Source organism: Leptolyngbya sp. CCNP1308, from assembly GCF_034932455.1.
In the GTDB taxonomy this organism is placed as follows: Bacteria; Cyanobacteriota; Cyanobacteriia; order Phormidesmidales; family Phormidesmidaceae; genus Nodosilinea.
Genome location: NZ_JAYGIH010000011.1, coordinates 1 through 57,671, shown reverse-complemented (window position 1 = coordinate 57,671; position 57,671 = coordinate 1). Strand labels below are relative to the sequence as shown.

At 54.1% G+C, this 57,671-nt stretch carries 44 protein-coding genes, 4 pseudogenes and 1 riboswitch (1 of these 49 running past the window's edge); of the genes and pseudogenes, 35 read left to right on the top strand and 13 right to left on the bottom strand.

Annotation, left to right across the window (positions count from 1 at the left end):
- Nucleotides 1-146, top strand: partial view of a hypothetical protein gene (locus tag VB780_RS06905; RefSeq protein ID WP_323350400.1) — the final stretch only. It extends 466 nt beyond the left edge of the window; only the last 146 of its 612 coding nucleotides appear in the window; its start codon lies beyond the left edge, outside the window; its stop codon occupies nucleotides 144-146.
- A 23-nt stretch (nucleotides 147-169) separates the two neighbouring features.
- On the opposite strand, the gene VB780_RS06900 is transcribed toward VB780_RS06905, so the two are convergent.
- Nucleotides 170-2,053, bottom strand: a complete 1,884-nt coding sequence (locus VB780_RS06900) for a 3'-5' exonuclease (protein WP_323350399.1) — start codon at nucleotides 2,051-2,053, stop codon at nucleotides 170-172.
- Between the two features lie 1,269 nt (nucleotides 2,054-3,322).
- Between VB780_RS06900 and VB780_RS06895 the strand changes: the two genes are divergently transcribed.
- Nucleotides 3,323-7,870 carry a hypothetical protein gene (locus VB780_RS06895; RefSeq protein ID WP_323350398.1) on the top strand — a complete coding sequence of 1,516 codons (4,548 nt, stop codon included), beginning with the start codon at nucleotides 3,323-3,325 and terminating at the stop codon, nucleotides 7,868-7,870.
- Nucleotides 7,871-8,824: 954 nt separating this feature from the next.
- Nucleotides 8,825-8,882: riboswitch (Glutamine riboswitch) on the top strand.
- Nucleotides 8,883-8,918: 36 nt separating this feature from the next.
- Nucleotides 8,919-9,092: a DUF4278 domain-containing protein gene (locus VB780_RS06890; protein WP_194058684.1), complete on the top strand. Its 174-nt coding sequence runs from the start codon at nucleotides 8,919-8,921 to the stop codon at nucleotides 9,090-9,092.
- A gap of 1,021 nt (nucleotides 9,093-10,113) precedes the next feature.
- On the opposite strand, the gene psb34 is transcribed toward VB780_RS06890, so the two are convergent.
- The 5 genes from psb34 to VB780_RS06865 form a co-directional block, all read right to left on the bottom strand.
- Nucleotides 10,114-10,287 carry a photosystem II assembly protein Psb34 gene (gene psb34, locus VB780_RS06885; RefSeq protein ID WP_194058682.1) on the bottom strand — a complete coding sequence of 58 codons (174 nt, stop codon included), beginning with the start codon at nucleotides 10,285-10,287 and terminating at the stop codon, nucleotides 10,114-10,116.
- Nucleotides 10,288-10,531: 244 nt separating this feature from the next.
- Nucleotides 10,532-10,834 (bottom strand): thermonuclease family protein, encoded by a 303-nt coding sequence (locus tag VB780_RS06880; protein ID WP_323350397.1) that lies wholly within the window; start codon nucleotides 10,832-10,834, stop codon nucleotides 10,532-10,534.
- 142 nt (nucleotides 10,835-10,976) lie between these two features.
- The gene (locus VB780_RS06875; protein WP_323350396.1) at nucleotides 10,977-12,215 is read right to left on the bottom strand and encodes a ParB/RepB/Spo0J family partition protein; all 1,239 of its coding nucleotides are present in this window, start codon (nucleotides 12,213-12,215) and stop codon (nucleotides 10,977-10,979) included.
- Entirely contained in the window at nucleotides 12,208-13,041 is an 834-nt protein-coding gene (locus tag VB780_RS06870) for a ParA family protein (RefSeq protein WP_194025280.1), read from the bottom strand. Before VB780_RS06870 ends, VB780_RS06875 begins: the two co-directional genes overlap by 8 nt.
- Before the next feature lie 105 nt (nucleotides 13,042-13,146).
- A complete protein-coding gene (locus VB780_RS06865; RefSeq protein WP_323350395.1) occupies nucleotides 13,147-13,386 on the bottom strand; it encodes a hypothetical protein in 240 nt (79 codons plus the stop codon).
- Between the two features lie 220 nt (nucleotides 13,387-13,606).
- On the opposite strand from VB780_RS06865, the gene VB780_RS06860 reads away from it, so the two are divergent.
- From VB780_RS06860 to lepB, 3 genes are all read left to right on the top strand, one after another.
- Nucleotides 13,607-14,005: a hypothetical protein gene (locus VB780_RS06860; protein WP_139297116.1), complete on the top strand. Its 399-nt coding sequence runs from the start codon at nucleotides 13,607-13,609 to the stop codon at nucleotides 14,003-14,005.
- Nucleotides 14,006-14,566: 561 nt separating this feature from the next.
- Nucleotides 14,567-14,890: a hypothetical protein gene (locus VB780_RS06855; RefSeq protein ID WP_323350394.1), complete on the top strand. Its 324-nt coding sequence runs from the start codon at nucleotides 14,567-14,569 to the stop codon at nucleotides 14,888-14,890.
- Between the two features lie 3 nt (nucleotides 14,891-14,893).
- Nucleotides 14,894-15,433 (top strand): signal peptidase I, encoded by a 540-nt coding sequence (gene lepB, locus VB780_RS06850; RefSeq protein WP_323350393.1) that lies wholly within the window; start codon nucleotides 14,894-14,896, stop codon nucleotides 15,431-15,433.
- Nucleotides 15,434-15,437: 4 nt separating this feature from the next.
- On the opposite strand, the gene VB780_RS06845 is transcribed toward lepB, so the two are convergent.
- Nucleotides 15,438-16,214 carry a response regulator transcription factor gene (locus tag VB780_RS06845; RefSeq protein WP_323350392.1) on the bottom strand — a complete coding sequence of 259 codons (777 nt, stop codon included), beginning with the start codon at nucleotides 16,212-16,214 and terminating at the stop codon, nucleotides 15,438-15,440.
- Between the two features lie 331 nt (nucleotides 16,215-16,545).
- On the opposite strand from VB780_RS06845, the gene VB780_RS06840 reads away from it, so the two are divergent.
- The 13 genes from VB780_RS06840 (at nucleotide 16,546) to VB780_RS06780 (ending at nucleotide 31,920) form a co-directional block, all read left to right on the top strand.
- Nucleotides 16,546-17,211, top strand: a complete 666-nt coding sequence (locus tag VB780_RS06840; protein WP_228038459.1) for a hypothetical protein — start codon at nucleotides 16,546-16,548, stop codon at nucleotides 17,209-17,211.
- Nucleotides 17,212-17,955: 744 nt separating this feature from the next.
- Nucleotides 17,956-20,640 (top strand): hypothetical protein, encoded by a 2,685-nt coding sequence (locus tag VB780_RS06835; protein ID WP_323350391.1) that lies wholly within the window; start codon nucleotides 17,956-17,958, stop codon nucleotides 20,638-20,640.
- A 15-nt stretch (nucleotides 20,641-20,655) separates the two neighbouring features.
- Nucleotides 20,656-21,930 carry a hypothetical protein gene (locus tag VB780_RS06830; RefSeq protein ID WP_323350390.1) on the top strand — a complete coding sequence of 425 codons (1,275 nt, stop codon included), beginning with the start codon at nucleotides 20,656-20,658 and terminating at the stop codon, nucleotides 21,928-21,930.
- A gap of 36 nt (nucleotides 21,931-21,966) precedes the next feature.
- Nucleotides 21,967-23,127 (top strand): hypothetical protein, encoded by a 1,161-nt coding sequence (locus VB780_RS06825; protein WP_323350389.1) that lies wholly within the window; start codon nucleotides 21,967-21,969, stop codon nucleotides 23,125-23,127.
- Nucleotides 23,128-23,177: 50 nt separating this feature from the next.
- On the top strand, nucleotides 23,178-23,921 hold the full coding sequence (locus VB780_RS06820) for a hypothetical protein (RefSeq protein ID WP_073609761.1): 744 nt from the start codon (nucleotides 23,178-23,180) through the stop codon (nucleotides 23,919-23,921).
- Nucleotides 23,921-25,615, top strand: a complete 1,695-nt coding sequence (locus tag VB780_RS06815; protein WP_323350388.1) for a hypothetical protein — start codon at nucleotides 23,921-23,923, stop codon at nucleotides 25,613-25,615. Before VB780_RS06820 ends, VB780_RS06815 begins: the two co-directional genes overlap by 1 nt.
- A gap of 9 nt (nucleotides 25,616-25,624) precedes the next feature.
- Complete coding sequence (locus VB780_RS06810) at nucleotides 25,625-26,152, top strand: hypothetical protein (protein WP_323350387.1); 528 nt, start codon at nucleotides 25,625-25,627, stop codon at nucleotides 26,150-26,152.
- A 59-nt stretch (nucleotides 26,153-26,211) separates the two neighbouring features.
- Nucleotides 26,212-26,430 carry a hypothetical protein gene (locus VB780_RS06805; protein ID WP_323350386.1) on the top strand — a complete coding sequence of 73 codons (219 nt, stop codon included), beginning with the start codon at nucleotides 26,212-26,214 and terminating at the stop codon, nucleotides 26,428-26,430.
- A complete protein-coding gene (locus VB780_RS06800; protein WP_323350385.1) occupies nucleotides 26,427-27,911 on the top strand; it encodes a hypothetical protein in 1,485 nt (494 codons plus the stop codon). The genes VB780_RS06805 and VB780_RS06800 overlap by 4 nt, the downstream gene beginning before the upstream one ends.
- 10 nt (nucleotides 27,912-27,921) lie before the next feature.
- On the top strand, nucleotides 27,922-29,802 hold the full coding sequence (locus VB780_RS06795; RefSeq protein ID WP_323350384.1) for a type IV secretory system conjugative DNA transfer family protein: 1,881 nt from the start codon (nucleotides 27,922-27,924) through the stop codon (nucleotides 29,800-29,802).
- Complete coding sequence (locus tag VB780_RS06790; protein ID WP_323350383.1) at nucleotides 29,802-30,008, top strand: hypothetical protein; 207 nt, start codon at nucleotides 29,802-29,804, stop codon at nucleotides 30,006-30,008. Before VB780_RS06795 ends, VB780_RS06790 begins: the two co-directional genes overlap by 1 nt.
- A gap of 1 nt (nucleotide 30,009) precedes the next feature.
- A complete protein-coding gene (locus VB780_RS06785; protein WP_323350382.1) occupies nucleotides 30,010-31,005 on the top strand; it encodes a hypothetical protein in 996 nt (331 codons plus the stop codon).
- A gap of 363 nt (nucleotides 31,006-31,368) precedes the next feature.
- Nucleotides 31,369-31,920 (top strand): GNAT family N-acetyltransferase, encoded by a 552-nt coding sequence (locus tag VB780_RS06780; RefSeq protein ID WP_323350381.1) that lies wholly within the window; start codon nucleotides 31,369-31,371, stop codon nucleotides 31,918-31,920.
- 154 nt (nucleotides 31,921-32,074) lie between these two features.
- On the opposite strand, the gene VB780_RS31355 is transcribed toward VB780_RS06780, so the two are convergent.
- On the bottom strand, nucleotides 32,075-32,305 hold the full coding sequence (locus VB780_RS31355; protein WP_416349210.1) for a TetR-like C-terminal domain-containing protein: 231 nt from the start codon (nucleotides 32,303-32,305) through the stop codon (nucleotides 32,075-32,077).
- 515 nt (nucleotides 32,306-32,820) lie between these two features.
- On the opposite strand from VB780_RS31355, the gene VB780_RS06775 reads away from it, so the two are divergent.
- Nucleotides 32,821-33,048 (top strand): hypothetical protein, encoded by a 228-nt coding sequence (locus tag VB780_RS06775; RefSeq protein ID WP_323350380.1) that lies wholly within the window; start codon nucleotides 32,821-32,823, stop codon nucleotides 33,046-33,048.
- Nucleotides 33,049-33,143: 95 nt separating this feature from the next.
- Here the strand turns inward: VB780_RS06775 and VB780_RS06770 are convergent, their stop codons facing one another.
- The 3 genes from VB780_RS06770 to VB780_RS06760 form a co-directional block, all read right to left on the bottom strand.
- Nucleotides 33,144-34,244: an EAL domain-containing protein gene (locus VB780_RS06770; protein ID WP_323350379.1), complete on the bottom strand. Its 1,101-nt coding sequence runs from the start codon at nucleotides 34,242-34,244 to the stop codon at nucleotides 33,144-33,146.
- An 80-nt stretch (nucleotides 34,245-34,324) separates the two neighbouring features.
- Nucleotides 34,325-34,567, bottom strand: a complete 243-nt coding sequence (locus VB780_RS06765; protein WP_323350378.1) for a hypothetical protein — start codon at nucleotides 34,565-34,567, stop codon at nucleotides 34,325-34,327.
- 123 nt (nucleotides 34,568-34,690) lie between these two features.
- Nucleotides 34,691-35,068, bottom strand: coding sequence for a response regulator (locus tag VB780_RS06760; protein WP_323350377.1), 378 nt, complete (start codon nucleotides 35,066-35,068; stop codon nucleotides 34,691-34,693).
- Nucleotides 35,069-35,188: 120 nt separating this feature from the next.
- Here VB780_RS06760 and VB780_RS06755 point away from each other — a divergent pair, with 120 nt between their 5' ends.
- The 9 genes and pseudogenes from VB780_RS06755 to VB780_RS06715 form a co-directional block, all read left to right on the top strand.
- Nucleotides 35,189-37,621, top strand: coding sequence for a glycoside hydrolase family 19 protein (locus VB780_RS06755; protein ID WP_323350376.1), 2,433 nt, complete (start codon nucleotides 35,189-35,191; stop codon nucleotides 37,619-37,621).
- Between the two features lie 13 nt (nucleotides 37,622-37,634).
- The gene (locus VB780_RS06750; protein ID WP_323350375.1) at nucleotides 37,635-38,078 is read left to right on the top strand and encodes a hypothetical protein; all 444 of its coding nucleotides are present in this window, start codon (nucleotides 37,635-37,637) and stop codon (nucleotides 38,076-38,078) included.
- Nucleotides 38,075-38,731 carry a hypothetical protein gene (locus tag VB780_RS06745; RefSeq protein WP_323350374.1) on the top strand — a complete coding sequence of 219 codons (657 nt, stop codon included), beginning with the start codon at nucleotides 38,075-38,077 and terminating at the stop codon, nucleotides 38,729-38,731. The genes VB780_RS06750 and VB780_RS06745 overlap by 4 nt, the downstream gene beginning before the upstream one ends.
- On the top strand, nucleotides 38,728-39,018 hold the full coding sequence (locus VB780_RS06740) for a hypothetical protein (protein ID WP_323350373.1): 291 nt from the start codon (nucleotides 38,728-38,730) through the stop codon (nucleotides 39,016-39,018). The genes VB780_RS06745 and VB780_RS06740 overlap by 4 nt, the downstream gene beginning before the upstream one ends.
- A gap of 2 nt (nucleotides 39,019-39,020) precedes the next feature.
- The gene (locus VB780_RS06735) at nucleotides 39,021-47,909 is read left to right on the top strand and encodes a DUF6908 domain-containing protein (protein WP_323350372.1); all 8,889 of its coding nucleotides are present in this window, start codon (nucleotides 39,021-39,023) and stop codon (nucleotides 47,907-47,909) included.
- A gap of 89 nt (nucleotides 47,910-47,998) precedes the next feature.
- Nucleotides 47,999-49,804: a bifunctional DNA primase/polymerase gene (locus VB780_RS06730; protein ID WP_323350371.1), complete on the top strand. Its 1,806-nt coding sequence runs from the start codon at nucleotides 47,999-48,001 to the stop codon at nucleotides 49,802-49,804.
- 374 nt (nucleotides 49,805-50,178) lie between these two features.
- On the top strand, nucleotides 50,179-51,294 hold the full coding sequence (locus VB780_RS06725) for a transposase (protein WP_323350370.1): 1,116 nt from the start codon (nucleotides 50,179-50,181) through the stop codon (nucleotides 51,292-51,294).
- 260 nt (nucleotides 51,295-51,554) lie between these two features.
- Nucleotides 51,555-52,019: a thermonuclease family protein gene (locus VB780_RS06720; RefSeq protein ID WP_323350369.1), complete on the top strand. Its 465-nt coding sequence runs from the start codon at nucleotides 51,555-51,557 to the stop codon at nucleotides 52,017-52,019.
- A 223-nt stretch (nucleotides 52,020-52,242) separates the two neighbouring features.
- A pseudogene (locus VB780_RS06715) lies at nucleotides 52,243-52,458 on the top strand (ISKra4 family transposase); the annotation flags it as partial.
- A gap of 465 nt (nucleotides 52,459-52,923) precedes the next feature.
- Here VB780_RS06715 and VB780_RS06710 read toward each other — a convergent pair.
- Entirely contained in the window at nucleotides 52,924-54,090 is a 1,167-nt protein-coding gene (locus tag VB780_RS06710) for a HAMP domain-containing sensor histidine kinase (protein ID WP_323350368.1), read from the bottom strand.
- Between the two features lie 481 nt (nucleotides 54,091-54,571).
- Here VB780_RS06710 and VB780_RS31350 point away from each other — a divergent pair, with 481 nt between their 5' ends.
- From VB780_RS31350 to VB780_RS06695, 4 genes and pseudogenes are all read left to right on the top strand, one after another.
- On the top strand, nucleotides 54,572-54,883 hold the full coding sequence (locus VB780_RS31350) for a helix-turn-helix domain-containing protein (RefSeq protein WP_416349208.1): 312 nt from the start codon (nucleotides 54,572-54,574) through the stop codon (nucleotides 54,881-54,883).
- 257 nt (nucleotides 54,884-55,140) lie between these two features.
- Nucleotides 55,141-55,657 (top strand): annotated as a pseudogene (locus VB780_RS06705) (transposase); the annotation flags it as partial.
- Nucleotides 55,658-55,835: 178 nt separating this feature from the next.
- Nucleotides 55,836-56,312 (top strand): annotated as a pseudogene (locus VB780_RS06700) (IS1 family transposase); the annotation flags it as partial.
- A 12-nt stretch (nucleotides 56,313-56,324) separates the two neighbouring features.
- Nucleotides 56,325-56,645, top strand: a pseudogene (locus tag VB780_RS06695) (IS1 family transposase); the annotation flags it as partial.
- A gap of 363 nt (nucleotides 56,646-57,008) precedes the next feature.
- On the opposite strand, the gene VB780_RS06690 reads toward VB780_RS06695, so the two are convergent.
- Nucleotides 57,009-57,197, bottom strand: coding sequence for a hypothetical protein (locus tag VB780_RS06690; RefSeq protein ID WP_323350367.1), 189 nt, complete (start codon nucleotides 57,195-57,197; stop codon nucleotides 57,009-57,011).
- 104 nt (nucleotides 57,198-57,301) lie between these two features.
- Here VB780_RS06690 and VB780_RS06685 point away from each other — a divergent pair, with 104 nt between their 5' ends.
- The gene (locus VB780_RS06685; RefSeq protein ID WP_323350366.1) at nucleotides 57,302-57,556 is read left to right on the top strand and encodes a response regulator; all 255 of its coding nucleotides are present in this window, start codon (nucleotides 57,302-57,304) and stop codon (nucleotides 57,554-57,556) included.
- 28 nt (nucleotides 57,557-57,584) lie between these two features.
- Nucleotides 57,585-57,671, top strand: an 87-nt coding sequence (locus tag VB780_RS06680; RefSeq protein WP_416349209.1) for a transposase-like zinc-binding domain-containing protein, incomplete at its 3' end; no start/stop codon positions are given.

The window sequence follows — 57,671 nt, the reverse complement described above, 5'->3', positions numbered from 1 at the left end:
TTGAATGCCTGTACGATAAGTATCCTTTAAATAGTGAGAAGAAGTATGAATATGGTTATGTGTTTCTTCCTCACGCCTCAGCTGAGTTCCTTGCCAATAAATCAGCTATATCACCTTGCAATCTTGTGATCTCCTGTAGCATGTAGTTTTGAGGTCTTTCAGAGAAAATTCACATTCTATGGAATTTTGTTGCTCCTGATCTCTCCAACGCCCCCTCCAATCGCTCAGCAAACACCGACCTGCGATCGCAGCTCAACACCAGCACCTCGATCGCCCTGGTCATGGCTACATAAAGCAACCGGGCCTCATCAGCCACATCGTTATAGCGGTTCGGCAGGTAGCCCACCCCAGGGATGAACACCACCGGGAACTCTAGTCCCTTGCTCGCGTGCATCGTCATCAGCTTGATGCTTTGGGTCGAGGGGTCAAAGTTACGGCTGCTGCTGCTCTGGTTGAGCCAGTCTATGGGTAACCCGGCCTGCTGGAGCTGCTGAAACGCCTTCTCTCCCATCCAGTTCTCGCGGTAGATGATAGCTATCTCATTCCAGGGGATGCCCCGTTCTTGCAGCTGCTGGGCTCTCTGGATGATGTGATCCACCTCTGCCCTATAGCTTTTGCACTTGACCAGCTCCGGTATCGGCCCCTCGCGCCCGGCGCTGTTGGGCTGCACCAGCGGCGGCATGTCCTCATCTGCGCCATCGGTGGGCAGCATGACCTCTTTAGCAAACTCGTAGGCCAGCATCAGCACCTGGGCGGTGTTGCGGTAGTTGAGCTTGAGGATTGTAGTTCTGCCCTGGGCCTTAATGCCGACGCTCTTGAAGCTGAACTCCTGCTTGGCCCGCTGGCCGTAGAGGTTTTGAACATCGTCGTAAAGCACCAGCAGGGAATCGGTGGAGGGGTTCACCATCTGGGCGACCAGCTTTAACCACTCTGGTGCAAAGTCGTGGCCTTCATCGACCATCACCGCCCCATACTGGCCGATGGGAATCTTCCCAGCCTCGACGGCGGCCACCACCGCAGCCTCTAGCCGCTGGATGTACTCAGACCCCTTGTATTGCCGGTAATCAGGGCGCGGCAGCTGGTGTTGCTTCAGCACTTCGGTACACCAGCCATGGAAATGGCGGACGGTGACCAGTTTGGTTAACCCCTTTTCTTCCATTAGCGATCGCAGTCTTGAAGCCAGCGCCACGTTAAAGCACAGCACCAAAACGGTCTGCATGGCCTCTGCTAGATGCTGACAGCGGAAGGCCAAAATTAAGGTCTTGCCAGAGCCAGCCACCCCGTGAATGACTCGGTGGCCCTCGCCCAGGCTGCGGGCCAGCTGCTCTTGCTGTAGGTCCATAACCTTGAGCACCTGCGGGATAGCGGTCTGTAGGGTGTCGGCGGGCTCATCGTCGAAGAAAGAGAGCTGCTTGGCAGAGATTCGCATCTCTGGGTAGAGGTGCCAGCGGATGCGGTCGATCTGCTCGTTGGTGAGGGTGGTGCCAAAGTTGTAGTGGCTCATGGCCCAGAGCTGTTCTTGAAAGGCCCCTGGGTCTACGGCCTCGGTCATTTCGTCCTTGCAGATGACCACGTGAGGATCAATGACTTGGGCCAGCACCGGCTCAGCGTCGAACATGCGGCGGGTGATGTTGGGTAGCACCACACCATAGGCGTAGGGGCAGCGTAGCTTGCCCTGGTAGCGGCCTGCGGGCTGCACCAGCTCTGGGTCTTGCTCCAGTAGTGAGCACATGGCCAGGACGTAATCTCGCGCCTGGTGGAGGGGATTTTTAACCTGTTTGATCAGGCCCTGGGGTGGGGTTGCGATCGCAAACTCATCCGGGTTTACAGACTTGATGGTGTCTAGCTTCCAGTCTTTGACCTCCAGCACGAAGAGACCGCGCGAGGGGTGCAGGAGGATGAAATCGGGATGCAGGGCTTTGGGGCCTACGGGTACGTCGTACCAGAGCAGGTAGTCATCATCGAGCTTGGTTTCGAGCCGCTGGGCTAGGCGGCGTTCTCCCCCGGTCATGCGAGAGGCGCAGCTGCTGTAGGAAGGGATGAGAGTAGCCATGGTCTAAAACCCTGTGATTGCCCTCAATGTGCCCTTGGGACAGAAGGCTGATGGCGAAAGCGCAATGAACTCACAGAATCTTGGGGGGATTGGTGGCGATCGCGTGTATAGGCATGCTCCCTTTTCGCTGATGACATGGCGCTAACCATATCGCGAACACCACTAGGAGCTTCCATGAAGACAAATTCTCACTTTGCTTGGGCGTTAATCGTTGTTGGGGTTGAGTGAGTAATCGTACAGGAAGTTACCCTAAGGCTGTATGCCCTGCAGGATAGTCACTCTAGGTGAATTTCTCATTAAAATCGCTGATGCTAATTTTGGCTTCAAAAAGTTGCATTCCTCGCAACTAGTCCGACCGACCTAAGGTGTGAAACGTGTGATTTCCGCCATATTTTGTCAAAATGGACATCTTATGCTCTACAGGACTGGTTTCGCGGTATCTAAGAACGTAGCCTCGACGTTTCAGCGGCAGCAGGGCCGTACTATTGGACAAAATATGCTGAAAAGCTAGCGATCGCTAGCTTCTACGTCTACGAGGTTTAATTAGTTTTGGCGATTGCTTTGGACAAGATATACCTTACTCCTCAGACACAATATCTACAAAGTCACAGCCCGAAAATGCAGCTTTACTACTTTGGAGCCTATGTGAAGTGCTGTATCCGCTGTTTTTGGATGGCGATGCGGTTGCAGGAAATGCTGGATGATACGTGTTTGGCAGGAGAGAGCGTGGCGTATACAGTGGCGTTGCAGGTATATAGCTACGCAAGGCGAGTGGAAACGTAGCGAGGTTGGATGCGGTGGTGAGTTAGATTGGGCAGTGGTTTGCTCGGAAACCTCGGAAGGTTAAGAATTAGGAGGCAGCCGTCAATAGTGAGGAGCAGCAGTTTAGCTCAAAGCCTAAAATTTGACCTTCTAAGTTCATGATTGAGGCTCAGAACTTAACGGATAGAGTAGAAAGCTCGACTTTTCAGGTTCTGAGCCTTATCTTCTAAGCAAAAGGTTGAGATTATGACTTCATAGTTCAAAATTTCAAGTTTAGAGCTGAATTTGTTGAGTTTGGAGACCGAAAAGTGGTATCTGAAAGGCTATCTTTGAAGAGGTAAAAAGCACTTCTATATCCCTAACGTTCATCATAGTTTATTGGCTCACAAACTCATCTTGAAATCGATCTCATACTTTTGTGTGCAGTATAAGTGCTCGTGTTCTAGACGGCAAAGTACAGAAACTACTTCCATCCTCTTTAAATTCAGTTAAAGGAATTAAAGTGATATGCCCTTACCCGGTGGTGCAACTGATAAATTCGGCAATCGATATGAAGGATTATGGACAGTTGCTTGCATGATAAGGGTCATAGACGAGAAAGCTGACTCTATTCGCTTAGAACCGCCCGGAACAGAAGGGGAGGGAGTCGAGTTTTGGCTCAGCAGGGCAGGCGAGCGCGAATACCATCAGGTAAAAAGGCAGCAGAGCGCTAGCGGACGTTGGACTCTAGCCGACTTAGAGAATAAGAAAATATTGTCCAACTTCTGGGAGAAGCTAAAAAACCCTACAAAAGCCTGTGTTTTTGTCTCTGGACATGCAGCATTCCAGTTAGATGAATTGGCTGACAGAGCAAGAAGATCTGCATCCTGGCAAGAGTTTCATGAAGAATTTTTAAGGGCAGGAATATCAAAAGATAGTGCCCAATTTAAGAACTTTCAAGATTTGTGCACAGCTTGGAGCGGATCTTCTGAAGAAGAAGCTTACGAAGCTCTTAAGAGAACTCATGTTGAAACAATTAGTGAACAAACCCTACGAACAACAGTCGAAAGCTATATAGCGCCGTTAGTAGAAGGTGAGACAGCAGCAGCCATTGATACACTAGCCCAATATGCTTTAGATGAAATTCATCGTGAGCTAAAAACGCATGATATTTGGCAGCATCTGGAGAATCGAGGATTTCGTCGTCGTCAGTGGAATAAAGATACTCATGTCTGGGCCGCGGTGGATAAAGTTAATCATCTCTACTTCTCTCGGTTTGAGAATGAAAAGGTAGCTGGGGAGATCATCTTCAGAGATGAAGTAAGTGTTGTTATTGATAAGCTACTATCATTTAGCAGTAAACGTGGTGTATTGCTGACTGGTGAAGCGGGGGTTGGTAAAAGTGGTGTAATTGGTCAAGTTGTCACTACACTCCGTGCAAGATGGATTCCATTAATTGCTTTCCGTGTCGATCGCTTAGAGCCGACACAATCACCGAAGGCCCTTGGGATGCAATTAGAAGGACTACCTGGATCGCCTGCCGATGTTTTAGCAGCAATCTCTCAGAGGCGTGAATGTGTCCTGATCATTGACCAACTTGATGCAGTTAGTGAAGCTTCTGGACGTAACCCGTGGTTTTTTGAATGTGTCGATAAAATTATTAAGCAAGCTCAGGTGAATCCGAATATTCACTTGCTTTTAGCTTGCCGAAAATTTGATCTGGAGAATGACTCCCGGCTAAGACGACTAACAGGGCAAGATAGTGTTTTCGAAACGGTAACAGTTAATTGTTTGTCACATGAAACTGTCAGAAAAGTTTGTCAAAAGTTGGGTTTAGATACGACTCGCTTGAATCAGAAGCAGTTAAACCTTCTGTCAATTCCTCTGCATCTCAGTTTACTGGCAGAAGTGGCAGAGGATGAAAGTATTGATGTACTTGATTTTAGGACAGCTAAAGATCTGTATGACCATTTTTGGAGATATAAGCAACGGGTGCTTGAACAGCGCCTTGCTCGTCCTGTTCAGTGGACAAAAGTGATTGATGTACTTTGCATCTACATGAGTAGTCAACAAAAGCAAAGTTTGTCGGCTCCTCAAGAGGTGATTGATGATTACGCCAAAGATGCTGAAGCAATGGCATCTGAGCATGTTTTGAATTGGCAAGATAACCGTATTTCATTCTTTCATGAGGGATTTTTTGACTATGCTTTTGCTCGTCGCTTTGCTGCTCGTGCTCAGAACTTATTGTCTTTTCTGCAAAGTAGCGAGCAACACCTATTTCGACGTGCTCAAGTTCGACAGATTATTCTCCATGAAAGAGACGCTGATTTCGATCGGTATCTTGATAACTTGAAAGAACTTCTCAGTAACCCAGCTATTCGATTTCACTTGAAACAGACGGTGTGCGCTGCACTTGTATTAATCGATAATCCCACAGAGGAGGAATGGGAGGTTCTTTTTGCCATTTTATCTAATCCATTGATGCCTTTGGCTAGAGAAGCTTGGCGGCTGCTAAATAGTTCTTTAGCCTGGTTTAATTTTATTGATGGTCTAGGAATTGTTGAGGAATGGCTAGGTGGCGAGAATGATGAGGTTATCAATAGAACTATAAATCTTCTATCAATGATGCAAGGAACGATACCAGACCGGGTAGCTACATTAGTAAAGCCTTACATTGGCATCTCGGAAGTTTGGAATAATCGCTTGATCTATCTAATTCAGCGAGTAAGCTTGGGAACAGCACGTCCAATTTTTGATTTGCTTCTACAACTTTTTAATTCAGGCACTTTCGACAGAGAAGAAGAAGAATTCATTTTTATCAGCGATGGCATCTGGAGTATTATTTACTCCTTACCCAAAACTCGTTCCGACTGGAGTTGTGAGATCATAGAAAGTTATCTCAAACGACTTTTAGAATTGAGTATTTCTCAAGGTGTGAGCAATCCTTTCAAATTAAAGAAGGGCGGCTCTAATAATAATGGTGATAGTTATTCAACGATAACTGAAAGCGCGAATTCTGATCCAGAATCATTTGTCCTAAGAATACTGCCACTTATGCTAGAGATCCTCAACCTAAACAAGGAGCAGGATGAGGAATTACCTTGGAAAGATTCAATTTGGACAAGCCTGATTGGAGGTATTAGCAGCAATCCTAATCATATAGAATATCAACTTATTATAGCCTTAGAAAACGCTTTGGCGAAACTTGTCGAACTAAACTCAGGCATTCTTCCGGAAGCCATTAAACAGTTGAGAAACTCAAAATTTGAGCTTTCTCAATATCTTTTAATCCGTACTTATACTGCAGGGCGAGAGCGATTTTCGGATGAAACCATAGATTATTTATGTGAACAGCCATCAAGACTTAAGGCAAGCTATTCCTATCAGCAGTATTGGGCTGCCCGTAACTTGCTTGAGGCTATTACTCCACACTGTTCTTATGAAAAGCTGGAGCAATTAGAAGCAATGCTTCTAGACTATTATTCCGGTTGGGAAAGGGGAGCAGGAATACAGTATGGCTATCATGGGCATGCACAGTTTATTTTGTTGGATGGAATAGTAGCTTCTCGTAGATCTGAATCGATTTCTCGACGATTAGCCGAATTATACAGAAAATTTAATCGGCAACCAGAGCCTCGCTTTAGGGGCATGACTCCAGCTAATCTCGTACCACCAGCTATACCTAAGAGCGCCACAGAAAAAATGACAGATGGACAATGGCTAAAAGCCATTTCTAAATACTGTTTATCTCAACAACATTACGCTGAGGATAGGTCATTAGTGAGTTCTGGAGCAATTCTAGAATTTTTAGAAGAACAGGCTAGTAAACAGCCTGAGCGTTTTGTTAAATTATTGCTGAAGTTTCCGGAGAACACAAACTCTCACTACTATGATGCAGTTCTAAGAGGTGTTTCTAAGTCAGAAGTAGCTGTAGATTTGAGAGTTGTATTAAAGGCCTTGCAGCGTTGTCACCAGTTGCCATCACGTCCTTGCGGTGATTCAATTAGTTGGCTATTCCAGAAGCTGGCAAATAAGTCTTGGAGTTTATCTGCTTTGGATATTGTAATTTGCTATGCCTTAAATGACCCTGATCCAGAGGATGAGCCACGTCTCATTTTTATTACACCAGGGGGTTCTGATTATACTGATAGACTCTACACTGCTGGCATTAACTCTGTAAGGGGCAGTGCTATGATTGCTATGGCCAGCCTGATTTTTGCAGACAAAGATCGTACAGCTTACTTTTTACCTGCTTTACAACAGGCAGTCAGAGAGCCTTCTATTGCTGTAAAGTCATGTGTAGCTGAGGCACTAGTGGCTGTGTTGAACTATGACAGAGACTTGGCTGTCAACCTTTTTATAAAGTTGTGTGAGGCTAAAGATGCTTTGCTGGGAACCCAACCTATTGAAGACTTCCTGTATTATGCCTTGCCAACACATTTGCACGAGCTAACGCCAATTCTTGAGCAAATGCTAAACTCCAATTTGGCGAGGGTAATAAGGGCTGGTGCTCGGCAGGCTTGCCTTTCGTCTATCAATCATAAAGAAGCAACATCACTTTTCGAACGGTGTCTTAGTAGTTCAGAGACACATCGACTAGCAGCAGCAGAAATTTTTGTTGCCAATCTCCGTTCAAATCAATCTCGTGAGTTCTGCGAGAAAAGAATAATTCAGCTCTTCGCCGACTCGAACGAGAAAGTTCGTGAAGAGGCAGCCAAATGCTTTTTCAAATTTGAGGGAGACGAGCTGGGTAACTATACCGATCTGGTTCAGGCTTTTGTCGATAGCTCAGCATTTAAAGCTAACTGCCATGATTTGATTTATGCACTTGAGAAGACAACAGCTAAACTTCCAGATGTCACCTGCTTAGTCTGTGAAAAGTTTGTTGATTCCTTTGATTCTGATACTCATACTGGCAGTGCTGCTGATGCAGATATTATCAGTGAGTTGTTGATTCGTGTATACAGCCAAAGTAAGGAGCAAGCCCTGCAGTCACGCTGTCTTGATGTTGTTGATCGTATGGCTCAATTTGGAGCCTACGGATTAGATAAAGCTTTACAGCAGTTTGAAAGATAATTTGTGATTGCTATCATAAAGTTTGAGTTCGTCCTCATCTTTCAGTTCTCATTACTTGATCTAGGATCACAAAATTCTGACCTTGGAAGGCTCAAAGGTAGCGAAGCTGCGACTCTAATATCCTACTGTTTTACGATTTTTTGCAACTGTTCCTTCTATCCGATATTGATAAGTTATTTACCAGAAATCGAGAGTTTCAACCTTGTCGTCTTCAATTTCATGAATACTTTCATTGCTTCATGCAAAGGTTATTATGCGATTACATCCTGAGCCAATTAAGTGTCACCAACAGTCGTTAAGTTGTAAATGTAGAACTCGTGGCGCTGGCTGCCTGACAGAAGTGGGTAAAAGTCAGTAGTATCAATGCCCTCGAAAGAGGGCAGAGCGATATGCAAGGCTAGAGTTACCACACAACCGCTTCAAGCGCATGTCAAACTCCACCCAGCTCTATAGTCAACTGCTGGACTTTCTGCGTCAGTACAGCCAGTACCGAGATATGCGGCATCTCAAGGCCCTCGCTTGGATGGTGAGTGCCTTGATTTGTAGTTCGTTATTCACTTGCAATCGCCCTGCCGGTCAGCCCAAGTCTTTGCTCTAAGCAAACTACACACCACACCCCCGCTGGTTCCCTGGCGGGCTTTTTATTGCCGCAAAAAAAACACCGTGGCTACTCAAGCTCGGTGGGAGGCTACCTATTCAGGGTGTATCTATGCCTGCGTTTAAGTTACCCGGTTAATTGGATAGGATTGCGATCGCACCACCACCTAAGCCTCAGCTAGATCGAAGCCGGAGAATGTCTTCCAGAATGCCCAGGGGTGCGATCACCCCAGACTGCCTTTCGATAACTAAGCCGTGAACAGGGAGAACCTAAAGGAAGTTAGCTACCTCATGAACCCATGACATAGCCTATTGACGGGGCAGAATAAAACGGTAACATTGAATACAGATACGAAAAACGTTCATCTCTCTACAAAGAGACGGAAGTAAGGGAAACCCCCCGAAGGAACGCGCCTCCGTTTACCCCTTCAGTTACTAACGAGGCGACATTATGACTCTGCAATACCGTGGAATTTCTTACGAAGCTGCTGCTCCTCAATCTCATATTTTTGAGGAATCGATCGGGCGCTATCGGGGCGCTGCGAATGTTCGTCATGTCTGCATCGATGAGCATCCTGAATCTCATATCGAAGGTCTGAAGTATCGTGGTGCGGTCGTTCGCTAGACCGTTCGCTGACCTGTAGATGAATTGAGAAGACAATACATCTGTGGCACCTTCCCTGGTTGGGGAGGTGCCTTCTTGATTAGGTTGAAACTATATCTGCGTGAGATAGCCCCTCAGGTATGGCGCTAGTGGATCAATATCTTGACCTTGTGAACCGCCAACTACCCGAGGCGGCTAAGCACGACAGTCGTTATCCGGTACGGTTCAACCACTGTTTTGCCAGAATTGTTTTAGATACCCTCTGCGGGGGGGAATGGTATCAGTACATTCAGAAACCAGCTTATAAGCACATGACAGAAAGGCAGTTGCAGGAAGCGATCGCCCTAGGCCACCAGTTCCTGACTGATCCCCAAGCTTGCGTGGACGCGAACCAAGCCAGTCTTCAGTACAGAGGCAAAGGGAAGTAGCGGACTGTCTTGCTAGAATCACCTTTCTCCCCAGCCCAATCCAATGTATCGGCACCGATAAGCCAATGCTGGGGAGCTACTAGGATGCCCCCACCCAATTGAATAACCCCCGATGCGCAGGGCACCGGGGGCGGTTTCGTTATATAGAGTTCGTTATAAGGAAGTGTGCTTGAAGGAGCGGCTATTGCCACCCTTACAATGCCGTAGACCAGCTGTGTTGGCTTTAGTTCCTCAGCACATTCATTGAAAACTGGCCTAATCGTGGGGCCTATCAAGCTTGGGGTTGATTGTGATGGCCGTCACTTACAAAATTTAAAACCTTTTAGTGATAGCGGGCTCTTGGCCAATTGATGGCTGTTTTGCTGTTGTAATGGCTCGGGCAGGCGATAGTCATACCCAAGTAGAATTTCACTCTATGCCGCCCCATGAGCAGGCTGGGGCTCTAGCTGTCCTAAGCTCTGGCTTTCCTAAATTGAGGGAACTGCCATCTCAGTCAGGGTTGAGGTATGGTGTCCGGCTCATCAGCCGTTATTTAATCGCAGACAATAAAAAACCCCTAGCCGTGGCCAGGGATTAACAATTTCAAGCAAATTAGAAGATTTAAGCGATGAAACCTAGCTGACAGCCAAAGACACCAGCAGCAAGCCAGCTACGAGTAATGAGGCGAATGCGGCCTGCAAAGCGTAGCGCTTCTGCTGCTCAGGCGCGGGGTAGGAAGCGAAATACATATCAGGCTCTACAGCGTAGTTGTTGAGGATGCCGTTGTCGCGTTGGATGGTGGTGAACATTTCAAGGCTCTCTTTTTGGTTGAATGTTTCTTTATGTAAACAAATGTAACAGTAATGTAACAATTCTGCAACAAAGCCTTGCCTTGATTTTGCTTATGCGTTAACGGTTCGCTGTTTATGTCCCATAAAGAAGCCCCACCGTGGCTACCAGGCTCGGGGGGCTCTATCAGGATGTATCTACCTGGATTCAGGTTGCCCGGTTATGGGGCGGGATTGCGATCGCATCACCCAAGCCTCAGCCAAGTCAATTACTCCGCCGATAGTCCCAGGGCATCAAAGGATTTGGCTGATCCCAAAAGTTCAACTCCTGCTGCTGGGCCTCGGCCTCGGCAGCTTGGAGGGCGCTACCTGTCTCAGGGCAGCTGTTAAGGAACTGGGTATGGACCACGGCATGGCCCTCCTGCACCATCTGAAGATTAACGTTCTGGCCATTGGCGTAGACCTCGGCCACAGTGCGCCCGTAGCGATCGGTATCGGCCTCTCTGAACTGAATGGTTGAGTTTTGGGGGGTGAGCTGGCGCAGGCGATCGGTGGCATTGGCCCCCAAGGCGTTTGAGCTGTCTCAGGGGCATCAATATAAGCCAGGCGCACGGTTACGGTCTCGCCATAATGGTTAATTCTCATCGTGTCGCCATCGCCCACAGAAACGACCGGCCCCAGTCTTTTGGCTTCGTTTTAGCGCTACTTTTTTATTGTTTTTTTCGCTTATTCTTTCCTTCTTTTCCCTTGTCTTGGTAGTATTCTGAAAGCGCCTGAATCGAAGCTGTAACTCTTTCCAAGAGTTCCAACCCTTTGTCGTCATTTTCAATAGTCTCGTCAATACGAAGAGTTCTTAGCTGTTTCAAAAGCTCTTTCAGAACAGTCGTTGCATTTGTATTTTTTTCAAGTGATTCAGCACCAGCTAGCGTGACTGATCTTTGCAAGTTCGCTTCACTTGCAATATCTCCAGAGCCTGAACTTGGTTCGACTTCAGCATTGTCAGCGTCAATTGTTGTGCCGTCATTCGCCGCCAATGTTGGCGATGAATCGGCCATCTCTAGCGCTAGTTTGTTGATGAGCATTTTCATCTTGCGCTTTGGCATGGTGCCGTTTTGGCCCTCGATCGCTTTAGCCCAGATCGCTTCGGGGGCATTTCTAAGTATCAGCGCGTTGCTTGGCGTTAGCGTTCGATTATTGATTGATTCTTTGAGTTTGTCTGGAAGCGACATCAAGGGCAATCTAGCATTTACCATCGTCGCTATCGTGATATTTAATGAGGATAGTAATCGCAGAACGATTTCAGAACCATCTACATTTTCATAGATCCATTCGATCGCTTCTTTTTCATTTCCCTTTGAAACCAGTTGATTCTGAATCCTGTAAAGGAGCGATACAACTTCCTGCTCAGTTTTCTTCAGTTTTGACCTGAGCAAATTGACGATCGATTCCCCTTGCTCTAGGGCATTGAAACGATTCTTTAGGGCATCACCCACCAGCGTGTACGCTAGGGCTTCCTCGTCGGTGCACTCATGGAACCTGGCCTTGATCTTCGCCTGGCCCAGCACATCCTTAATGGATCTCCACCGCGTCTCGCCATCTAGCAGCTGGTAGCGGCCTTCTCCCACTGTACGTAGGACTACAGGGTCTTGCTGCCCCTCTATTCTGAGGCTTTGGGCCATGCCCTCTAGGTCGAAAAATTTTCTAGGCTGCCCGAAAACTTCGACCACTTTGCCTGAACCGTCAGTGATCGAAATCGCCATCGGCTCAATTAGGTTGACATCAATCCAAACCCAATCTGTTGTCCCTCCAGCAACCCCTGCCTCAAGCTGCTTAATCCTTTCCTTGAGAGCTTCAATTTCCTCATCCTTCTCCCCTAAAAGCGATACAGCCTGGGCTGTGTTAGCCCCTTGAGCCAAATTCGTGAAGGAGCGCTTTACACCCTTAGCCATGATCAGCCTCCAATACAGCTTTAGCCAAAGCCTCAAACAGCCCCGCGATCTTCCAAGTGGTGCGATCACTGCGATACAGGCGCAGGGGCAACCCTACCGCTCCAGCGTTGGTTAAGTACCGAGTTTGTTGGATTGCCGGGAAGACATGGATGGGCTCTGGCAGCGATCGCAGCACCACTGGCAGGGAATCCTCAATGCCTGGCCCATCGGCCAGGCATTCTCGGTGCATAGCTGCATCTTTATCAAAAGCGTTTGGTTGGACTCCCAGTATCTTGGGCTTAGGCTTTAGGCGCAAATCCCGGCTAAATTCCGCAATCCATTGGATCAAGCCAAATCCAGCGTTTATGTCCTTTGTGTCTGGTTTGAGTACGATCAGGATTTGGTTGCAGGCTGGGAGAACCATTTGGTGAAACTGCTCTATGGTTCCTGGGCAATCAAAAATAACCACGTCATGGGGGAGAGGTGCGTCTTCGATCGCGTCGGCCAAGAGGTATGCTGCGCGGGGCTCTTTTTGGATCTGCCTGGAACCCTCGTTGAGAAAGTGGCCACCTAGGACAGCATCAACTTTTTCAATTCCGTAATCCCGCCATACAGGTTTAAGGGGCCATGGCCCCTTAAATCCTGGCTTAAGTGCTGCAACTAGAGTTTCCCCAATACTACTGGGGTTTTCCAGGCCCGTAAAAAGGGCGGCTGTGCCGTTGCTGTCGCAGTCAATGAGGCAGACGCTTTGTCCCAGGCAGGCAAGCGAATACGCCAGGTTAGTGGCCACTGTCGATTTACCTGTCCCTCCGGCGCAGGACATGATAGCTAATCGTACTTGTGTCATGCTCAAGACCTCAACGTAGTGCAAGAATACATCTAAAAATCCGGTTTTTTAATCGGCGGCGTTACCCTTGCTGACTCGGGGCGATCGCATGGCTGCGGTGCCAACTTAAAACGGCACTCCTTCATTCTCCTTGTACAGTGCGGCCATAAGCTGCTCGGCATGGGCCAGGGCACGGTCTGCTGCCTTAGCTCGGTAGGGAGTGGTGATGCTTCTGAATTCCCACTCTGCTGATTTACAGCCCCCGTAGATGCCCTTAGAGTAGTAGCGCACCTCTAGCCAGGAGTGATTTTTCATCAGGGTGCCAATGCGATCGCGCTTTGTCGTTATCCTTGCTATACCTACCATCCCAGTAGCTCGAAAGAACTTCCTCAATCACTGCTGGCGACTCCGAGATGTCCCCGACCAGCCGCTGGGTGTACTTGGCCGACGCTTGACGCGTCTGATCTTTACATCCAGCGATGCTACCTACTTAGGCATGCCATCTGAATATATTACATTGCTATAGAATAATCAATACCAATGTAATAGCGAGTGTATCAGTTTTCTCGGCCTTGGTATTGGTGTTGTGCTGTATAGTGATCTGGCGGAAGCGAATGGTTGGCTCATGAGCGATAGAAGTCTGCTGAATTTGACTTCTCCACCACCCCGCTATGGGGTGAAAAAAAAGTTGAGGCACATTCTGGCAACCTCAGAGGCGATCGCTCGGATTGACGCCCTAGCTGTGCAGTTTTCAGTAAGTCGCTCTGAGCTGGTTGAGTTGCTCGGTCGCGCCCACCTCACTCTCACATTGCCTGTAACCCGTGCTGAGTCACCTGCTAGCCATGATCTGATTCGCCATGCGGCATGGGTCACTGATGATGGGTGGGCCGGAATAAAGAAATTGGCCGCAGGGAATGGTCTTTCGTTGAAAGATTTTTTTGCCCAGTTTGAGTATGAAGTTATTTTGAATAAGGTTTTCTCATAAGCGGTACGTTAGCTGATTAAGGTGGATGCACCGTATAAGAATTTTGAGATAGTCTTCGATCTATTTGTTTTCGTAACAAAACCTTTACTGCGATACCAGGGAGATATTGCAGGTTTATTGTGTGAGTGCAAAGATTTTACATGGTTTCGATGGTGAAGAAATCCTGCTAAATCTATGCTCTTATCCCCGCAGTTTCCTGGAGGTTTCTATGGATCTACTTTTTAAGGAATAGAAAGGAAGAGTACCCCAACCGCAAGCGCTCCACCCCTTGTGAGCGACCTTGGGAGAATCCAGGCTCTGGGCCACTGCGCAGAGGGAACCCAGAATCCCGTTGTAAGTAGCCCTGCGGCTAATGCCAGTATTAGGTGTCCTTGATGGTCAAAAACGCTGCCAAACAAGAACAACGCAGTCATCACTGCAAAAAAGCTACCAAGGACAAGCTCTAGCCACCGCACCACTCGCGGAGTTGGGGTCATAGCTCATTCCTTCCACTTTTCTCAAGGTTTACCCCTTCGTTATAGCGTTTTTGTGTAAGACCCAAAACATGCAGGAGATATAGGCATGGCTAACGACGCTGCACCACACTCGGCCACTCCACCAGGCCGTGGTGATCCTTTGGATTGGGACGAGAGTGCGATCGCTTTATTCGCTCCTCTCCTAGAAGAACTACTGAATGATGATCTTCAGCCAGAGCCGCAGCCACAGCCACAGCTCAACCTCCTGCAATCTCTAGTTGAGGTGGCCAAGGATTTGGATGACATCTGCGCTCGGCTCTCCGGTCGCCCGTTGACTGTCTCCCAAATGAAGGCCTTGGCTGGCATTGAGATGCTATCAGGCTCATTGTCTGCCAAGACTGACGACTTTGTTGCTCTCTTTCAGGACTAAAGCATGCAGAAGCGCGAATTCCTTAGGCCCGGTGAAATCCAAATCATCAAACAGTCCTTAGGCGATGTATTCGCAATCGCGGCTGTTGGCATCCCTCTCCTTGTACTTTTGAGGAGTGTCATTCCCCTTAGCCACATTCCTAGCGAATCAATGGAGCCTACTCTGCATGGAGGCGACCACGTCCTGGTGAACAATATGCAGTATCTCACCAAAGACCCCGAGCGGGGTGACATCGTGGCCTTTGACTCAGGGTTTAGGGCAGGACTTATGAACAGAGAGCAGGTTCTTTTTGTAAAACGAGTTGTCGGTATACCCGGCGATGAGCTGCAAATCGTAAATGGAAGTCTCTACATTAACGGGGACATCTTTACCGAATCCTACGCTATCGGGCAACAGAGGGACTTCGCTTTAACTAAAGTTACTCCAGGGCATTATTTTTTAATGGGGGATAACCGAGATAAATCCTATGATTCTCGGTATCTTGGGCCGATTCCTGAAGGTCGTATCAAAGGGAAAGTTCTTTTGACATTGCCTATTAATTAACGACCTATGCGGTCATTGCTGTTTGTCGGGCGAGATGGAATTCACTGGCGTCAATTTCCCCTTCCATCTTGATCGCATCAAGGAAAAAGTAGCCCCCAGACCGCTCTGTGTGAAAAAATCCTTCTTTGTACCTTTTATCAATCCACCATCCCTTAGGAACACCTTCTAGGGCATCCCTAATAGCTTTCCTGAGCCTATAAATATTTCCGTCAACTACTCTGATATCAAGGCTTTCAGTTATTCTCTGAGATTCACTTTCGATACTCAACTGTTCGAGTAATTCAGGCCGTGTCCAGATTCTCTGCGGGTATCGCAAAAAGCACTTCAGCAAAATGAATTGAATCTGACCTACATTTAGACTTGCCAGGAGTGTGCCCTGATTGGCCTTGAGAAAAACGTGGTGAGTATGCAAATCGACTAGCAGATGGGGCGAGGCCAGTGTTCTACAAGATATGCCTAGCCGTCGATCTAGTGCCATCACCTGGGCCATCAGCACCGGCTCACGCAAGGGAACTTCGCTGACCAGGTCAAAGCCCATATTGTAGAGGCCATCTAAGTCAACCTCTTCGTGATGGGTGATCGCGATAATGACTGGATAGTAGCTAGTCCGATGATTGAGTCCGTATAGCCGCTGCAATTTCAAAAAGAAACTTGGCAGCGATGAGATATCCCATGTGGTAATGAATACAAGATCAGGTCGATTTTGGGTTATTGCTGTCAATGCCATCTCGGCGGATGATGCCTTCACCTCATGCCCCGCTTCCCTTAAGCACTGGATCATGGACGTAAGGCGTTCGGGTCGGTTGCATATCAAAAGAGCTCTCACTGCAATACCCCTTCATCAAGATTCTTTCTACTTTCGATAATCTTTCTGTAAATCTCAGGGGATCTGCGGAGGCTTAATGTTTTATTCAGATTCCCGAGTAACTAGAGGTATTTTGAAGCGTTCTGCAACATTTGTTTATCTCAGGTGTATTTGCGTAAGTTTTCTTAGTCAAAGTTAATCAAAGAGGGCAGGTTTTCCATACAGGGGAGAAATTCGGCTGATACGGTTTTACTCAACGCCGCAGAAGGCACCGGTTTGTTTTGTTCCTTTCTCTGTGATTCCTGTCATGAGCGTAAGTACTGTCCCTCTCCAATTGACTCCTGCTGAACGGGAAGCTGCTTCTCGTTTTTCTTCAAGAATTGTTGACCAAATCAATGCCAATGGTACGGCCCAAGCTATCTCCGTTAGCGAGCGAAACCTCTTCAGTTCACTATCAGACAACAAATTCCTTCGACAGGTACTCAAGTTGCTGCCCTGGTTTAGCGTCGGTGGTCTGGTCGGATTCCGTCTATTAACAGCATCTCCTGTCCTAGCTATTGGTTCTGGCTTGGTTATGGCCGTCAGCCTTATCCTTCGTCGGGCTGCCAAGAAAGACAACTTTGCAAATCGCATCTTGAGCAAAATCAAAGGCCCTCGTGCAGTTCGGCTGGTTATTGGCGTTCTCTTCGGCTCAACACTGTGGATGAGGCATACCAATCCGCTGTTTGCTCAGTTCTTCCAGGTGGCTGAGGACTTCTTTACGACCACTTTTCCTGACGCAGGGGATGTTGTTCCCCTGGTGTTTGGGGTAATTCGAGCGCTGTTTTTGCTCTATATTGCGGTTTCCCTTGTGCGCGTTATCCAAGCAGCCAGAAATGACGACGATTGGCAGCAGTTGGCCCGTGCTCCCATGATTATCGTCATGGCTGTGGTTATTGGGGATGTGCTGGCAACCTTGGTAGTTGGAGCCTAGTCTCTAGCGACCTCATATCTAAATGGTTGTGCAGTAGCCATTTAGATATGAGGTCAAATGACTGTACAACTTCGTTCAGAGAGTAATTCCCAATGTTGGGACACCCCGATGATTTTGTCCCGGTAAACGGGGCGATCAATATGAAGCCAGGGTTTGGGCCGATACCGGCAGACCAGCTGGTTCCCTGGTGTGTGATTGCCCTGTTCAACATCGTTATTGTCAATCGAATTTTTGGGGCTGGATGGATACCGACGATTTTGTGCATCGGCTGGGGGGCCGCGACCTGGTGGGTGCTGACGGGGTCTGATGCATCGCGTTTTCTCTCCAAGTTTCATTCACCTCCCAGCTGGTGCTACGGCCATCTTGCTTATTTCACGCCACTCGCGCCGTACCCTGACCTGAATCCGAAACTGAGCAGGGGAAAGAAGACTAAAAAGGCGAAAAGGAACCTAAAAAAAGCAGAGCGAAGGAAGGCACACACAACTTCTAGAACTTCCCAGCATCGACCCAGAGTAGATTATTTCTGAGCAATGAGTTTAAGGCAATTAGAGAGTCAAGCGCATGGCAAGTGGAAAGCTTGGAAAACGCAATATAAAGCCTCTTAAATCAACAAAAGGTGGATCGGCAAAGACGACGCTAAAGGCGTTTGAAGATTTTTGTAGCCTCAGAACCTTTATCAGATTTAAGATGAAAGGCCGGAGTGTAGGAGCAGCTCTTTTATCCTATAAAAATAGCTATCGACTGGTGTTTGGATTTACCTGTCGCGGCCTTCACGACACGTTGCGGTCTGAGCAAATTTTTCCCACGGTTGAACGGCTAGAGTCTGGGCTTAAGGAACTGCCTCGCAATGGCACGATGACGGTTCAGCTCAGCAGCTTTGCTACCGACCGGGATCGCCAGACTGAGCTAGATGAGCTGATTGCGTCGGCCCCATCGGCTGAGATTAAGCTCATTCTTCTCAGCGAGAAGAAACGTGCCCAAGACCTGGCCAGCCAAGGGGTTCGTAAGGTCAAAACCATGACCATTTACTGCACCTACACCATTGCTGGAGATGATCGAGCTGGGGCCGAGGCTGACCCGATTGAGAGAGCACTGGCCTCCTTGGTGTCCTTTTGGGAAGGGTTTAAGGGCAAGGGTAAAAACGTCATCTTGAGGCGGTTCGAGGAGATGTTTAGCGCTGCCTTTGAAGAGGGCTATATGCGTTGGGAGTCTCTACTGGCTATCAAGATGGGGCTTGAAATTACCCCCATGTCTGCGGAGGATCTTTGGGGTAAGACCTGGGACATTTTCAATACGACTCAGCCCCCCGATGTCCCCAACCCCCTGACGTTCGATGGGCAGACGATTACGGAAGCTGTCACTAGCGAATACGATCCAAAATCGCTGTTGATTCAGGGCGAAGGCGGTGAGATGACCGTCCCCGATGCGGATCGCGCCTGGGTCAAGGTGAGGGGCAAATATGTTGCCGTCATGCCCTTTGTGGCCAAGCCTGCGGGGTTCTCCAACATGCGTGCCCAGTTAAGGTATCTCTGGGATGTGCTGTGCCGCCATCAGGTGGTGGATACCGAGATTTTTTGCCAGGTTTCCCCGGCAAATCAGGCGATTGTCAAAACTCAAATGCAGCGGCTAATTAAACAGTCGAACAATGCCGCCACAGCGGCGGCTAGCTCTAACTCCATAGACGTGGGGGCTGCCCTCAAGGTGCAAAAGTCGGTGGAGGCGACCGCACAAATTATCGAAGGCGCGATCCCCGTCAAGCTAGCAACGGTGATGGTCATCCATCGCTCCAGCCGGGCTAGGCTGACGGAAGCCTGTCGCCACATGGCCGAGGGATTCCTATTGCCCGCGAAGGTGGTCAGAGAACCCGAGGTGGCGTGGCAGCAGTGGCTCCAGTGTCACCCCACGCTGGCGTGGGAGAAGCTGCTGATGTCCCCGTACAACCGGACCCAGACCTACCTCAGCAGTGAGGCTCCCGGCCTGATTCCGTTCACCATGACTCGCCAGGTCAGCCGTCAGGGCTTTGAGTTGATCGCCGACGAGGGCGGGAGCCCGGTCAAGATCGATTTCATTGGCGAGCATCGCAATATAGCTGTATTTGGCACCACCCGGTCGGGTAAATCGGTATGTGTGTCAGGGATGCTGTCAATGTTTTTGGCGAAGGGTTACCCCATCGTATGCCTGGATTATCCCAAACCGGACGGTACTTCCACCTTTACTGACTACGCTAAATTCCTGGGCGACCACGCCGCCTATTTCGACATTGGGCGAGAGTCCAACAACCTGCTGGAACTGCCAACGCTCACCGGTCTGAGCCCCGAAGATCGCGATGAACGAATGCAGGACTATGTCTCCTTCTTGGAGTCAGCCCTGGTCACGATGGTGTTGCCCTCCACCGAAAACCAGCAGCTGCTGGAGCAAACGGTCAGAAGTTTGATTGGCAGAGCCTTGAGTAAATTCTTTGTCGATGCCGAAATATTGAGTCGGTACAGGGCGGCTGAATTGGACGGGTTTGGCAGTGAGGCCTGGAAACGGATGCCCACCCTTGAAGACTTTATTGAATTTTGCTCCTTCGAGAAGCTAGAGCTGGAAGAAAGCGGGAGTGATGAAATTGCCAATGCCGCCAGCCACATCAAGCTTCAGCTGAACTACTGGCTAAAATCACGGATCGGCAAGGCGATCGGTCGGGCTAGCTCTTTCCGCACTGACGCCCAGCTCCTGGTCTTTGCGCTGAGGAATTTGAGCAACGAAAACGAGGCTGCGATTCTTTCGCTCTCGGCCTATTCTGCTGCCCTTCGCCGCGCCCTGGGTAGCCCAAAATCAATTTTCTTTATCGATGAGTCACCGATCCTCTTTGAATACAAAACGATCTCTCAACTGATTGGTCGGTTATGTGCGAACGGTGCCAAGGCGGGTATTCGCGTCATGCTCTCGGCCCAAGATCCAGACACCATCATGAGGTCAGTGTCTGGGGCCAAGGTCATGCAAAACATGAGCACCAAGCTGATTGGCCGTATCCAGGCGGTGGCGGTGGACTCCTTTGAGACGTTGCTGGGCTACCCCAGGGAGGTGATCTCAAGGAATGCGACGGAAGCATTTTTCCCGAAAAGAACGGAGCTGTATTCAAATTGGTTGCTCGACATAGACGGGCAGTATCTCTACTGTCGCTTTTACCCTGGTGCCGTTCAAATTGCAGCAGTTGCCAATAACCCAGACGAACAAGAACTTAGAGATTTGATGCTCAGTCGCCTCCGGTATGAAGGCAAATTTAAGGCAATGGCCAGATTTGCTGAATGCTACGTCAACGCCATTCGTAATGGCGGTGGAATAGCCGATCTCGTTGAGCAAGAAAAAGCTTTGGTGCAACGCGAAGTAACCCACGTCTACCCATCAGTGGAACGTCCCTCTCGACCCTTAAGTTCAGTTAATTAGTTATGAGGCGGATCTATGAATCGGCAACTCTTAAAACCTGGATTGCGCTCATTAACGCTGGTTGGCGCATTCACTATGGCGGTGGCCCAGGGGCAGCCAGTACGAGCTCAGGTCGTAAATCAGACTGCCATCCCTGCTGACTCGACTGCAACATTCGCCCCGACATCTGCCACTGGCTCTATCCCTGGACTTGACTTAGGGGCGCTTGCCAATGGGGGCTGGGGGAGTGGTACGGGTAGCATTCTCAATGGCGACCTGAGCAGCATCCTCAACGGTGGGGGGCTAGGTAGCATTCTTAACGGCGACCTGGGTAGCATCCTCAACGGTGGTGGTCTAGGTGGCATCCTCAATGGTGGTGGTCTAGGTAGCATCCTCAACGGCGACCTGGGCAGCATCCTCAATGGCGGTGGTCTGGGTGGAATTCTCAACGGCGGTGGCCTAGGCGGCATCCTTAACGGCGGCTGGGGCGGCACCCCCACTGGCGGTGGCCTGGGCGGCATCTTGACAGGGGGTGGTGGGTCTAACAACCCTCTCGGGGACATTCTCAATGCCGGTGGCGGCTGGGGCGGCGGCGCTGTGCTTGGCCCCGGTGGTCTTTTTGGCGGTGGCGCAGGCGCTGGGCATCAGGCTAATGTCAATATCCGGACTCCAACCTTAGTGCAGGGGGTTGCGGCTCGTTCTCCGCGCGTTGCTACGGCGGCAGGCCGCTTTCTCGACAATATTCGAGGCGGCTTTGGAGCACCGCCTGAATTCATCACCGGCAGCTTAGGTGTTCCCGATGTTCTGGCATCGCAGCTCGCGCTCACCGAAGCGATCGTCTCTGGGTCTGAAAATGGCTCACCTGGTGCCGCCTCGCAGCGAGTAGACCGATTCAACATGAACCCGATTGCCCTGGCTGACACGGCGAGTAAAGAAGTCTCCCGTGCGGCCGCCGCAGGCTTCGCCAACTCGCTACTCAGCGAGGAAGGTCAGGAAGCAATTGTGGCTGAAGTCAAGGCCACAGACGACACCTTGCAGGAAATCGTTGTCCTAGCTGAAGAGGCTCAGGACCTGGATGTAACGCAAGACATTATGAAAAGCCACATTGCGGCCCTGGCGCAATCGTCGGCTATCGACGTGGCTCAGTACGGTCAAAGCATCCAGATGCGGCAGCAACTGGCGGCTGACTCGCTGGTGCAGATTGAAGCTGCCCGAGAGCTATCGGCTCTCAACCGGGCGCAATCTCGGCAGGGCATGGCCCAGGCCGCTGAGGTGATCAACAGCTCGGCGGGCTTGGTGCTTTTTCAGTAACTCAACCCAGGCAACGGTTCTATTTGGTAACGGCAGATGAGCGTAATTTTCACGCAGATTTTAGGAGTGCAAGGTGCTGGCGAGCTGCTCCGCCAGGGCTTTGAGATGAGCCGTGATATTGGCGATATCTATAGCCTGTATTGGACGCAGCTGTTTACTTCGGAACTCTACACCCAAATTACTGGCCTGGCGCTGATCTTTGCTGTTGGGGCGCTGGTCTTGTTCATGATGCGATTTGCCTATATGGCCGTGCATGAAGATGACTATCGGGAGCCGCTGAGAATGCTGGTGTGGCCGCTGATTGTGGTTGCCCTGCTGAGCAATCAAGGAAATCTGTTGGGCATCTCGACGCGCTCTGTTCGTGACGTTATCAACCGGACGAATGAGCAGGTGCTGCAAGTCTCGATGTTGAACGTCACCCTGGAAGAGGCGATTCGGGGGGCGATCGCCAAGGGTGTTGTGGTCGCCGAGGTAGATGCCCAGGTGCAGCAATGCCAGTCTCTTTTGGGTGAGGCCCAGATTCAATGCCTTGAAATGGCCTACGAGCAGATCGAAGCGACAGTGGGCGACTTCAAGCAGCATTGGCTGGTAACGGCTACGGGCATGGCTGGCAGTGTCTTTCCTCAAATTGACATGACCTTGCAGATGGTTCGAGGAGCCATCGATGCCTATAACACTGACGGCAGCGTGGGCGATATTCTGCCGGGTGCATTTGGTGGCCTGATTGGCTCCCAGTCCCGCGTGATTATCCATGCCTTTTTGATGGCCTTTCAGTGGGCGTTTGTGAATTTGATTCAAATTTCGCTATTACTCACAGCGCTGATGGGGCCGTTCGCGGTGGCGGCCAGTCTGTTGCCCTTTGGCGGCAAACCCATCTTTGCCTGGATCACCGGATTCTTGAGTCTGGGGTTTGCTCAGATGGCCTACAACATCATTGTCGGCATGTGTGCCGTCGTGATTATGAATGCCAACACCTTTGATACCAATGGTTTCCTGGTATTAATCGCCCTGCTGGCCCCGGCGCTGGCGCTGGGGTTGGCCAGTGGGGGAGGCCTGGCAATTTTCAATATCATGCTGGCCGGGTCAACGGGCGCTGCGACGATCCTGCTCAGCCGGATGGCGCTAGCGACTACCCACGTCAGTACCAACCATTCCTCTCAATCGGCCTATCCAAGACTGCCCCAAGGGGGGCGTTGATTTCTGCCTGGTTGAGATTCCTTTGGCCGTAGACCCTGTAGGTAAATGAGATGACGTTAATCAACCCGAAAAGACAAGGTTTACTCGCAACCGAAAACCTCCTCCCCCTCTTTGTGTTGCTAGCGCTAGTGCTGGGCGGCCTCAATCTGTTGCTGACGGCAGTGCTGGGGATGACGACCAGTCAAATTGCTAGAAAGCCTGTCCCGACGTTGGTGCAAACCATTGACGGCAATTCGTTTACGGTGAAGCCGATCGACAACCTGGATAGAACCCCGGAGTCGATTCGCCTGTTCACTCGGCAGGCAATGACGATGTTATTTACCTGGAATGGCGTCAGTCAAGCTCAGGATGCGACCGGGACCATCCAAACAACGACTGATTCAGGCGTCAAGGCAGGAAGTAACACGGTTACGACCAAGGCGTGGCAAGCGAGTTTTAGTCTTTCTGAAGACTTTCGGGCTTCATTTTTGGAGCAGGTCGGTGCATTGACCCCGCGATCGGTGTTTCAGGGGCAGGCGCAAAGCGTTTTCAATATTGAATCGCTGTCTGAACCTCTGCTCATTGCGCCTGGGTTTTGGGACGTAACCATGGTCGCGAACCTGATTATTTTTGACGTGAAAAATCCTGGTGGGATTGCGATTCCGGTCAACAAAGTGATTCGTATTCAGGCCGTTGAGCCCCCCGCTGACCCGATGGAGGCTGAGGCGACGGCAGTGCAGCGGGCCGTCTATCAGGTGCGTTCGGCAGGACTGCAAATTACTGACATTACTGAGATGACGGAGGCGGCGAGATGATGACTGGAACTGAAAATGGGAATGGGGCGGCGATCGCTCCGAACACTGTAGATTTGCTGCTCGATGAAGGCGATCTCGATCGCGATGAGCTCTATGAGCTATCCCTGTTGGTAGGCATTGACCCAGAGAACGCCCCTTCTAATTCTGGGGCATTGGGTGATGAGTCGCTGGATGGTGTGGCGACCGACCCCGATGGGGAAGGGGATGATGAAGAGGAGTTGGTTGACCGCGATGTGCTGGCCGGTCGTGTCCATGCAGACGGAAAGACCCGTACCCCGATCTGGGCTAACCCTCTGGTGAAGGCGGGTTCTGTTGCCCTGATTGGGGGGCTATGCATGGTGGTGGTGGGTGGTGTCTTATCGGGTTTTCAAAGTGCCGGAAAGCGAGATTTAACCCCCACGGCGAGGCCAGAGCAAGCCCCAGAGCCGCCTCCAGACCCGACTCAGTTGGCCCTAGAGCGGCAGCGGCAGGAGATTGGGCAACTCAAGACGCGCAATGCCCTGGGGAATCAAACCCAGGCGTTGCAACTCCACGAGGCTCGAACCAATGGTGAAGGGAATGATCCATCAGCCGCCGAGTTGCTAGCGTTGCGCAATCAGATGGCTCGCGCCCAGGCCGTACAGGCCGAAGGCGCTCAGCCTGCGCCGAATGCTCAGACTGCCGCTGCTGTCTCTCCCCAGGCCGTGCAACCCACTGGGTCAGTGACTCGTCCTGCGCCGACCTATGCCCCTGCTGCGCCGCGTCCGGCACCATCGCCTAGACCCAGCGCATCGCCGCCGCCACGACAACCCGTAGTGAATATGCCTCCCCCGCCTCCCCCCGAGGTGCTTTGGTCCTCATTGGCGGCGATGGGAAGCTATGGTACTGGCACGGGAATGGAACCCGCCTTTACTCCAGGCCCACAGGAACCTACGCCGGTAGAGTCATTACCCCCGGCCAGTTCTGCTTTGCCCCAGCAACCCGCAGCAGATGGGCCTACCGCGCAACTCGTCAGCGATGCTACCCCCGCGTCGTTGCAGATAGAAGAGGCCGCAATCCTGGGGCGGACTCTGAAGCGAGTGGCTCCCGGCACCACGGCGACGGCCACCCTGGTCGCCCCGATTTATTGGGCCGAAGATTTGAGTCGAGAACAGCAGAGTCAGCGAACGGCGATCGCCCTCAGTCAGCCTCTTTTAGCTGATAACGGTACCGTGGCTCTGGATGCTGGCACGGTGCTAGTAGCCGAGGTGTCTGTGCTGGCAGGCTCGGGGATGGTGGAGCTGTCGGTCACCGATGTGGTCACAGTCGAAAATGGGGTGAGCAAGGTGACGCCAGTGCCACTGAATCACCTGCTGATCACGGGTGGTAACGGTAACCCTCTGATCGCCAAGGAGATGCGCAATGGTGGCGAGGTCAGGGCAGCACAGATGCAGCTAGCCGCCCTGGGCGCACTCGGCCATGTGGGTGAGCTGCTCAATCGCCCCCTCAGCCAGCAGACGATTATCGGCGAGGGAGCCAGTGCTGTCGCCACCGAATACGCTCCGGTCAATATCATTGCGGGTCTTCTGTCAGGCGCGGCTCAGGCCGTTTTACCGATCGAGCAGCAGCGGGTGACTCAACGCATTGACGACTATGACTCGCGTACCCGGATCTGGTTTCACGACACTGCGGAGGTGTCTGTCTTTGCCCTGAACGAATTTGTCTTTGAGCCGTAGGATGCCACGATGAAAGACCGGAACAGACTGCTATGCATAGCGCTGACGGCTTGTGCCGTCCCCCTCTGGTGGGTGGTGTTGGGGGTACCTAGCTTGGCCCAGGGTCGCCCGCTGCGACAAGAGGTGCGGTTAGAAGCGGCTCAGGCCGGTACGGTACCGATCACGGTTTGGCCGGGGTCTGGGGCTAACCTCGACTTTTCTCGCCTAGGGCTGCGCATCTATCGAGCCTGGCTAGATGACCCATCTAAGCTGACCATCGACTTTGACGCGCCCCTCGATGCCGGTGGCGCTCAGGTGGTACACCTCCGGCGCATCAGCGGTGTGCATTCCAGGGATTGCCTTCTACCCCGGCTACCCTACTCTCTGTGGTGGCGCGGGATGCCTCCGGTACAGCTCACCTTTTCCAGTTTCCGATCGCCTATGGCTCTGGGCCAGCCGACTACTCGACGATCGCGGTGGTTCCTGCCCCGGCACCAGCTGGCCCCAGGGCCAGGATTCAAGCCTCGGCCATCCCTGTCCAGGGTGCTACTCCCCTAACGTTCTCCCACGGGATTGCGGCACTGATTGAAGCCGGTACGATCGCCCCCAATGGCCCCATGCACCAAAGTCTGAGGGCATTTTTGGCGTTGATCGCTAACGGTGTGCCGGTGGCAGAGGCGTCGGCTCAGACTGGTATAAGCCTGGAGGTAGTGCAGGCGGTCGCGAGGCGGGGGCTGGAGCAGCAGCGCCAAACTGTCCCGAGGCCAGGTGGTGCCCCTGAGGATGCGGATGCAGCACCGCTCGACCCGGCTGAGGCGGTTGGGGGTGACGAATGATGGGGCGGGTAGCCTCGCTCCCGGCGTTGATTCTCCTGGTGGTGCTGGGGGTAGTGTCTAGTGCTGGTGCTATTGCACCCCCCCTCGACCCAGCCTCTGCTCAGGAGGCGGAGACGCTGGCCCAGCCCGAAGCTCTCCAAGGGACTGCAACAGAGCAACCCTCCCACTCGGGCTTGACTGCCGCTAATTTTAATCTGCCGCTGGGGGTGCTGCGGATTGGCGATCGCCATGCGGCTATGCCTGACTGGCGGCTGATAGCCTTCTCTGACCTGCCCGTGTTGGCGGAGTCGGGAACCTGGGGGGCGGTGTCGTGGCAGCGGGGCGATGCGATCGCTGATGTGCTGACGGTGGGTGATTTGCAGGGTGGGTTTGACGTTCACCTGCTGACTGTCGCGGCGATCGCCGATCAGCTAGGGGTGTATGCCAGCAAGGGCAGAGATGGAGGGATTAGAGCTATTCCCTTGGACAAGTTTGGGCTGCTGAACTATCAAACGCTCTCGTCCTTGGTTAGAGCTGCTCCGGCACTTTTGTCTCTAAAGGTAAGTGACTCTCGGTTGGTCAAAGACCTGATTGCCATTGTTGATCCCACCTTTGTCGCTACCAATGGCACCCTGGGCGAGCTGATCAAGCAGCAGCCAAAGTATGGCGAAATCAGCTTGTCCTATCTCGACCTGGACAACTACACCATCGGTGAGTTGCCGGGGATTGAGATCGCTCCGATCCAAAACTTCAGCCAGTGGGAGTCGGCCAAACTCACCGAGGTGCCGCTGCTTGAAAATCTCAGCCTGTGGACGCTGCCGGGCAAAATCGGCGTGCAGGGTGAGATCGCGATCGCCACCGTGCAAGAGGCCGACGAGGGTGCCCTGGAGGTGGTGTTTTCGGCCCCAGAGGCAGCTCCAGGGCAAGCGCGATCGCTGCGCTGGCGGGTGGGGCAGTTCCAGGTGGGTGGCTTGGGAATGGGCGACCTCACTACCGTCAATCAGGGGTTAGAGCGGCTGGGTACCGTTATCTACAACCCGTCATTCAAGGTTGTGCCGCATCGGGTGTCCCGCGACGAGATCCAGCTGGTGGCCTACTTTAGAACCTGTCGGCAGTCGGGGGAGGGTACGGCGGCTGACTGTTCGCCCTACGGTATTGGCCCAATTCCTTTCATGTTGGTCAAGCCCGGAGAGGCCGTCTTTTTGGGGCAGCAGGCCTTTGGCGCTATCCCCTACAGCCCTACCCCAGAGCCTCCAGCTCTGGCCCCAGATGAGCCGAGCCGGGTGAGCCAAGCGATTGAAGCCCTGGCTGACAACCCAGGGCCAGTTGGGCTGGTGGCGTTTTCATCAACCCTGGCGCTGGCGCTGGTCTGGGGGCTGTGTAAGGTCAACCCAGCCCAATTATTCACCTTGCTGGCTCAGGTAACCCGCGTTCTGCGGCCTATCCAGAAACATTCATCGACTCGATCTCGACCTAACCCCAAGGGCCAGAAGAAGGCCTAGGTAGCCCAAGATGTTTGACACCGAACAAGCTCTATTGGCACAGTCTTCTCCCCCGGCCCGGCCAACGGCCCTAGAGTCGGTGGGGCATTCGATCACTCCCGCGCTGAAACCGCTGATGGGCAGCAATGGCGTCATTCTGGGTGCGATCGCGCTGGTGTTCATGGTCATGCAGATCATGAAGGGCCGAGGAACCAGCGGTAAGATTGCTAGGGGCAGCGTCAGCGGTGGTGCGGAAAAGGCGCGGGCGAGAAAGCGGGCGATCGCCCAGCTCAAGGCCAAGAAGCATAACTCTGTGGCCCTCTACATTGGCTCTCTGCGCCGCAGCAAACAGGGCAAGCCCCGCAATGCCAAGGCCCTCTACCTGCCTGATGTGCAGCGGGGGGTGGCGATCGCGGGTGGCCCTGGCTCGGGTAAAACCTATTCGGCGATTAACCCGCTGATTCGCGCGGCGCTGGATGAGGGTATGCCCGCCCTGGTCTATGATTTCAAATATCCAGGGCAGGCTGAGTGTCTGGTGGCCTATGCGGCCCGCCGTGGCTATGACGTGCGCATCTTTGCGCCAGGCTACCCCGAGTCCGAGGTCTGCAACATCCTCGACTTTATGGCGGATGCCGACGATGCCCTGATGGCCCGGCAGATCGCGTCGGTGATGAATCGAAACTTTGCCCGCTCTAGCAATAGCTCCGAGGATAAGTTCTTCGCTGATGCCGGTGACCAGCTGACCCAGGCCATTCTCATGCTGGCTAAGGGCATGCCCAACCCTGACTTGATGACGGCCAGCGCTGTGCTGGGTCTCGATGCGCTACCCGCCCGAATTATGGAAGGCAAGCGTCTGGGGGAATTGGGCAGTCTGCCCCAGGGCTGGCACATCTCCCACTGGGTGTACTACGCCTTTTCTCAGCTCTTGCAGCTGAAGGACTCTGAAAAAACGGTGGCCGGGGTGATCGGCACCGCCAGCAAGGTATTTTCGCGGTTTATGGCCCCAGAGCTGATCTCAACCTTTTGCGGTCAGACCACGCTGCCGATTGAGCTGTCCGGTAAGCAGATGGTGATTCTGGGGCTAGATCGGCGCAGGCGTGAAGCCGTCGCGCCCCTGGTGGCCACGGTGCTGCACATGATGGTGACGATGAATGTCACCAAAAAGCGTAGCGATCCGCTGCTGCTGGCCATTGATGAGCTGCCGACCCTTTACCTGCCCTATTTGACCCAGTGGCTCAACGAAAACCGCTCCGACGGCCTGTGTACGGTAATTGGCTTTCAGAACATTACCCAGCTAGAGGATGCCTACAAGCGAGAGCAGGCCAGGGCGATTTTGGGCGGTTGCGCCACCAAGGTGTTGTTTAACCCGCAAGATCCCGATAGCGCCCGAATGTTCTCAGATTACCTGGGTGAAGAGGAGGTGACGATCAAGCAAAAGTCGCGCAGCAGCGGCGGCAAAGGCGGGGCCTCACACTCCACCAGCGACCATTTGCAGAAGCGCCCGATTGTTGAGCCTGCCCAGTTCAACCGGCTGCCGGTGGGGCGGTGTGTGCTGATTAGCCCTGGCTTTTGCCGCAAAGATGAGACCTCGATTCCTCTAATTTCGTCGATCAAGGTGCCCAAGGCCGACGTTCTCGATGACGACTGGAGCGTCAAGACCTGGCCTAAGGTGAAGGCGAAACTGGAGGCCCGTACCCCGCAGTCGCTGGGTGATAGCGATCGCGCCCGGCAGGAGATTGCCATTCGGATGGCGATCGCAGCGGAGCTGTTGCCGCTGCCGGTCGATGGTGAGGGCGCTGAAGCTTCGGGGGGGCGGTTTAACAGTGGGGTGCCCTCCATTTTGCCGACACCGAAGGCTGGAGCACGGGTGATCAACGCAGCGGCATTGATGGAATTTACGGAGGCATTCTAATGGCAGACCCCAGCTATCCCCCCAATGGCATCGACCCCGAAATGGTGAAGAAGGTGAACCAGATTGTGGCGTTCATCACGGGCCTCGGGGCGAGCCAGGCGATGACGGATACAGCTGCTGCTCAGGCCTCTTCAGATGCCCCGGTGCCACAGACCAAAGAGCCTGCCTCCGAGACCACTATCCCAGACCCATGGGAGGACGTTTGATATGGCTGGACTGGAAGAAACGACGGGGGTGCGCGGACACGACGGCGATAAGGCCGAGCACTCTATCCGTGACGTAATGAGTGGAATTTTGGCGGCTATTGCCCTAATCCAGGGGCGACGGGTGGTGGTTCACGATTTCCCATCCTCGGCGGTGGAAAAGAAGGATGAGCCATCGCCTCTAGTGCCTGGGCTTGCGCTAGAAGGTGCCCCAGAGCGCCTGGGGCTACCGGCGGGGCCGATTCATGCTGAGCCGGGAAAGGTGCCTGATGGCCTGGGGCCACATCCCCCGACCGATCTGGTGGCTACCCTTGGACGATCTCCCACGGTGCAAGGGGTAGTGCAGATTCAGGTGGGTGAATCGGTGTTGTTGACCACCGAGGGCACCCTGGCTGTAGACCTGATGCAGCACGAGCAGGCGAATCCTGGGTTTATTGACGGGCTGCAAAGGGCGACAGTAGATCGCGAACTGCCTGCCGATGCACCAGCGGTTTCGGTGTTTCGGGATGGCAAGCTGGAGTTTTACCGAGATAGTGAGCAGATGTTTGCTTCGGCCACCTTTCGGCGGGAGCACGATGTCTCGGTGATTGATGTGGATGAGGTTGAGTCGAAATCAGCTTTAGCTAAAGCTGGTTTGGCTTCGGCGGGAGGGGAGGCAGATGGTGGACCTGCTGATGCGTTGGGTGGGCAGCAGCTGGGAGTGGGAAGTTTGTTGTCTCAGGTGATGGATACCTGTTTTGACCCAGGGGGTGGCCCGGCCAAGTTAATTGGGGCTGACTATGAGGTTGAGCGCGGTGCAGATCGCTCGATCTCACTGCGGGCGAAGGATGGCCGGGGGCAGATTTTTGCGGCGGATGTGGCGGGTGTGACGACGCAGAATGATTTGACGGGGCAGGATTATGAACGGCTGCGGGTGATTGAGCAGATTGCGGTGCGGCAAGGGGTGAGTGCGATCGCGCCTGCGGTTGCGCCGCACACGAAGGGGATTGAGTTGGACTAGCTAGCCATTGTGGTACCACGATAAAGAATTGCTGAAGTCATCTTGGTAAAACCCCGATTATGGGGTGATAGACCGATCCAGATCTGCATAACACCCCACTTTTGGGAGTGATGCAGAATTTTTTCAGTCTAACTACCCTTTTCGAGGCGATATTCAACTCAAAATCGGGCTAATCACCCTGATTGGGGGTGTTATACAGAGTACAGAAAGAGAAAGCAGGCTAAACACAAGTTATGCAGCTGAATCTCTGTTGGAGCAGTAATTTGAAAGTTGTTCGTGAGCGTTCAGAAGTTAGATGAAAAACGTTTTGTAGCATTTCGTAGTATAGTCAATTAAGGTCATAGATTTTTGTTGCGATTGCCTATGAGTCAGCAAACCTTTCTGAAAGTGCCCTTCGTTTGGGAGGAACCGAAACCACTGATTGAAGTTCCATCTCGATTGACCTTTGAACCAGTCCAAGCAAGGCACGACAATCAGCTAATTTCAGTCGTTACGAGTGTAATGGCTTCATCATTGGATGCTAGCGATCAGAAAAGAGTATCAGAGGATGATCCTCATACAGCGGCTGAGGTGTTTCTAGATTCAGCCAGAGAGGATTTCTCATATCAAAATGAATGGTGGCAATTTGGAATTAACGAAAGTGGAGACATCATAGGCTTTGTTATTTCGGTCACGTTTAACGGAGGTGCTAAAGAGGGTTTAGAAGAGGGAACCCTCTACTACCTTGGAGTTTTGCCGGAGCATCGAGGGTTTGGCTTTGCAACCGATCTCTTGGCGCAAGGAACGCGGACATTACAAGAAATTGGAGTTTGGCGAGTATTTTGTGATACGGCGGTTGCTAACGTCCCAATGATTTCTGCATTTAAGCAGGTTGGATATCGGCAGTATAGTGAACCTTGGGAACGTCCTGTTTAATCGTTTTAGATTGGCGCGGCATAACAACGCAGTGGAGCGGCGAGTAGAGTCTTCGCGATTCGTTTGCGATTGGTTTGTCGCCGCTCACTTTAGCCGTTATACTTCTCAAGCTATCGGTGTGGACGATGAATAAGGCTTAACTGGTCTGCGCCCATCAAAAATTTAAATCGATTTTTCCTTTAAAAAAATACAGAGTGCGACGAACATAATCTTTCCATGACTCATTTGCAGGCGGAAAAATGAGGGCATAGAGCATAATTCCACTCATCGCATCAAAGACTAGCCCTGCTTCCAAGCTCTCCTCAACTTCATTTCTTTCTTTGGCTCGTTCTAAGACAATTTCAAATGCTTGTCGTCGAGGTTGTAAATATTTTGTCCAGTAGATTTGAGCAAACTGTTGCGCTTACCTGGTTGCCCTGGTGTTGGGCATGATGCTGGTTAAGGCGGGCCAACGGACTCGTCTAGATTGGTATGGCGACCGGGGCTTGAGCTTTCTACAACTGGGTCTACGGGAACTGGCTCGGCTCTGCTATGAGCGACTGCCCTGGCCTGTCCTCCAAGCATTGCCTAAGTGCAACCCACTGCCCGCCTGCGCGTCTCGGTGCAAACGAGACGCGCTAGACTGCCGCCTTGAGTTCGCTAGGGTTGTCACCTTCTCATGTTGAGACTGCCATGAGTTTTCTGCACCACTAAGCGTGAAGGCCTTACCGGAAGTGGCTTGCTCAGCCTCCCAAGGGGCCATTCAACACACCTGACACCAGTGGCGAGAAGGCTTAACGGTGACGTTCACACTGCCTCAAGAACTACCGCCCTTGCGACTCTTGTTGGTCTGGGACAACTTACAAAGGGCATAAAACTCCCGAGTTGATGCTGTGGTTGTGTGACCACGGCATTTTGCCTTTGTATACCCCGCTTTCAGACAGTTGGTTAAACATGGCCGAGTTGATCCAGCGCATCCTCAAGCGACGCGCGTTGGATGGCCAGTATCCCGATACACCTCAACTCATTATGGACCGATTTGAGACCACCGTTGAGGTATGGAATCAGCATCCAACACCGTTTGAGTGGGGGGCAAACGAGCCGCACGACGGCAACGGGCACGAGCAAGACGACAAGGTCATCGAGTAGGAGGGTCTGGAGCCGTGACTCAGGCTCTAGTGGCCTAAAAGTTAATGGCTATACTTCCAGCAAATGACACACTAGTTGAGGGCAGCGACTTTGCCCTAGGCAGCCCGTGATAGCTCGGCATTAAAGGACATCTGACCGTCTAACACCTGGCGCATCAGCAGGCAGGCAATTCCCAGGCTGTCGATCGGCTTTGAAAAGTAGTAGCCCTGCATTTTTTTGTAGCCCAGTTCTTTGAGGGCCAGAAGGTCATCGAGAGTTTCGACCCCTTCGACAATCACATCGAGGCGCAGCCGCTCGGCCAGCATAAAAATGGCCTCGCTCATAACCCAGTTTTTGTTGCGAACAAACGAACGATCGATCTTGAGGGTGTCGAAGGGCAGGTCTTGCAGCCGCCCCAGGGAGGAATAGCCCGTGCCAAAATCGTCAATGTAGAGCTGAATGCCCATCTGACGCAGTTCGACTAGGGCCTGGAGGGCGAGATCTTTATTTTCAATTAGGGCACTTTCGGTGACTTCGATCTTGAGGCTGGAGGGGGCAATGTGGTGGCGCTCGATGATTTGGCCAATGTTTGCCACTAGCTGGGGATGGCGCAGCTGCACCGCCGAGAGATTGACGCTGACGCTGAGGGGCGTCATGGACGGAAACTGGGTTTGCCACTGGCGCAGCTGGCGGCAGGCCTGGTCGAGCAAAAACAGCCCCAGGGTATCGATCAGACCGGCTTTTTCGGCCAGGGGAATGAAGACCTCGGGGGAAATGAGCCCCCGCTGGCTGTGCCGCCATCGGGCCAGGGCCTCAAAGCCAATGATCCGGTTGTGCTCGATGGACACAATCGGCTGGTAATCGAGGTAGATGGCCTGCTGTTCCACCGCCTGGTGCAGGTCGTTTTCGAGCTGAAGCAGCTCTAGCTCGGCGCCCGATAGCAGCGTCAGCAGGGGAGCGGGCTGGCTCTCTAGGGCGTTGGCTAGCCGGTTGAGGCGATCGGCATTGTTGATCGCGATCGCCAGCAGCCGTTGACCATCGTCGGAGAGTGACCCCGACTGCTGATACCCCAAGAGCTTGAGCGCCCCCTGAATTGAGGCGAGGGGAGTGCGCAACTCGTGGCAAATCAGCAGCGAGAGATCGTCAAAGGGATGGGTTGAACAGTCGGCAATCGAGCAGAGATCCTCACTGGGCCGGGCCGAGTTGGAATACGCCATGGAAGATGCTTAACACCGTAGGAACGTCGGGGGATGGGGACATAGGGGGCGGTGGGTAGGGGGCAGACAGGGGCGGGGGGCTAGGTGAGCTGCGATCGCAGTTCAACCCAGATGGTGTAATGGGTCTTAGAGACGGTAATGCACACCTTAAGACCTTTACTGCTTTCCAGGGTGGCTTGGCTATAGGCTTGGCTCCGTTCAGCCAGGGGGAATTGCTGCAAGCCGATGTAAAAGTCACTACGATGGAGCATGCCGTCGTGGATGCCCTGGTTCCAGAATTTAAAGGTCGAGATTAATTCCTCGACTACGATCAGGGGGAGCATAGTAGGACTTTTAGGGGGGAGCATAGTAGGACTTTTAGGAAAGAGCAATAGTAGGACATCTTCATTAAGATTAAGGAACAAATGTGGCAACTCTGTGAACGCCCCAAACCCTAGAGAACGCGCCTACTGCCATCCCAGGGCCAGCTCAATCTGACCGCCCAACAGCCCTGGATCAAAGGGTTTAATCAGCACCGCCCGCGCCCCGGCCGCCACAAAGGACTGCTGGGTAGCCAGCCGCAGGGTGGCCGTGAGTAGAATCACGGGAATATGGCAAGTCTCGGCATTTTCACCGAGCTTAATCAGGGTGGCCAGCCGGTCGACCTTGGGCATGATCACATCGAGCAGAATGGCGTCGGGGTGGTGGCTCTCGGCCAGGGCTACCCCTTCCTCCCTCGAGGCGGCGGTGGTCACGTCCCACTGCTTGGTGATTTCGAGACTCATCTTGGCGATTTCTCGTACGTCGGCTTCGTCGTCAATGATCACAATGCGTCTAGCGGTCATAGTCTAAGCTCCAGTTTTTTAGCGAAAAATTATCAGTTCTTCATCCCCCCCATATCGCGCGCAATATAGCAGCCATATTGCCCCATTACCGTTCAGGCATCCGCGCTCCGCGTATCCTGAATGCTTGCAAAAATTAGCCTGGCTGCCACCCAAAAAGCAGCGACCCTCAGATCGCTGCTGTTCGCCCTGCTGGCCGCCCTCGCCCTCGCTGGCCTGCTAGCCCTCGCTCAGCTCAACCCTGCGCTCGCCCAGTCCGCAGCCCCTGTCACCTACCAAAACTTCCTCACCACCACCTTTCGCGACCTGGGCCTCGCCACCACCCCAGGGCAAATTGCTGGCCTCCCCCCCGAACTGTCGAGCCAAACCGGGTTTGATACCGCCCGCAGCTGGCAGCCCGGTGCAGCCTTCACCGATATCCTTCGCCTCGGCGACCTGGGCAGCAGCTTTTTACCCCAGGCCCTCACCCTCGCCGAGATTGCCCAAGCCTCTGGCGTAGACACCGGCAATGTTTCCCTATCCCAGTTTCACACCCTCTTGCAGCGGCAGACCCTCGGCAGCTTGGCTAACTTGGCCGGTGTGCAAGACCTGGCCCTGCAAGACGTGCCCGCTTTGCAGAGCGCCTTCAACGCCGCCGTGCGCCCCGAACTGCTGACGCTAGCCCAGCAAACCGGAGACTTACCTGCCGGGGCCATTAACCCAGAGCAATTTGTCCAGCAGGCCCTCAACCAGTTCGGCGTCACCCCCATCACCGACCTGATTTCCTCCCCAGATCACCTCCTGGGTGGGGCCAACCTGGGGGAGATTCAATTTACTGGGCCAGCCCTCGACCAGCTAGAGAGGTTTACCGTCGGCGACATCCCAGGGCTGGATCACATTGAGATCGCCGACCTCGACGGCTGGCAAGAGCTAGCGATTGGCGACATCCCAGGGCTTAAGCAAGTCCCCTTGGGAGCATTCCCCGGCCTGCTGTCGGGGTTAGTCAACGGGTTTGGCGGCACCCACGACGTCACCTATGGCGACCAAGAACACACCCAAACGCCCACCCAATTCTCAATCACCGGCTCCGACGTGGAAGGGTGGGCAGTGCAATGTGCCCAAGCACGGGGCTGCGCCTACCTGGAGCTAGCGGGGCCAGGCAAGATGCACGGTGCCCAGTGGATTGCCGGGGGCACCGGGCCGGGCCAGCAGATGGTGCGCGGCGGCAGCGGCATTCTCGCCGCCGTCAATGGCGGCATGGAACCCACCGGGCGAGTGCCCTTTGGGGCCGTGTTCAAAGTCGTACTGTCTGACACCACCGAGTCAGAGGGGACGGGGCAATTTTCGCTATACACCCGCTTTTGCAGCAATTCGTTCTTTGCCCCCCTGGGCTGCACCCCCTACTTTATTGGGCCTATCCCCATCTGGAGCACAAAGGAAAAGGGCTTTGTTCTGACCGGCCCCCTGGACGGCAGCGGCGGGGCTTCGGGTGGCCTAGACGTCCCGCCCGAGCTTCAGCGCTACGTCAGCCAAGACCTGGGCGGTTCCTACTATGGCTCCGGTGGCTCTCCCGTGCAGATGGATGAGCCCTGCCTGGATAGCTTGATCGGTGCCCTGCGCCATTCCAGTGAAGCCGCTGGAGCCCGAGAGCACATTCCTCGCATCATTGCCGCCGCTAACGAGGCTGGGGTGACCGATAAAGCTCAGCTGGCCTACATCCTCGGCACTGTTTCCACCGAGTTAGAAGGGCGTTGGAGCCCGATCAGTGAGCAGGGGGTGGGCTGTGGCACCTATGGCAGCGGCTGCTACTACGGCAGGGGCTATGTGCAGCTCACCTGGGAGGCCAACTATCGCAAGATGGGCCAGGTTCTAGGCATGGATCTAGTCAACAATCCTGATCTGGCTAACGACCCCGACACCGCTGCCAAAATTACCGTCATTGGCATGCGCGATGGTCTATTCACTGGCGTGGGCCTCGGTACCTACATCGGCAATGGCAAGGCCGACTTCCGCAATGCTCGCCGCATCGTCAATGATGCCGACAAGATGGACTACACCGCCCAGCAGTCCCAGCGTTTCTACGAGGCACTGCAATCGTGCTCGACCCTAGAAACCCAGGCGGGGGTTGGCGGCGACCTCAACGCCAAGATCATGGCCGGGGTCATGGCCGTGCAGGCTGAAAACTTCAGCGCCTCTCGCATACCGGGCACCAACCAGGGCCGATTGGGCTGCGCGGGTATGGTCAATTACGTGCTGCACAAAGCAGGCATTCAGACCCTGGGCGGTGGCCCCCCCTACGGCAACCTGGCGGTGCGCGGCGTCGAAAGTGCCATCAAAGGCGGACGCGGCATTAGCGTCAACACCAACGAAGCCCAACCCGGCGACCTGAACGTAATTGACATGGGGGGCGGACGACAGCACATCGGCGTCTGTATGAATGCGGGCTGTACCCAGGTGGTGTCGAACAGTTCATCCAAGGCGGCCAGAGGCGAAGCCTCGTTTACCTGGGTGTCTGATGGCTATTTCTCGCCCTCCTATGGGGGTGGGCGACGGGCGATCTATCGAGTAACCAATTAGTGAGGCTGGCAATATGTTGGATCGATTCTTACGAAAAGCGCTCAGCGTCTTTGAGAGCAAACCCTCTGCATGGGCGGTCTTTGGCCTGTGTTTGGCCCTGGTGCTGCACACCCTCATTTTTGTGCTGCCGGTCACGGCTCAAGACAGCCGTGAGATCACCTTCTCGGGGCGCACTCCCCGCGCCGCTGTGCAGGCTCTGCTCGACGACCAGCGCCCCCCCGAGGTGGAAGCCGAGATTGGTACCCTCTCCCAGACTGGTGACTATGGTATTGCCGACTACTGGTATGGCGAAGGCGGCGGTATGGCCCTGCTGCGCCGGGTGTCTGGCGGCTGGGAAACATTTTGCGGCACGGGCGGTGCCTACCGGGCCAACGACCTAGTTGACCTCTGCGGCCTGACGATCGCCGATGCCCAAGCGCTCTGGCAGCAGTACGTTGCCGATGGGGGTGGGCAATGAAGACACAGCTATTGGGTTTACTCCTATGCGCCCTGCTCACACTGCCAGCCTTAGCCGGATGTTCAGCGCGGGCACAGAGCGATCGCACCCTGGGAGCCGAAGTAGTGCCCCCGGTCTTTCGGACGGTGGCGGCAGAGGTTGAGGCAGCATCGAGCATCCCGGTGCTGTTACCGACATCTATCCCTGAAGCTGTACTGAGGGAACCTGCCCCAGGTCAGACAGATGCCTTCTACACATCCTCTGAAGTGGCTGATCGGGGGGGCTATGAAATCAACCTCGACGCCACCGACCAATGCTATGGGGCCGGGTACTGCAACTTTGGCGTATTGGGTGCCATTCGCCTCACCGCAGACACACCCACAGTGGATGAGGAATACTCCTTCTACCTCAACCCCACCTATCAACCCATGATGCGCAGTGAAGAACCCATCGCCACGGCCACGCTGAGCGGGGGTATCACCGGCACCTTTATCCCCTGGGTGTGCGGGGCTAACTGCAACGCGGCCAAAGTCTTTTGGGAGGAACAAGGGATTCGGTACTTCGTCGGCATTCGCTCAGGCCGAATGCGCGATGTGGTGGCGATCGCCAACTCCATGATTGAGAATCAGCCTGTGTCAGGCATACCTGCTGCCGTTATTGAGGAAACGAAATGAGCCAAACAGACCCGTTCGGTAGCCCTGGTCAACCCGATCGGCTCTCCCCTGAGTGGCTGGAGCTTCTCTATTCTGTCTGCCCCACCTTACCGGAGTACGACTCTGGGCCAGGAGGCAAATCGGAATCGGTAACACCGTTTCCAGCTAATGACCCGTTCTGGGATCAGGCAGCAGCCTTGGGGTATGACCGACCCGATGCAGAGCCAGTCTTTTATCCCCCCGTCAGCGACGTGCTGATGACTTCGTTTCTAGATTCTGTGTTTGACCCACCTTCTGTTGATCCCTAGCGATGGATATCAACAATCAAATTGAGCTGACCCACGCCTACGGCGATCACTTTAGGGCGGGCCACGCCTTCAAAAACATCGTCGAGGCCAGGGCATTTGCGGCGACGGTTCTGGGGGTGCCCGTCGAACCCTCTACGATGCTCGCCAAGGAAGTGGATGAGGCGATTGAGTCGGGTCTGGTGCAGGCGGCCCGACAAATCGTGAGCGATGCTGATGGCGATCACCTGCTGGCCTTTGACGACCTGCTATCGCTCTATGAGGCTCAGCCCAACCTGCTGGTCAGAACCTCCGACAGCATGGCGCGGCAGGCCTACTCCACCCCGTTGCCGATGGCGTTTGTAGCAGGGCTGATCGCCCAGGTGCATCCCTCGGTGACCGTCTACGAACCCACGGCGGGCAATGGCTCCCTGCTGCTGCTGGCCGACCCGGCCCAGGCGATCGCCAACGAGCTTCACCCACCCCGCGCTGCCCAGCTGCGATCGCAAGGGTTTACGGTCACCGAATACGACGCCACCCAGTACCGCCCAGATCGCCCCTACGACGTGCTGGTGAGCAATCCCCCCTTTGGCCTGCTGCGCGAGAACGGTACCGGCCCACCTCAGCGCTGGCAGCATGGCCCCGTCAGCACCCAGAAGATCGACCATGCGATCGCACTCCAGGCCTTACAGGGGCTGGCCCCAGAGGGCAGGGCATTACTCATCATCGGTGGGCACATGGGTAATGCCAGCGCCCGCCAATCCGCCTACCGGGGTCAGGCCGATCGCAGTTTCTACTCATTCCTCTACCAGCAGAGCGGCTGGAAGGTAGACGATCACTTCACCCTGCAGGGCTCGATGTACCGACGGCAAGGGGCCGGGTTTCCCATCGACTTCATCTCCATTGCGGGCCAAGGCTCCACCGACCTCAGGCTGCCCGGCGCTCAAGCCCCCCGTATCTATGACCGCTATAACGATCTCCGAGAGGTAGTCATCCATGTCGCTAGAACCTACGACGCAACCTATGACGCAAAGTATCTGGAACTCTCCCCTCCCGTTGAGTTACGCCCTGGATCACCCCGACGAGCCGGTTCAGGTCTGGACGCCGACCCGGTGGACAGCAATGACCCAGGCGGAGGCAGGCACCTGGTGGACGACGGTGCCGGTACCCCCCAACGTACCGTTGATGACCTTGGAGGATTACCGCGCCCGCCTGCTCTGGTTGCTAGAGGTGAAGCTGTCCCAATTCCTGATGGACAGGCAGGCGGAGGGGATGGCACCCAGTCAGGCGATCGCATTGGCGAATCAACTGATCAATTCAGTGCTACCGGAGGCCCACTGGATGCCGGGAGCCGAGAGCCCGCTGGAGCGTCTGCTGAATTTGGATTACGCCCCCCTGCGGGAATTGCTGTCCCCCCAGGGAGTAGAGGAGTTCCCGGTGCTGCCCGAGGCGATGGCGACCGACACCCTGGAGATGATCACCGACAGCTGGAACCTGATCGACTGGCTGAACAACCTGCAAGCCCTGCTGATGGAGGACTCCCGATGGTAGCTCAAGCGAATACCGAGGAGGATATCCTCCAGCAACCCCAGGATGATGCCGTCACCCTGCCCTACAGGCCGCGATCGCAGGGCTACTCCCTGGGAGTATTAGCCCCGGCCTCGGCGATCACCGCCTACGGCAATGTGTTCGACCGTATCGAGGCGACCACGGGTCTGGAGGTCGATGCCTACGTCCAAGATCGACTGCAAGAACCCGACCTTGACTCCCTCTATAGCCACTACGCGGCAGAGCAGATTGACACCCTGGCCTTGGCCATTTACAACCACGAGTACAAGCAGCAGGCGACGGTCGTCGGGCACGATACAGGCATTGGCAAAACTCGGATTGTGGCAGGCCTCTGTCGCTACGCCCAGAACCAGGGGTTAACGCCTGCGGTGGTGACCGCTGACCCCACCCTCTACAAAGACCTGGTCTACCGAGATGGGCCAGACACCGGCAACCAGTTTCGCCCCTTCATTACCGACAATGGCCTCAACGTGCGGGTCGAAGACAGCAATGGCGAGCTGATTGGGCAGATTGAAACCCCTAAAAAAAACGGGGTCAATGTCCGTCGGTTTACCGAGCTGGGCACCATTGGCGACCACAACCTGCTGATGAGTACCTACGGGCAGCTCCAGGGGCTAGCCAGCAAAGATCGGCGGGCACTGTTCGAGGCGCTGGCTCCCAACCTGTTTTTGATTGCCGACGAGTCCCACAAGGCGGGTGGCCCCGCTGGAGAATTCGAGATCAGCAGCTATGAGGAAGCGGCCAGGGCCAAGAAAATAGCCGCAGGTAAGTTTATCGCCCCGGTGACCGAGTTTTTTCAAGATCTCACCCAGCGAGTGGGCGGGTTCGTCGCCAGCTCCGCAACGGCGATCAAAGAGCCGGTGGTGGCCGCCCGGCTGTTCTACCACACCACCGACTTCAAAGATGCCGCTGAAGATCAAAAGACCTTTGCCGGGCACCTCCAGGCAGGCGGTGCCGCCATGCAGCAAATGGCCTTTGGGCTCTGGTCAGAGTCCGGTGGCTGCATTCGCTTTCAAAAAGATTACTCCGGCGTTGACTTCAGCCCAGCCCCGGTAGCCGTCAACCTCGATCGCGCCGAGGCCAATATTCAGCTGATGGCCGCCATCAACTGCTTTGATGAGTACAAGCAAGGGCTGCTCGAAGAGCTTGACGAACGCATGGCCGAGACCGGCGAAGCTCTGTTCCGCCATGACACCCACGTGGGCTATGCCGGAGTGGAGTCAACGACCTTCACCTCGGTGGTGCACAACCTGGGGGCCATTTGCGCGATCGCCCTCAAGGCTGAAGCTACTGCCGACCTGGCGATCGCAGAGCTAGAGGCCGGGCGCAAGCCCGTGATTATGCTTCAGCGCACCGGGGAGTCGGTGCTCAAAGACCTGGTGAAGCTGACCAATGGAAGCATCGAAACCCATAATGCCCTCTTTCCTGACGACCAGCGGTCTATCCTCAAGCCGGGCGATGCCTTTGACATTACGGCGGGAGAATACTTCAAGCGATACCTTGACGCGGCTCGAACGATTCGGATTGTCGGTGCCCACGAGGACGAGGGCGGCGGTAAAGTCATTCTGCCCCACTACCTGACCGACGCCGAACTGGGCGAGCGGGGGGTCGAGATGTATAACCAGGTGCTGACGGCGATCGAGTCCAGCGACTGGACGGGGCTACCCGCTGACCCCATTGCCTACATGGAGGCCCGCATTCGACAGGCGGGCTACAACGCGGTGGAAATGACCGGACGGAGCCAGCGGCTGGAGTACCAACCGACTGAAGACGGGCAATTGGTGACGACCTACCAGGCTCGCAAGTCGGGAGCTGCTGCGAAGGTAGCGACGATCGCCGGGTTCCAGAACGGCACCGTCGATGCGGTGATCACCAACCTAACCACCGGCTACTCGCTCCATGCCGCGATCAATGGGGCCACAGACTTCAGACGCCGCTCGATGCTGATTCTTCAGGCCCACCCCGATGTGAACCAGTGCGAGCAGTCGATCGGGCGCACCCATCGCAGCGGGCAGCTCGACCCAGAAGTACACCCGGCCACCGGCACCGACTCTCAAGGTAATCCCCTGTGGGGGCAGAAGGCCGGTGAGTTTGGCCTGCCCATGTTCAAGCTTGTCTACGGGGAGGGATTGCCCACCGAGGCCAGGGCGATGGCCGTTTTGATGAACAAAATGAGGGGGCTCAAGTCCAATACCGCAGGCACGGGCGAAAGTCAGTTTTCTGGGGCCGATGTGCCCGACTTTTTGAATAAGTATGGCGACCAAGCGGCGGCCAACGCTATGGCGGCGATGCCCGAGGTCAATCAAACCCTGGACTACCCCTGTAGCCCTCCCGACAAGGATGGGGATGTCAGCTTTGGCGATGTGCGCAAGCTGACTGGACGGGTGGCTATTCTGTCGAGCGATCAGCCGCCGACCCCAGATGATCCGTACCCATCCCTGGCTCTTCAGGGTGAGGTTTACGACCTGTTGATCTCCGAATACAACGGGCTCAAGGATCGGCTAACCGCGATGGGGGCCTGGGATCTCGATGCTCAAAAGATGGATCTAGACGCCAGACCCCTGCGCCGCAAGATGCTCCACAACGGCGATGGGGGCAATCCATTCCGGCAGCCCGTCTACGCCCTAGAGGTGGAGGCCAAGACCGGGGACAAACCCCAAACTACGTTGCAGGTGGTGCAGTCAGTTTGTGATGCCCTGGAGCTAGCTAAACCCGATGACCTGGAGGGGGTTGATCTAACGGTTGAGGGCGCGATTCGCCAGGCCGGGCAGGCTCATGCCCAGGAGACGGTGGCGCGGGTGACCGCAGAGGGCGAAGCCTTCCGGGAGGGCAAAGCTGGGCATTTCACAGAAGCCCTGAACCGGTCTCGCCAGCAGCTTGAAGATGTCAATACCCGACGTGAGGGGCTAAGGGATGAGCGCGATGCGTTGACCACAGCCCTAGAGCAGGTCATCCCTGAATACTCCGCTGCCAGAGAAGCGCTGAGCCAGGCGGGAGAGGCAACCCCAGAGCGGGAAGCTGAGCTGGAAGGTCAGTATGAGCAGCGCCGGGTTGAGGCTCGCAACGCCCTCAAAAAAGTTGAAGGGAAGCTAACCAAGCAGGAGCAGCGGGTCAAAAAGGCTGAAAAGAAGGTCGCCGATGCCGAGAAGGATAAAGCTCAAAGCGCCATGATATTGACGGCCCAGCAGAACGGTGTGCTGGGGAAGCTGCGGGAGTTTCCCATCGGCGCTCCGGTGCAGCTGGCCTCCCTCGATACCAGCCGGGCGCTGCCAGGGGTCATCGTCAGAGCCACCCGCCAGCAAAATGCCTCCAACCCAATCAACCCTGGGTCATGGCGATTCAGGATTGCCCTGGCGGACGAGGCCGGAGAACTGTCGGTCAAATTTAACGAACTTGGCCGAGATGTCGCCCTCAAACCCCAGGAAAATTCCTTTGTCTTCAAGAATCAGCCGGGGCAGGTATTGCAGCAGTACACCGAGGTGCCGACCTACAGCGTCTTTGACGAAAAGCAGATGGCCTCCCGCGAGCATCGCATAATGGTGGTGGGCCAGGTGCTCAAGTCTGATCTCGTGGGTCGGTTCGCCCTCATGCAGGACAACGAGGGGGAGTACCATCCGGCCTACCTGCTGGCTAAGGGGATCGATGCCGGAGAGATTGATAACCGCCCGATCTCGATTCAGCAGCCCGATCAGTTGATGGCCTTTCTCGCGGCAACATCGAGGGCGGCCAGCTTCACCGATCGCGATGGCGTTCTAGACGCTGAGTTTAACCTGCGCAACGAGCTGGTGTTGACGGTGCCCACCAGCAGTGCGGGCAAGAAGTTTTACCAAGACCGAGAGCTGCTTGACCTGGCGCAGGGGGAGTTTATCTCTGGGACTCGACGGGTGGAAGGCGACAAGCCAGGCCGCACCACCGAAGAGAAGATGATGCAGATCAAAATTGGCGATGCCAAGGCTCAAGACGATGTACTGGCCTACCTCGTTACCCGGCGCGGCATCAAGGCCACATCGCACCTGGACGAGGCGACCGCCGCCGTGGGGGGAGAAACGGCAGGCTGGGAACCGGCCACCACCTGGCTCCCAGCGGGTAACGAGGTCACCAGCCGTGACCGGAGCCGGGCCATTCACCCCATTTTGCGGGCCGAGCTGGAGCGCAACCCTGAGCTTATTCCTGAACCTGACGAGGACTTGTCCCCTAGCCGCTGGGAGGTGATGAACGCTGTTTCCGATCGCCTGTACTCCGGCAGCAATCTGGCCGACCTCAAGGCCGAATTCAACCTCTACGAGCCACCCCCACCCGCGTTGACCTTTGACACCCTGGTTAAAGGCGGGGTGCTACAGACTGACGGGCAGCCCCTGCACCCAGAGGCGATCGCCTTCCATGAGTATCTCGGTGACTCGTCTAGCGGTGCGACCCCCGATGTCTTGATGCAGCGGGCCGTAGAGACTCTGGGCGGCGAGATATCCCAAGATAGGGCAATTGAGGCGATAGGACGCACCTACCGTCGCTTGAGCGATCATCTGGAGGCTGGCCTAGATCTGGAAATGGCCAAGGCTGCGATCGACAACGATGACTCTGCCTTCTTGGGACAGTTTGCTGCCGATGGCCCTGAGCTGGAGGAACGCATTGCTGGGGTCGTGCGCCAGGTTGTTGCAGAAGCATTCGATGGGGCGATCGCTGCCCAGGCCCAGGAGCAACAGGATGAGGCTGTGCAGCAGGCGGGCCGACAGCGGCTGCGCGAGATGTCCCGCGAGGATGGCCCCCAGGTGCTGGCGCCGTCGCAGCAGACGTCCCCGATCGCCCAGGCCGTTGCCCGGCTGCTCCAGCAGGGCGAGCTCCAGCAGGCGGTCATGGTCAATGGGGACGACGATTTTCATCTCAGGGTGCCCAATGAACCCTACATGGATTTGGTGGTTGAGTCGCACCCCAATGGGGTGGGCGGCAGTGATTTGTATCTGACCCACTACGCCACCGGCAACGGCGATATATGGATTGATACTGAGATGAAGATGGCCATTCAACCGGACGGTCACCTTCAGTTCGTGGAGACTGCGGTGCAAGGGTTTAATGGCGGCGAACTGCGTGCCCCCGATCGCGCCTTTGGGATGATATTTGCTCGGAACTTGCTGGAGCAGGGCTTTGGGGAAGCGATCGCTGAGGCTTATCTGACGCAGTTGGGTCAGGAGGCGATGGCTGAACTGGGCCTAGACTCTGCTGCCCAGCAGCCTCTCCCGCCAGAGCCTTTGAGTTCCCTAGAGGCGCTATTCCAACAGCGTCCCGATCTATTCCATACGTTTGATCAGGCTGAATTTGAGGCGCTGGCTTCCGACTCGCCTGAAATACTCTATCAGGACGGTGAGCGGGGCTTCCTATGGTTGGAGGGTCACAATAACCCCTATGCCTATCAGCAAGATGCGGTGAGAGAGGCCTTGGCAGGGGCCTCGATTTCCCCGCCCGACTTCCTGGCTGAGGATGCCCTAGGTGAGCATCTGGGCTTTATCGGTGAAGACTGGACAATCTTCAAATTCCATGACCAGGCGCTGGGGGGCACCACCGGGGTGATTGAGTTCAGCCCGGCAGAGGTCTGGGAACTGCGGGAGGCGATTGCCGGTGCCCCCAGCGTCGATGCCCTGCGGGATCGCCTCATGGAGATTATCAACGCCCCGAGCGAAGAAGGCGAAAATCTCCACCCTGAATTTGCGCGGCCAGCCGCAGACTACATGATCAAAATTGTCCAGCGAGAGGGGCTGGGCCGATCGTCGCTCTGGGCTGATGACCTACGGGCGACGCAGGCCACTTCAGAGCCTGACCTGGTATCACTCCCCGACCCGCAGGTTAACCCGGATATGACCACGCAAGGGGTCGTAGGAGCCACAGATATGCGGCCTGCTCAAGATATCTATGATCAACTGGGCCTTACGGTGCAACCCCTGTACCCTCAATCCTCTCAGGATGCGCCTGTTAGCAGCCCGTCGCCGCAGCCTGATCCGTCTACCGATGTAGATGAGGTATTGCTTCCCGATATTGGCCCTGGGCCACACCATCCCCACTTGAAGCGATTCGCTGAACTCAAGGCCGACTACCCAGAGGCCGTTGCTTTTATCCGGGTGGATCAGGCCTACGAGACTTATTCTGAGGATGCGCAGATCGCGGCTTATGGCGTAGGGCGACCCACTCAACCGGTGCAGTGGGGACTTGCCCCCGACTGCGAGGGCTTAAGCGTCAATACAGCTGATCTGCAAGAGCAGATTATTCCGACCCTCACCCAGAAGGGCATTACTGTGGTTGTGGCTGAGTTGCACCCGCAGCTGGGCTTTGAGGCAAATGGGGCCGTGCGTGTCTATGAGGCCGACCTAGAGCGGTTTCACAGTGCTGTTGGATCTGCCCCGCCCCCGGCGGTAGAGGTGCCAACGGGGTCTCTTGGGCTTGATGCGCTAGAACGGGGTGGCGCTGTACTCACCTTTGAGGCTGGGGAGCGGATTTGGGAACTACAGCTTTCCCAGGATGAGCTGGCCATGGTCAACGCCTCCATGCAAAATGCCAAGGCCGTAGTGCGCGAGAGTGGTACAGAGGTTGGGGCTCAATGGATGGAGCGGGCGGCCACTACTATCGCCACCAAAGCCTTAGGCGATGAGCACGGCGACTCCGTGACCCTTAGGGGTGCTGTTGGTCAGCTCATGGCCGAGTTCTATACCTCGCTAGATGCAGCGGTCAACCCTGTGATTCAACCCAATACGCCATCCGAGCGGCAGGTTGATCCTGGTGGAATAGATTTGCCCCCTACGCTTCCCATCGCCGAGCAATCCTCCGTCGATGCTCCGTCTGAGGCGTCGCCAGTTGCCTTAGCAGAGCCGGTACAGAGCCAAGCTCTGCTTAAAGATTTGCGTGAATGGTATTCCCAGGCGCGGGCCTTGGGGCGATCGCCGTCGCACCTGGGTCGCATTGAGCAGATCGGCCATGCGATCAACTCGGGGCATGAGGGGGAGTACGGCGACGTAGACAGAATCACACGACAACACGACCAAAAGGCCTATCTCCAGCAGACCGCTAACGTTTTGGCTCAGTCTAAATACCTGCTAGCTCAGTTAGGGCAAGATCAGCCCGATGGCTCAAAAGTCTTTGCTGGCAAGACCTATACCCTTCTCAGTCAGGGCGATGCGATCGCTGTTTCGGCGAGAGAAAGAGGCGAAATTTTTAATGCCAAGGGTAGCCGAGTGTTACACAGTCAGGGGCTGAGTGCCGAAGATGCCCACAAGTTTAGTGCTCAAGTGTCTCGGGTGCGACAGGCCCTAGCGGCACAAACTACCCCTCACCCAGCCGCTATCCCGGCTGTTTATGATCGGTAGTGCCCATACAGGTTTTGGTAGATAGCCCAGCCTTTGATGTTGATGGACTGCCCCTGAGTCAATCCCACTCTATTGCTCACATTTCACCGATGAACGCACTATCGCCATGGCCAAAGCAGCCATCCGTGCAGGATGTTGTGAAGTGGTTGTTGAAAAATAACCTACCGCCGCTCCCCATTGCACCGGAGCAGGATGCTTACCAATATCCCAAGGTAAATCCTGACCGCCCGAACCAAGGGATTTATTGCAACATCCCCTTGGTTGAGGTTGATGGGAAGCTTTGCCCGGTCTCTAGATTTACCGGTAAAAACCCGAGCTACCTGGATGCCGATGGCCATCCGCACAGCGTCAATCATCGGGAATTTCAGTCTAGGATGCCTAACCCAAGTGAGCTAGACGCCTGGTTTTCCAATCCCCAGAATGGAATTGCCACGCTGGGCAATGAGCGGACTGTGTTCATTGACTTTGATGTTAAAAACTTTGGCTCTCGGGATGTTTGTGATGCCGCCGTTTTAGCGTGGGCTGAGACCCATCCTCAACTCAAGCAGACCTACGCTGAGCAGACCCATCGTGGCGGGTGGCATTTTATGGTGCAACTGGATCACCCCAAAGACTTTACCAACTTTGCCCTAGAGCCCGGTGGCCTGCACGTGGGTGAGGTGCTTGGGGTTGGCAGGGTTTGTGTACTGGCTCCGACCATTGGCTCCACAGGTAATCCTTACCGGGCTAGGCATCTCGTGGAGGCTCCAGTGGCCGTTGCAGATCTCTCCACGATCGGGATATTTAAATCAGGGGCTCAGACTGCAACAAAAAGCTCTGAGCATGGTGTTCCCCTTGGTGAGACTATTCCTATCAAGGCTCGGCCACGGCGCATAAAGACGCTCCCAGGGAGCTCGACGGTAGACCTATCAGATCTGATCTCAGACCGTGCCCGAGACGTTCTAGCAGGCGGTGGGGGTGGGCATAGCGATCGCTCCTATGCGATCGTGTTGTTGGCCCGAGAGACATTTGGCTGGGAGAACTGGGCCAGAGAGAATAGTATCCCCCTGAGCGGGCAGAGTGCTGAAGCGTTGACGATCCAAGGGGGACTCGCCCACGGGGCTGATGAGGATCACATTCATAGAATCATGGATGGAGCCTCATTAGAATTGGCTCGCCCCTCCTGTGAGTATCAAGGGGCTGAGTTCCCCTGGGTACGATTGAGAAAAGTTTCTCCGGCGATGTTCGAGCAGAAGGCTCCGCTGGCCATGGAGCTGCCGGTAGATCGAAGTCGGCTAACCGTGAAGCCTAATCAAATCGTTAATGAACCTGTGGATCTAAATCATGACTTGTTATGTGCGGCCAGTCGAGTGTTGCATGAGAGAGGGCACGTTGGAGATAACGATTTGATGCTTACTTTTTTAGGCGATCGGTATGCAGTAAATCTCGACAAAGAAGGAAAACTTAGTATTTTGAAGGATGGCCAAACTATTTTTGCCTATGAGAATAAGAAAACTGTCTTTAATCGATCTCAAGCAAGCGATCCAAAATCACTTCTGGTTGATGCAAAGATTGAACCTGGTTTACAATCTAGTGCAGAGAAACAGTCTGCTGACAGACAGTATTCTTCTAAATCAGTGGAATTACTAAATCTTGCTTCTTTGATTCTGTCTCGCGCTGGTCAGCCTAGTGAGCTTGGCGGGTTTAAGGTCGAGGGGCGAAGAAACTCAGTCATCTTGACCAAAGAGGGAGTTTTGCTAGCGACTCAAGAAGGGAGAACTGTCTTGAGGGCCAAAGGGTCAGCAATAGAATTTAGTCGAACATCTGAGCCTGTTTTAGAGGACTTTAGGAATGCAGTCTCTGTCTTAAACCAGCAAAGTCAGGAGCAGAGTAAACCCCAGCAGGCCCAGATTTAGTCTGCCTGACAACCTTTCTCTTTTAAGATGGTTGGTTTTGTCGCTGTAGAAGTTCCTTTAAACTAGAAATCAGTTCGCCAACTTCAAAAGGCTTAGTCATATAAATGTCCACCCCACTATTAATTGCTAATTCTCGATGAGCTTCATTTCTTAGAGAAGTCAGCATTAAAACATAAGTGTATTTTTCTGAGGCTAGTTTTCTTATATGACGGCAGACTTCGATTTTATGCTATGGACTGAAATGTCGTCCAGCAATTTTCAATATGGCTTTTCTGGGCATTTTTGAGGCGATAATCTTGTCTGTAGACTCAGATCTTGCACCTTGGCCTGGGGGATGAGAGAAAAGGGCGTGAAACGTATAGACAGCAAGGACCATGAAGATTCTTGCCCACGCCCAAGCGCTAATTTACCAACTGTTGGACGGGATGCCGAGCGCTTATCAGCGCCAAAGCCTGAAAGCTTTCCTAGAACTGTTTCTCAAGGCACAAGGAGCACCGCTGCCTGAGCATAGTCACCTGAAGTCCGCGAGCGCCTTGAGTCGGTTTCTCACGGTGTATAACTGGTCAGTGCGGCAGGTGATTCGCCAGGTGCGCCACGCGATTGGCCAAGAGCTCAAGCGCTATCGACCTCGGGGTCGTCGGCCCCATCTGCAAGTGATTCTGGATATGACGACGCTGGAGAAACGAGGTAAATTCAAAGCCTTTTCGGAGCTCATCAGCGTGTTTCATGGCAAACGCGGGGTGCATCTGGTGGTGCTCTACCTGGTCGTTGGACCCTGGCGGGTGCCCTGGAGCTTTCGCGTCTACCGAGGGAAAGGACAGCCCTCTGCGGGCCAACTCGGATTGACTTTGGTGCGTCAACTGCCCAAATGGCTGAAACGAGCGTTCAACGTCAGAGTGCTGGCCGACACCGCTTTTGGCAGTGTGGACTTTCTCCAGGGCATTCGCAAGCTGAAGTTGCATGCCATTACTGGGGTGCGCTATGACCGCAAACTCAGCGATGGACGGCACCTCTTTGAGTTGCACAAACCGGGGCAGCGCGTCCACCTCCAGGGGCTGAGTTGTCCGGTTACCATCGCCTGGTTCTACCTAAAACGCGACGGCGAAAAGAAACGCTCCAAACGCTATGTGCTCTCAACTGAACCCCTCAAAGCCAGCACGATTATTTGGTGGGGGCGGCATCGTTGGCAAATTGAAGGGTTCTTCAAAACCGCCAAGCACCGCTTGGGGCTCCATCGCTTCGGTCAACAGACCTTGCTGGGGATGTACCGTTGGCTCATCCTATCGCTGGTCGCCTTTATCCTGGCCCATTGGGGCTATCTCTCACTGGAAACCCAGGCATTACCCGATTGGGCGGAAGCCGCCGCTGTTGTGCTGGAAGCCGCCCTGGCCGATGTGTTGGTTTATCTGTTGCTGGCGGACATTGAGCGAAAACGCCCTTTGTTACAACAGCAGGGAATCGACGTTCAAATTACCAGGTGCAAGATGTGAGTAGAGTGACCTCAGGGCGGCAAAACAGCAAGTTTGACCTTAGAAGACTCTTCAACTGCGAGAATTTTTCTCATATTGAGAACTGTTGAATGTCGTCTAAGCTGCTAGCCTCCATCGAGTGAACTACGGGGAACACTGGTATAACGGTACTTTTTCAAAGCCAGGATCCACGTCAGGCACACTATGGAATTGGATCAATGAAATCTGTGAAACAATGGTCTGTCTTAGCGTTGTGTCTCAGTAGTCTTACCAGTTGCGCAGTGAGTGCCAGGCTCAGCCAGGGCGGAAACCAGCGCTTTGCCAATCAGCAGACGGAATACTGGTTTGTTGAGGTGGTCAACAGTGATCGGAGTTTGACCCTGGCGCGGGAGGGGCAGCAGCAGGAAGCTATTCTATGTGGCCTTCAGGCTCCAGCGATGGGCCACCCCCTTGAAGCAGCTAGCCTTGACCACCTCAAGCAGTTGTTAGCGACGAGTGCAGAGGATGAGGTGGTGGGAGTAGTGCCGGTGGGGCGCGACTCGCTGGATCGCCTGGTGGTTGAAGTGTTTGTGCCGACTGGAGGGGCTGAGGAGATCCACGTTAATACTCAGATGGTCTTGGATGGGTTTGCTGCGGTGGGGAACACTGCTGAGGACTGCCCTAATGGTCTAGTAATGGTCACGGCGGAAGACCGGGCTAAGGGGGCAGCGGTAGGATTGTGGCAGGACTCTGAGGTTAGCGAATGATAACCCCAGACAATTCAACCCCAGAGCGCATTGTCCGGTTTCCCGTTGACATGCCCGAATCCCTGCATATCAAATGTCAATTACTTTGGGCTCTCCAAGCTTTTGGTGAAGCCGAGAGCTAGTGAAGAAACTGTAGATCGCCCCTTTCAGTGATCTGCCTATGGAATTCCTTCAAGCCCTGTCGACTCTTCGGGAATGTCCACTTTTTCGAGGTAAGGTCAACCGGTTTATCACTTACTTGCGTAGACATCGACACCGCATTGTGAACTACGCCTACTACCAAGCCGAAGGCATCTCCATTGGCTCGGGGGAGATTGAGTCAACGGTCAAGCAAATTGGGCGTCGCCTGAAGATTTCGGGTGCTCAGTGGGACGAAGACAACGTGCAACAAGTGCTGCACCAGCGGTGTGCGTATCTCAATGGCTACTTCTCAAGGTGAGTCTTGCAAGACTGAGATGCACCCGGTTAAGAGCTTCTAACCATCAATGAAAGCCGGTCAGTCCCTGGATGAACTTAGGGCGGTTCAACAGAACTCGACAACGCCGGATGACCATGGCTTCAATTTGGTCCAAAGACTGAAAACTTTGGCTGGCGATTGCTTCATTGGTAACGGGTCAGAGGCGCTCTGCTGTTTGCAGCTCAGAAGACTTGGACTGAGAAACCTACAACTACCACCTTAGTGGTGCAGAAAACTCCTGAAACCCTTACGAATAGAGGATTTTTGCCGAGACAGCAGAGTTGGGATTTCTCAGAGGATTGAACGAAGGCAGTGGGTTTCAGCCGCTATTTTCACCGTTTGGGCCGTACACTATGAGACTCAAAAAAGTTTTCTGCACCACTAAGCAACTACCACTATGAGCAACATTTTCTGCGTGGGACAGTGTGTTGTGGTCAAAGAAGCACCCTACGATTGTTGACTATCGACTCCAATCGGGTGCGATCGTGGCAGGCGGACGGCAAACGTTGTGCCCTCCTCTGCCGTTGAGGCGACCTCTACCGTGCCCCCATGGGCAACGACAATCTCGCGCACAATGTACAACCCCAAACCGACGCTGCCCGGAACCCGTTGCGTTGTCGATTCTGGCTTAGTGTGGCGCATAAGTGGATCGAAGATCGTGTCCAGCATCTCTGACGGGATCGGTGGTCCTTCGTTATGCACGCTCACGATCACGGTTGATCCTTCTGAAGCGACCGATAGTTTCACGGGACCATCAGCTGACCCGTGCTGAATTGCGTTGCCCATGAGGTTGGAGACCACCTGGCGGAGCCGGGCCGCATCGCAGTCGCCTATAAGATCGCCATCTGGTTGAAAGCGCAGCGTGCGCTGTGGGTAGGCAAGGCAGAATCCCTCGAAGACGTTGCGACAAAGTTTTTCCAGATCGACCGCATCGCGCGTTAGCGGCATCACGCTGCCTATCCCTGTCGAGGCGAAGTCGATCAGGTCGCTAATCAATCGCGTGACCACCTCCATGTTCCTCTCGATTATTGACAGCGCTTTGGCAGAGACTGGGTCTTGATTTGCGGTGCGCGAGACAAGTTGTGCAGCCATGCTGATGCCGTTGAGCGGGTCGCGCAGGTCGTGGCCAAGGATTGCCAGAAACATGCGCCGCGACTGATCGACGCGAATGGTGTAACTACCGACGGCTGCAGCGAGCGACTGATCGAGCGACTCGTTGAAGCGGGTGATGTCGCCAATGTCGTTGATGTCGATCTGCGGGTTGCTCGCGCGCCACAGGCGAAGCACGCTGGCGCGCAGGGCGCGGTATTCAGAGACGACCTCCATGATGTCAAAACCTGAGCCCACGCGGGCTGCACCGTGCAGTACTGAGGCGTTGTCGAGCTGGGCGCTCTCTTCCCCAACAACGCCGCCGTTGCCTTTGGACTTGCTCGCCTGCTGTGCAAGGCTCTGGTCGATCTGCATATCACGCCTAGTTGCCACCAGTATTGCCTCAGCATCGTTACACAGGGCGAGCTTGGTCATCTTCATCCCGGGCGTGAGGCTGCGCGCAAACGTTTCCCATTCGGCGAGAATGGGCTCGATGTTCCCAAGAATGAATTCTGCTAGTCGCATCGATTTCTCTGTTGGAAGCATCTTGAGAATAGAGGCATGATACCGCGGGGGGAGTCAAATAGATGTCAACCCCGAGTAATTCAGCTTAAGCTTGCTTTAATGCCTATATTTAGGCCCTCCGAGATTCTAAAGACCAAAACGAACCCATTATTAGCATCTTCTTTAGTAGAGGCGCTCGATCGCTAACGCAGTCAGCACCAAGAGTAGGACCTCCTGGGAAATCCGCCGTTCGGTCGTGGCTCCTCAATAACTACGCGTGTTATTTCGTAGAGGGAGAATCAACCTGACGCAGCAATAAGTAAGGGTGGCAAATGATAACCGAATTTCGCATTTTGCTAGACGCCTACAACCAGGCCTCAAATGACGGGGACAAGGGGACTGCTGAAGCGCTGCTAAGAGAACTAGATGGCATAGTTGTATTAATGTAGATGAGCAGAATTAAAGGTAGCGATGGAGGTATGCTTCAGAGCCTGCTAATCAGATGGTTCCAGCCATGCCCACACCCCCATTGCGAGTTGAACTGAGTTCAGACGAAGATCGCACTCTGCAAGACCTAAGAGTGGCAACTGGAATTCCTCAATGGACTAAAGACCGGGCAGAGACGCTCAGGTTAAGCCATCGCGGGTGGACACCCCATCAAATTGCTGAATACTTGGGCTGGCGAGTGGCGACAGCTCGTAGGGCGATTCATCGATGGCAGCAAGATGGACTGTATGGGTTATGGGATAGTCCTCGCTCGGGTCGTTTGCCGCAGTGTACGACCGCGGTGATGGCAGCACCTATCGATGGATGAGCGCACCGTCAATAGTCGTCAACTGGTGGAGCATCTGGCTGATGTTCATGGCATCAGCCTCAGTCGAGGCCACCTGAGGCGATTACTCAAAAAAAAGATATCGGTGGAAACGAACTCGTCAGAGTCACCGTCGCAACCAAGACCTGGTGGTTAGAGCCCAGAAACAGGCCGATTTGGAACTCCTCCAGCAGGCGGCTCGGCACTGGTCTGGTAAGCGATGATGGGTAAAATGGTTGTAGTGCAATTACCTCAAAGCTATGGATTGTCCTCACTGTCAGAGTCGCCAAGTCGTGAGAAACGGGCGTGAACCCCGTCCCAATGGGACGCTGATGCAGCGCTATCGGTGCCGAGATTGCGGCAAGCAATTTAATGAGCGCACCGGTACCCCAATGGCACGCCTGCGAGCGCCCAGTTCAGTGGTGGCTATGGCGTTGAATAGCCGCACCGAAGGAACCGGGGCGCGAGCGACAGGCCGCGTTTTCGGGAAGTCCCATTCGACGATTCTGCGGTGGGAAGATCGCCTTGCGAATCAGGTTGATGAGTGGTCCCCCCCTGCGCCAGGGGATCGAGAGGTAACCCTAGAAGGGGATGAAGTGTACACTCGCGTCGGCGAGAACCTTCCCCCCCGCTAGCTCCGAGGGTTGGACGATCCACTTTATTGAACGCAACAGTCGCTACTGGGACTCGGCAATGGCAGGCCACAAAGACGAACGGCTGTTTCAGCGGGGAACTCAACAGGCCTGGCAGTGGGCACAAGCGTGTCCTTACATTCGGTGGCTTAGTGGTGCAGAAAACTTTTTTGAGTCTTATAGTGTACGGCCCAAACGGTGAAAATAGCGGCTGAAACCCACTGCCTTCGTTCAATCCTCTGAGAAATCCCAACTCTGCTGTCTCGGCAAGAATCCTCTATTCGTAAGGGTTTCAGGAGTTTTCTGCACCACTAAGTATTTGGTGGTTCACCGATGGTGAGCGGCGCTATGCCAAGGCATTATGGGACTTGGCCAGTGTCTATCTGGCGCTCCGCGATTGTCCGAGTTATCGCACTCAAAAAGTGTGGCGAGAAGGCCTGGAAGTGGCGATCAAAATCAAGGGCTCTCAATGTCAGCGACGAGTGGTCTGGGTTAACCCAGAGCATCCCTTTAGGGCCATTAGCCCCATGGCAGAGGTGCATGCCAATCATAATGAGGCTCAAAATGCGGCTTTGAGGCGACGGTGCAGTGCGTATCGTCGGTGTCAAAATCTCTATGCCAAGACTCAAACAGGGTTGCAGCGGGTCTTGGATGTCCAGCGGATCATCCATAATTGGGTCAGACCGCATTGGGACTTAGGTAAACGGACGACTTCGGCGATGGCTCTCGGCCTCTGCTCTCGCCCCTTATCTACCCAGGAAATCCTTGGTATGCGAGGGTTTCAATGCATCTCCTCTTAACAGACCAGCGCCGGCTGGGTACTCGATGACCATAGCGCTGAAACTTTTGCCCCACTCTGGTCTATCGTCGCGGCTTGGAACTGCTACTTCTACGTTACCGATGGCTGGTCAGTGTATCCCGGCTTCATTCTAGCAGGTGATCAGATTGTCTCCAAGACCTACATGACTCGGGTTGAAGGCGAAAACACACGATTGCGACACTACCTGGCTCGACTACACCGCAAGACACTATGCTACTCCAAGTCCGTAGACATGCTGGCTCACTCCGTCCGATTGTTACTTCACTACCTCAAGTTCGGCGATGTCCCAGTCCCTCCAAGGTTCATCCCTTAATTCAGCAACGCCATAAAGTCCTTTATGCTGCCAGCATAATTGGTTTTAGGAAAAATCTATCTATGTTTAGATGAAGCTGTCCATGGTGCCCCTAGACGAGTGCGATGTCGCCAAGCGTTGATCAGACGACAAGTGGTGTATACCCCTCGGCCATGAAGAGCTTCAAGAACAGCAAAATTGCCCAGGCTAGTTGCCCCGCTTTACAGAGCAGCATCACGATCTCTCTCAGCGGCTCTTTCATGAAGCATTCCGAAAATTGTCCAATACTGTGCTGGACAATTTTTACTCAGCTACGCCAGGCCCCTCTTGTGGGTACAGGTGTGGGGTAAACCAGATCGGCTAGCTGCGCGCACAGGCAACTACTCAACCCACTACTCCGCTAATTTGCGACCTCAGCTTGTAAAACCTCACTTCAATTTCGGCTAGCTGCTGCTGCACCTGATCCTGGGGGAAAGGACTGAACAAACTATCGGCCTGGGCCATGGTTATCTGCCGAGTGATCACCAAAAATTGCGTTCCTGAAGCAACGATAATTAAGCTCACCGAACCCATCGACCTACAGGCTTTGTAAGCTGAGGATGGGTACTCTATACCCAAGCATGGGTCACTCCTCTACCACTCTAGGCTGATTTGTCTTCAAACGTTATGGAGACTAGATGACTGAAGTCTTAACTGTTCTAATCGTTGAAGATAGCGAAGACGATGCCCTACTGATCGTTGAGATCCTGCGTAGGGATGGCCTGGCGGTAACCTGGGAGCGGGTGCAAACCGCCGCAGACCTGAGCCCCATGCTCTCGACTCGCCGCTGGGATGCCATTATTTCTAACCACCACCTGTCGGGGTTCGATGCCCCAACGGCGCTGGCCATCGTGCGCGAGCAGGGGTTAGATGTGCCCTTTGGCGTTGCATAATTAGAGTATGAATTGAGGATGAGTTGTGATGCAGTGTCCTGAATGCGGCGGCACCCATATCCGTAAGAATGGGAAAAAGCAGGGTAAGCAAAATCACATTTGCGTAGCCTGTGGT

What these genes read in the sequence shown, in the direction of transcription:
- VB780_RS06900 (WP_323350399.1), bottom strand. Translation starts at nt 2,053, where the DNA reads ATGGCTACTCTCATCCCTTCCTACAGCAGCTGCGCCTCTCGCATGACC.
- VB780_RS06895 (WP_323350398.1), top strand. Translation starts at nt 3,323, where the DNA reads ATGCCCTTACCCGGTGGTGCAACTGATAAATTCGGCAATCGATATGAA.
- VB780_RS06890 (WP_194058684.1), top strand. Translation starts at nt 8,919, where the DNA reads ATGACTCTGCAATACCGTGGAATTTCTTACGAAGCTGCTGCTCCTCAA.
- psb34 (WP_194058682.1), bottom strand. Translation starts at nt 10,287, where the DNA reads ATGTTCACCACCATCCAACGCGACAACGGCATCCTCAACAACTACGCT.
- VB780_RS06875 (WP_323350396.1), bottom strand. Translation starts at nt 12,215, where the DNA reads ATGGCTAAGGGTGTAAAGCGCTCCTTCACGAATTTGGCTCAAGGGGCT.
- VB780_RS06870 (WP_194025280.1), bottom strand. Translation starts at nt 13,041, where the DNA reads ATGACACAAGTACGATTAGCTATCATGTCCTGCGCCGGAGGGACAGGT.
- VB780_RS06865 (WP_323350395.1), bottom strand. Translation starts at nt 13,386, where the DNA reads ATGGTAGGTATAGCAAGGATAACGACAAAGCGCGATCGCATTGGCACC.
- VB780_RS06855 (WP_323350394.1), top strand. Translation starts at nt 14,567, where the DNA reads ATGGCTAACGACGCTGCACCACACTCGGCCACTCCACCAGGCCGTGGT.
- lepB (WP_323350393.1), top strand. Translation starts at nt 14,894, where the DNA reads ATGCAGAAGCGCGAATTCCTTAGGCCCGGTGAAATCCAAATCATCAAA.
- VB780_RS06845 (WP_323350392.1), bottom strand. Translation starts at nt 16,214, where the DNA reads ATGATCCAGTGCTTAAGGGAAGCGGGGCATGAGGTGAAGGCATCATCC.
- VB780_RS06840 (WP_228038459.1), top strand. Translation starts at nt 16,546, where the DNA reads ATGAGCGTAAGTACTGTCCCTCTCCAATTGACTCCTGCTGAACGGGAA.
- VB780_RS06830 (WP_323350390.1), top strand. Translation starts at nt 20,656, where the DNA reads ATGAATCGGCAACTCTTAAAACCTGGATTGCGCTCATTAACGCTGGTT.
- VB780_RS06825 (WP_323350389.1), top strand. Translation starts at nt 21,967, where the DNA reads ATGAGCGTAATTTTCACGCAGATTTTAGGAGTGCAAGGTGCTGGCGAG.
- VB780_RS06820 (WP_073609761.1), top strand. Translation starts at nt 23,178, where the DNA reads ATGACGTTAATCAACCCGAAAAGACAAGGTTTACTCGCAACCGAAAAC.
- VB780_RS06815 (WP_323350388.1), top strand. Translation starts at nt 23,921, where the DNA reads ATGACTGGAACTGAAAATGGGAATGGGGCGGCGATCGCTCCGAACACT.
- VB780_RS06810 (WP_323350387.1), top strand. Translation starts at nt 25,625, where the DNA reads ATGAAAGACCGGAACAGACTGCTATGCATAGCGCTGACGGCTTGTGCC.
- VB780_RS06805 (WP_323350386.1), top strand. Translation starts at nt 26,212, where the DNA reads ATGCACCAAAGTCTGAGGGCATTTTTGGCGTTGATCGCTAACGGTGTG.
- VB780_RS06800 (WP_323350385.1), top strand. Translation starts at nt 26,427, where the DNA reads ATGATGGGGCGGGTAGCCTCGCTCCCGGCGTTGATTCTCCTGGTGGTG.
- VB780_RS06795 (WP_323350384.1), top strand. Translation starts at nt 27,922, where the DNA reads ATGTTTGACACCGAACAAGCTCTATTGGCACAGTCTTCTCCCCCGGCC.
- VB780_RS06790 (WP_323350383.1), top strand. Translation starts at nt 29,802, where the DNA reads ATGGCAGACCCCAGCTATCCCCCCAATGGCATCGACCCCGAAATGGTG.
- VB780_RS06785 (WP_323350382.1), top strand. Translation starts at nt 30,010, where the DNA reads ATGGCTGGACTGGAAGAAACGACGGGGGTGCGCGGACACGACGGCGAT.
- VB780_RS06780 (WP_323350381.1), top strand. Translation starts at nt 31,369, where the DNA reads ATGAGTCAGCAAACCTTTCTGAAAGTGCCCTTCGTTTGGGAGGAACCG.
- VB780_RS06770 (WP_323350379.1), bottom strand. Translation starts at nt 34,244, where the DNA reads ATGGCGTATTCCAACTCGGCCCGGCCCAGTGAGGATCTCTGCTCGATT.
- VB780_RS06765 (WP_323350378.1), bottom strand. Translation starts at nt 34,567, where the DNA reads ATGCTCCCCCTGATCGTAGTCGAGGAATTAATCTCGACCTTTAAATTC.
- VB780_RS06760 (WP_323350377.1), bottom strand. Translation starts at nt 35,068, where the DNA reads ATGACCGCTAGACGCATTGTGATCATTGACGACGAAGCCGACGTACGA.
- VB780_RS06755 (WP_323350376.1), top strand. Translation starts at nt 35,189, where the DNA reads ATGCTTGCAAAAATTAGCCTGGCTGCCACCCAAAAAGCAGCGACCCTC.
- VB780_RS06750 (WP_323350375.1), top strand. Translation starts at nt 37,635, where the DNA reads ATGTTGGATCGATTCTTACGAAAAGCGCTCAGCGTCTTTGAGAGCAAA.
- VB780_RS06745 (WP_323350374.1), top strand. Translation starts at nt 38,075, where the DNA reads ATGAAGACACAGCTATTGGGTTTACTCCTATGCGCCCTGCTCACACTG.
- VB780_RS06740 (WP_323350373.1), top strand. Translation starts at nt 38,728, where the DNA reads ATGAGCCAAACAGACCCGTTCGGTAGCCCTGGTCAACCCGATCGGCTC.
- VB780_RS06735 (WP_323350372.1), top strand. Translation starts at nt 39,021, where the DNA reads ATGGATATCAACAATCAAATTGAGCTGACCCACGCCTACGGCGATCAC.
- VB780_RS06730 (WP_323350371.1), top strand. Translation starts at nt 47,999, where the DNA reads ATGAACGCACTATCGCCATGGCCAAAGCAGCCATCCGTGCAGGATGTT.
- VB780_RS06725 (WP_323350370.1), top strand. Translation starts at nt 50,179, where the DNA reads ATGAAGATTCTTGCCCACGCCCAAGCGCTAATTTACCAACTGTTGGAC.
- VB780_RS06710 (WP_323350368.1), bottom strand. Translation starts at nt 54,090, where the DNA reads ATGCGACTAGCAGAATTCATTCTTGGGAACATCGAGCCCATTCTCGCC.
- VB780_RS31350 (WP_416349208.1), top strand. Translation starts at nt 54,572, where the DNA reads ATGGTTCCAGCCATGCCCACACCCCCATTGCGAGTTGAACTGAGTTCA.
- VB780_RS06690 (WP_323350367.1), bottom strand. Translation starts at nt 57,197, where the DNA reads ATGGGTTCGGTGAGCTTAATTATCGTTGCTTCAGGAACGCAATTTTTG.
- VB780_RS06685 (WP_323350366.1), top strand. Translation starts at nt 57,302, where the DNA reads ATGACTGAAGTCTTAACTGTTCTAATCGTTGAAGATAGCGAAGACGAT.